General features: G+C 74.1%; 51 protein-coding genes and 2 pseudogenes (2 of these 53 only partly in view). 36 read left to right on the top strand and 17 right to left on the bottom strand.

The annotated features are described in order from the left end of the window. Positions 1-169, top strand: partial view of a helix-turn-helix domain-containing protein gene (locus ACNHYB_RS04830; protein WP_418277258.1) — the 3' portion only. The gene continues 161 nt to the left of window position 1, outside the view; only the last 169 of its 330 coding nucleotides appear in the window; the start codon falls outside the window, past its left edge; it ends in the stop codon at positions 167-169. On the opposite strand, the gene ACNHYB_RS04825 is transcribed toward ACNHYB_RS04830, so the two are convergent. Continuing rightward, entirely contained in the window at positions 153-947 is a 795-nt protein-coding gene (locus ACNHYB_RS04825; RefSeq protein ID WP_418277257.1) for a DNA-formamidopyrimidine glycosylase family protein, read from the bottom strand. The genes ACNHYB_RS04830 and ACNHYB_RS04825 overlap by 17 nt on opposite strands. A 138-nt stretch (positions 948-1,085) precedes the next feature. Between ACNHYB_RS04825 and ACNHYB_RS04820 the strand changes: the two genes are divergently transcribed. Beyond that, a complete protein-coding gene (locus ACNHYB_RS04820; protein ID WP_418277256.1) occupies positions 1,086-1,814 on the top strand; it encodes a DUF998 domain-containing protein in 729 nt (242 codons plus the stop codon). On the opposite strand, the pseudogene ACNHYB_RS04815 reads toward ACNHYB_RS04820, so the two are convergent. Further along, positions 1,780-6,524, bottom strand: a pseudogene (locus ACNHYB_RS04815) (ATP-dependent helicase). The gene ACNHYB_RS04820 and the pseudogene ACNHYB_RS04815 overlap by 35 nt on opposite strands. A gap of 55 nt (positions 6,525-6,579) precedes the next feature. Here ACNHYB_RS04815 and ACNHYB_RS04810 point away from each other — a divergent pair. From ACNHYB_RS04810 to ACNHYB_RS04800, 3 genes are all read left to right on the top strand, one after another. Beyond that, entirely contained in the window at positions 6,580-6,813 is a 234-nt protein-coding gene (locus ACNHYB_RS04810; RefSeq protein WP_418277255.1) for a DUF3046 domain-containing protein, read from the top strand. A gap of 275 nt (positions 6,814-7,088) precedes the next feature. After that, positions 7,089-8,228: a recombinase RecA gene (gene recA / locus ACNHYB_RS04805; RefSeq protein ID WP_418277995.1), complete on the top strand. Its 1,140-nt coding sequence runs from the start codon at positions 7,089-7,091 to the stop codon at positions 8,226-8,228. Positions 8,229-8,239: 11 nt separating this feature from the next. Next, entirely contained in the window at positions 8,240-8,836 is a 597-nt protein-coding gene (locus ACNHYB_RS04800) for a regulatory protein RecX (protein ID WP_418277254.1), read from the top strand. A gap of 43 nt (positions 8,837-8,879) precedes the next feature. Here the strand turns inward: ACNHYB_RS04800 and ACNHYB_RS04795 are convergent, their stop codons facing one another. The 4 genes from ACNHYB_RS04795 to ACNHYB_RS04780 form a co-directional block, all read right to left on the bottom strand. Further along, complete coding sequence (locus tag ACNHYB_RS04795) at positions 8,880-9,827, bottom strand: amino acid ABC transporter permease (protein ID WP_418277253.1); 948 nt, start codon at positions 9,825-9,827, stop codon at positions 8,880-8,882. Continuing rightward, positions 9,824-10,501, bottom strand: a complete 678-nt coding sequence (locus ACNHYB_RS04790; RefSeq protein ID WP_418277252.1) for an amino acid ABC transporter permease — start codon at positions 10,499-10,501, stop codon at positions 9,824-9,826. The genes ACNHYB_RS04795 and ACNHYB_RS04790 overlap by 4 nt, the downstream gene beginning before the upstream one ends. A gap of 95 nt (positions 10,502-10,596) precedes the next feature. Next, positions 10,597-11,436, bottom strand: coding sequence for a glutamate ABC transporter substrate-binding protein (locus ACNHYB_RS04785; RefSeq protein ID WP_418277251.1), 840 nt, complete (start codon positions 11,434-11,436; stop codon positions 10,597-10,599). Between the two features lie 35 nt (positions 11,437-11,471). Then, positions 11,472-12,251 (bottom strand): amino acid ABC transporter ATP-binding protein, encoded by a 780-nt coding sequence (locus ACNHYB_RS04780; RefSeq protein ID WP_418277250.1) that lies wholly within the window; start codon positions 12,249-12,251, stop codon positions 11,472-11,474. Positions 12,252-12,410: 159 nt separating this feature from the next. Between ACNHYB_RS04780 and miaB the strand changes: the two genes are divergently transcribed. Continuing rightward, entirely contained in the window at positions 12,411-14,027 is a 1,617-nt protein-coding gene (miaB, locus tag ACNHYB_RS04775) for a tRNA (N6-isopentenyl adenosine(37)-C2)-methylthiotransferase MiaB (RefSeq protein ID WP_418277249.1), read from the top strand. A 29-nt stretch (positions 14,028-14,056) separates the two neighbouring features. Here the strand turns inward: miaB and ACNHYB_RS04770 are convergent, their stop codons facing one another. Together ACNHYB_RS04770 and ACNHYB_RS04765 are read right to left on the bottom strand one after the other, a co-directional pair. Next, complete coding sequence (locus ACNHYB_RS04770; RefSeq protein WP_418277248.1) at positions 14,057-14,560, bottom strand: YbjN domain-containing protein; 504 nt, start codon at positions 14,558-14,560, stop codon at positions 14,057-14,059. Next, entirely contained in the window at positions 14,557-15,057 is a 501-nt protein-coding gene (locus ACNHYB_RS04765; RefSeq protein ID WP_418277247.1) for a YbjN domain-containing protein, read from the bottom strand. The genes ACNHYB_RS04770 and ACNHYB_RS04765 overlap by 4 nt, the downstream gene beginning before the upstream one ends. A 101-nt stretch (positions 15,058-15,158) precedes the next feature. Here ACNHYB_RS04765 and ACNHYB_RS04760 point away from each other — a divergent pair, with 101 nt between their 5' ends. Further along, positions 15,159-15,842 (top strand): hypothetical protein, encoded by a 684-nt coding sequence (locus ACNHYB_RS04760; protein ID WP_418277246.1) that lies wholly within the window; start codon positions 15,159-15,161, stop codon positions 15,840-15,842. On the opposite strand, the gene ACNHYB_RS04755 is transcribed toward ACNHYB_RS04760, so the two are convergent. Continuing rightward, positions 15,761-16,231 carry a hypothetical protein gene (locus ACNHYB_RS04755; RefSeq protein ID WP_418277245.1) on the bottom strand — a complete coding sequence of 157 codons (471 nt, stop codon included), beginning with the start codon at positions 16,229-16,231 and terminating at the stop codon, positions 15,761-15,763. The two genes, ACNHYB_RS04760 and ACNHYB_RS04755, sit on opposite strands and share 82 nt — an antisense overlap. 49 nt (positions 16,232-16,280) lie before the next feature. On the opposite strand from ACNHYB_RS04755, the gene miaA reads away from it, so the two are divergent. Beyond that, the gene (miaA, locus tag ACNHYB_RS04750; RefSeq protein ID WP_418277244.1) at positions 16,281-17,273 is read left to right on the top strand and encodes a tRNA (adenosine(37)-N6)-dimethylallyltransferase MiaA; all 993 of its coding nucleotides are present in this window, start codon (positions 16,281-16,283) and stop codon (positions 17,271-17,273) included. Continuing rightward, complete coding sequence (gene dapF / locus ACNHYB_RS04745; RefSeq protein WP_418277243.1) at positions 17,270-18,202, top strand: diaminopimelate epimerase; 933 nt, start codon at positions 17,270-17,272, stop codon at positions 18,200-18,202. The genes miaA and dapF overlap by 4 nt, the downstream gene beginning before the upstream one ends. Before the next feature lie 34 nt (positions 18,203-18,236). Here the strand turns inward: dapF and ACNHYB_RS04740 are convergent, their stop codons facing one another. Beyond that, on the bottom strand, positions 18,237-18,845 hold the full coding sequence (locus ACNHYB_RS04740) for a class I SAM-dependent methyltransferase (protein WP_418277242.1): 609 nt from the start codon (positions 18,843-18,845) through the stop codon (positions 18,237-18,239). A gap of 74 nt (positions 18,846-18,919) precedes the next feature. On the opposite strand from ACNHYB_RS04740, the gene hflX reads away from it, so the two are divergent. The 3 genes and pseudogenes from hflX (at position 18,920) to ACNHYB_RS04725 (ending at position 23,498) form a co-directional block, all read left to right on the top strand. Beyond that, a complete protein-coding gene (hflX, locus tag ACNHYB_RS04735; protein WP_418277241.1) occupies positions 18,920-20,461 on the top strand; it encodes a GTPase HflX in 1,542 nt (513 codons plus the stop codon). 32 nt (positions 20,462-20,493) lie between these two features. Beyond that, positions 20,494-22,529: pseudogene (locus tag ACNHYB_RS04730) on the top strand (ATP-dependent DNA helicase). Between the two features lie 9 nt (positions 22,530-22,538). Further along, a complete protein-coding gene (locus ACNHYB_RS04725; RefSeq protein ID WP_418277240.1) occupies positions 22,539-23,498 on the top strand; it encodes an L-lactate dehydrogenase in 960 nt (319 codons plus the stop codon). On the opposite strand, the gene lexA is transcribed toward ACNHYB_RS04725, so the two are convergent. Then, positions 23,499-24,296, bottom strand: a complete 798-nt coding sequence (gene lexA / locus ACNHYB_RS04720) for a transcriptional repressor LexA (protein WP_418277239.1) — start codon at positions 24,294-24,296, stop codon at positions 23,499-23,501. It abuts the gene before it with no gap. A 487-nt stretch (positions 24,297-24,783) separates the two neighbouring features. On the opposite strand from lexA, the gene ACNHYB_RS04715 reads away from it, so the two are divergent. The 3 genes from ACNHYB_RS04715 (at position 24,784) to ACNHYB_RS04705 (ending at position 25,838) form a co-directional block, all read left to right on the top strand. Further along, complete coding sequence (locus ACNHYB_RS04715) at positions 24,784-25,041, top strand: LysM peptidoglycan-binding domain-containing protein (RefSeq protein WP_418277238.1); 258 nt, start codon at positions 24,784-24,786, stop codon at positions 25,039-25,041. Positions 25,042-25,130: 89 nt separating this feature from the next. Next, a complete protein-coding gene (gene nrdR, locus ACNHYB_RS04710) occupies positions 25,131-25,616 on the top strand; it encodes a transcriptional regulator NrdR (protein ID WP_418277237.1) in 486 nt (161 codons plus the stop codon). Between the two features lie 39 nt (positions 25,617-25,655). Beyond that, positions 25,656-25,838: a DUF5302 domain-containing protein gene (locus ACNHYB_RS04705; RefSeq protein ID WP_418277236.1), complete on the top strand. Its 183-nt coding sequence runs from the start codon at positions 25,656-25,658 to the stop codon at positions 25,836-25,838. A gap of 104 nt (positions 25,839-25,942) precedes the next feature. Here the strand turns inward: ACNHYB_RS04705 and serA are convergent, their stop codons facing one another. Together serA and ACNHYB_RS04695 are read right to left on the bottom strand one after the other, a co-directional pair. Continuing rightward, positions 25,943-27,181 carry a phosphoglycerate dehydrogenase gene (gene serA / locus ACNHYB_RS04700; RefSeq protein WP_418277235.1) on the bottom strand — a complete coding sequence of 413 codons (1,239 nt, stop codon included), beginning with the start codon at positions 27,179-27,181 and terminating at the stop codon, positions 25,943-25,945. A gap of 43 nt (positions 27,182-27,224) precedes the next feature. After that, a complete protein-coding gene (locus ACNHYB_RS04695) occupies positions 27,225-29,483 on the bottom strand; it encodes a HelD family protein (RefSeq protein ID WP_418277234.1) in 2,259 nt (752 codons plus the stop codon). Between the two features lie 133 nt (positions 29,484-29,616). Here ACNHYB_RS04695 and ACNHYB_RS04690 point away from each other — a divergent pair, with 133 nt between their 5' ends. The 5 genes from ACNHYB_RS04690 to ACNHYB_RS04670 all read left to right on the top strand — a co-directional run bounded on the left by ACNHYB_RS04690 (position 29,617) and on the right by ACNHYB_RS04670 (position 33,952). Beyond that, on the top strand, positions 29,617-30,921 hold the full coding sequence (locus ACNHYB_RS04690) for a PP2C family protein-serine/threonine phosphatase (RefSeq protein WP_418277233.1): 1,305 nt from the start codon (positions 29,617-29,619) through the stop codon (positions 30,919-30,921). Beyond that, on the top strand, positions 30,918-32,087 hold the full coding sequence (locus ACNHYB_RS04685) for a sensor histidine kinase (protein WP_418277232.1): 1,170 nt from the start codon (positions 30,918-30,920) through the stop codon (positions 32,085-32,087). The genes ACNHYB_RS04690 and ACNHYB_RS04685 overlap by 4 nt, the downstream gene beginning before the upstream one ends. 9 nt (positions 32,088-32,096) lie before the next feature. Next, a complete protein-coding gene (locus tag ACNHYB_RS04680; protein ID WP_418277231.1) occupies positions 32,097-32,537 on the top strand; it encodes a response regulator in 441 nt (146 codons plus the stop codon). 79 nt (positions 32,538-32,616) lie between these two features. Beyond that, the gene (locus ACNHYB_RS04675) at positions 32,617-33,552 is read left to right on the top strand and encodes a PAC2 family protein (protein ID WP_418277230.1); all 936 of its coding nucleotides are present in this window, start codon (positions 32,617-32,619) and stop codon (positions 33,550-33,552) included. 196 nt (positions 33,553-33,748) lie between these two features. Further along, a complete protein-coding gene (locus ACNHYB_RS04670; protein ID WP_418277229.1) occupies positions 33,749-33,952 on the top strand; it encodes a cold-shock protein in 204 nt (67 codons plus the stop codon). 86 nt (positions 33,953-34,038) lie between these two features. Here ACNHYB_RS04670 and ACNHYB_RS04665 read toward each other — a convergent pair whose 3' ends face one another. After that, complete coding sequence (locus ACNHYB_RS04665) at positions 34,039-34,965, bottom strand: spermidine synthase (protein ID WP_418277227.1); 927 nt, start codon at positions 34,963-34,965, stop codon at positions 34,039-34,041. A gap of 99 nt (positions 34,966-35,064) precedes the next feature. Between ACNHYB_RS04665 and ACNHYB_RS04660 the strand changes: the two genes are divergently transcribed. From ACNHYB_RS04660 to ACNHYB_RS04650, 3 genes are read left to right on the top strand one after another with little or no spacing between them, the layout of a single operon-like run. Then, positions 35,065-35,502 carry an SAV_6107 family HEPN domain-containing protein gene (locus ACNHYB_RS04660; RefSeq protein WP_418277225.1) on the top strand — a complete coding sequence of 146 codons (438 nt, stop codon included), beginning with the start codon at positions 35,065-35,067 and terminating at the stop codon, positions 35,500-35,502. Continuing rightward, a complete protein-coding gene (gene dinB, locus ACNHYB_RS04655; RefSeq protein ID WP_418277224.1) occupies positions 35,499-36,761 on the top strand; it encodes a DNA polymerase IV in 1,263 nt (420 codons plus the stop codon). Before ACNHYB_RS04660 ends, dinB begins: the two co-directional genes overlap by 4 nt. 38 nt (positions 36,762-36,799) lie before the next feature. Next, positions 36,800-37,210, top strand: coding sequence for a DUF3040 domain-containing protein (locus ACNHYB_RS04650; RefSeq protein ID WP_418277223.1), 411 nt, complete (start codon positions 36,800-36,802; stop codon positions 37,208-37,210). 227 nt (positions 37,211-37,437) lie between these two features. On the opposite strand, the gene ACNHYB_RS04645 is transcribed toward ACNHYB_RS04650, so the two are convergent. The 3 genes from ACNHYB_RS04645 to ACNHYB_RS04635 are packed head-to-tail and all read right to left on the bottom strand — an operon-like array spanning position 37,438 to position 42,096. Continuing rightward, positions 37,438-39,702: a transglutaminaseTgpA domain-containing protein gene (locus tag ACNHYB_RS04645; RefSeq protein WP_418277222.1), complete on the bottom strand. Its 2,265-nt coding sequence runs from the start codon at positions 39,700-39,702 to the stop codon at positions 37,438-37,440. Continuing rightward, the gene (locus ACNHYB_RS04640) at positions 39,699-41,024 is read right to left on the bottom strand and encodes a DUF58 domain-containing protein (protein ID WP_418277221.1); all 1,326 of its coding nucleotides are present in this window, start codon (positions 41,022-41,024) and stop codon (positions 39,699-39,701) included. The genes ACNHYB_RS04645 and ACNHYB_RS04640 overlap by 4 nt, the downstream gene beginning before the upstream one ends. Before the next feature lie 4 nt (positions 41,025-41,028). Further along, positions 41,029-42,096, bottom strand: coding sequence for an AAA family ATPase (locus ACNHYB_RS04635; protein ID WP_418277220.1), 1,068 nt, complete (start codon positions 42,094-42,096; stop codon positions 41,029-41,031). Positions 42,097-42,374: 278 nt separating this feature from the next. On the opposite strand from ACNHYB_RS04635, the gene mraZ reads away from it, so the two are divergent. The 13 genes from mraZ to ACNHYB_RS04570 all read left to right on the top strand — a co-directional run. Next, a complete protein-coding gene (gene mraZ / locus ACNHYB_RS04630; RefSeq protein ID WP_418277994.1) occupies positions 42,375-42,809 on the top strand; it encodes a division/cell wall cluster transcriptional repressor MraZ in 435 nt (144 codons plus the stop codon). Positions 42,810-42,941: 132 nt separating this feature from the next. After that, complete coding sequence (rsmH, locus tag ACNHYB_RS04625) at positions 42,942-43,955, top strand: 16S rRNA (cytosine(1402)-N(4))-methyltransferase RsmH (RefSeq protein WP_418277219.1); 1,014 nt, start codon at positions 42,942-42,944, stop codon at positions 43,953-43,955. Next, complete coding sequence (locus ACNHYB_RS04620) at positions 43,952-44,392, top strand: hypothetical protein (RefSeq protein WP_418277218.1); 441 nt, start codon at positions 43,952-43,954, stop codon at positions 44,390-44,392. The genes rsmH and ACNHYB_RS04620 overlap by 4 nt, the downstream gene beginning before the upstream one ends. A gap of 59 nt (positions 44,393-44,451) precedes the next feature. Beyond that, positions 44,452-46,296 (top strand): peptidoglycan D,D-transpeptidase FtsI family protein, encoded by a 1,845-nt coding sequence (locus ACNHYB_RS04615; RefSeq protein ID WP_418277216.1) that lies wholly within the window; start codon positions 44,452-44,454, stop codon positions 46,294-46,296. Between the two features lie 27 nt (positions 46,297-46,323). Further along, positions 46,324-47,919: a UDP-N-acetylmuramoyl-L-alanyl-D-glutamate--2,6-diaminopimelate ligase gene (locus tag ACNHYB_RS04610; RefSeq protein WP_418277215.1), complete on the top strand. Its 1,596-nt coding sequence runs from the start codon at positions 46,324-46,326 to the stop codon at positions 47,917-47,919. Then, positions 47,916-49,322 carry a UDP-N-acetylmuramoyl-tripeptide--D-alanyl-D-alanine ligase gene (locus ACNHYB_RS04605; RefSeq protein ID WP_418277214.1) on the top strand — a complete coding sequence of 469 codons (1,407 nt, stop codon included), beginning with the start codon at positions 47,916-47,918 and terminating at the stop codon, positions 49,320-49,322. The genes ACNHYB_RS04610 and ACNHYB_RS04605 overlap by 4 nt, the downstream gene beginning before the upstream one ends. After that, positions 49,319-50,401 (top strand): phospho-N-acetylmuramoyl-pentapeptide-transferase, encoded by a 1,083-nt coding sequence (gene mraY, locus ACNHYB_RS04600; protein ID WP_418277213.1) that lies wholly within the window; start codon positions 49,319-49,321, stop codon positions 50,399-50,401. The genes ACNHYB_RS04605 and mraY overlap by 4 nt, the downstream gene beginning before the upstream one ends. A 17-nt stretch (positions 50,402-50,418) precedes the next feature. Beyond that, positions 50,419-51,804, top strand: coding sequence for a UDP-N-acetylmuramoyl-L-alanine--D-glutamate ligase (gene murD, locus ACNHYB_RS04595; protein ID WP_418277211.1), 1,386 nt, complete (start codon positions 50,419-50,421; stop codon positions 51,802-51,804). An 8-nt stretch (positions 51,805-51,812) separates the two neighbouring features. After that, positions 51,813-53,057, top strand: coding sequence for a peptidoglycan glycosyltransferase FtsW (locus ACNHYB_RS04590; protein ID WP_418277210.1), 1,245 nt, complete (start codon positions 51,813-51,815; stop codon positions 53,055-53,057). 11 nt (positions 53,058-53,068) lie between these two features. After that, positions 53,069-54,211, top strand: a complete 1,143-nt coding sequence (gene murG, locus ACNHYB_RS04585) for an undecaprenyldiphospho-muramoylpentapeptide beta-N-acetylglucosaminyltransferase (protein ID WP_418277209.1) — start codon at positions 53,069-53,071, stop codon at positions 54,209-54,211. Further along, positions 54,208-54,807 (top strand): Mur ligase domain-containing protein, encoded by a 600-nt coding sequence (locus tag ACNHYB_RS04580; protein ID WP_418277208.1) that lies wholly within the window; start codon positions 54,208-54,210, stop codon positions 54,805-54,807. The genes murG and ACNHYB_RS04580 overlap by 4 nt, the downstream gene beginning before the upstream one ends. Continuing rightward, on the top strand, positions 54,699-55,715 hold the full coding sequence (locus tag ACNHYB_RS04575; protein WP_418277207.1) for a UDP-N-acetylmuramate--L-alanine ligase: 1,017 nt from the start codon (positions 54,699-54,701) through the stop codon (positions 55,713-55,715). Before ACNHYB_RS04580 ends, ACNHYB_RS04575 begins: the two co-directional genes overlap by 109 nt. Positions 55,716-55,843: 128 nt before the next feature. Continuing rightward, positions 55,844-56,158: the beginning of a cell division protein FtsQ/DivIB gene (locus ACNHYB_RS04570; RefSeq protein ID WP_418277206.1), read on the top strand. Its footprint extends 573 nt past the window's final position; 315 of the gene's 888 nt are visible here — the first part of the coding sequence; the start codon lies at positions 55,844-55,846; its stop codon lies off the right edge, out of view.

Raw genomic sequence — 56,158 nt, 5'->3', positions numbered from 1 at the left:
GATCTGCGAGGCGCTCGACGTCCCCCTGTCGCTGGTGCTGCGCGAGGTGAGCGACCGGATCGCGGTCGCCGAAGGCCTGCAGGTCCCGGACACGATCCCGGCCGACGTGCTGGCGGGCATGTACGCCCGCGCCGCCGCGCCGCGGGAGGACCTCACCCCGGTCGGCTGACGTCCTGGCAGGTCGGGCACCAGAAGACGGGCCGCTCGACCGGTGGCTCGTTGGCCTCGCCGACCGCGATCGGTGTACCGCAGCGTCGGCACGGTCGGCCCGCCCGGCCGTGCACGGCGCGGGGGACCCGTCCCAGGCCGTGCACCCGACCGATCTCGACGCTGCGTGCCATGAGCCGGTGCGCGGTGGTCAGCAGCAGGGCCCGCGCCTCGTCGTCGAGGTCGTCGGCCGTGCGCCACGGGTTCCACCGCAGGGCGAAGAGGCTCTCGGCCATCCAGATCGTCCCGACGCCGGCAACCACGGACTGGTCGAGGAGCGTGTCGCACAGGGCACGGTCGCGCTGGTCGGCGAGGTGGCGCACCCCCTGAGGGACGCCCTCGGTCAGGAAGTCGTCGGCCAGCACGTCCGGACCCAGCCGCGCGAGGAGCCGAGGCTCGTCCCTGCTGCGCAGCAGGTCCACCATGCCCAGGCGCCAGCCCACGCACGTCCAGTCGCCCGTGGCCAGCACGGCACGGACCTGCGGATGCTGCGGCGGCGGCCCGGCGGTGCGCAGCACCCGCCACTGCCCGTCCATCCGCAGATGGGTGTGCAGGGTGCGACCGTCGTCGAAGCGCGCCAGCAGGTGCTTGCCGTAGGCGAGGCACGAGGTCAGGGTGCGTCCCGTCAGGGAGGTGCCGCCCAGTCCGGGCCATCGCAGCTCGCCCAGCGTCAGGGCCGTTCCTCGCAGCGCCGCGTCGATCCGCGCGGCGGTGAGTCGCAGGACGTCTCCCTCCGGCACCGGCGCTCCTCCCCGTCCGTGCGGCATTCCGGGGCGGTCGCCCCGACGTCAATCTATCCGGGTCCTCCGGGGACGAATGGGGGGAATGCCCCATAGCGGTGCGAAGCCGGCGTGCACCATGCTGGCCACGTGCCACCTGTGACACCTCCCTCCGGCGTCCTGACCGTCGAGCACCGTGCCGATCGGCCCGCCCCTGGACCGGCCCCCGGATCCACCCCTGGATCGCCGCCGCGGGCCAACACCGTCATCGCCGGCTGGGGCGGGGGAGCGGCGGCCACGACGGTGGGCGCGGCGCACGTGGCCGGTGCGGGGGTCGTCGACCCCGTGGCCGACCCGGTGAGCTTCTACGCGTTCGTGCCCGGCGGGGCGCTGCTGGTGCTGGTGGCATGCCTGACCCTCGGGCTGCTCGGCGTGGTCCTCGTCGCCCGCGGGTACACGGCCGGACTGCTGGCCGGGGTGGTGCCGGTGGCGGCCATCGGCATCTTCCTGGTCTCGATGGTCCTCGTCGGGCTGTTCCCGACGGACCCTCCGGGGACGGCGTCGGCCACGACGTCCGCCGTGGTGCACCGTGCGGGGGCCGCGACGGCGTTCTGCGTCCTGCCGCTCGTCGGTCTCGCGTCCACCGCCGGGCCCCGTGGCCGCTGCGAGACGGTCGAGCCGTTGCGCCGGGCCGGCGCTGCCCTGCTGTCCGTCGTCCTGGTGTTCCTGGCGATCCACCTCCCGCTCGTGGCCCTCGGGTCGGGGATCGTGGCCTTCGGCCTGCTCGAGCGGGTCGGCCTGGTCCTGATGACCGCCTATCTCGCACTGCTGGCCGTCCAGGTGGACCGGGCGGTCAGTGCTGGACCACCCGCAGGCCCTGCGGCGTGACACCGAACCCTGCCTCGCGCAGTGCGGCGACGACCGGGCCGTCCTCCTGGACGGCGACCAGGGCGGCGGTCCCGTCCACCCGCTGGACCACGTGCCGTCCGAGCCGTCCGGAGCGTGCGTGCTCGGCCAGGGCGCCGGCCGCTGCGGCGAGCGCGTCGACCTCGGCGGTGAACGACAGCAGGCTGCGTCCGCCGCGCTCGACGTACAGGGCGAGGGAGCCGTCGACGAGCACGACCACCGCACCCGCCTTGCGACCCGGGCGGTGGCCGGCGCGTTCCGGCACCAGGGACGCGTCCCGGCCCGCGCCCGTGGACGGGCCTGGATCACGGGACGGCCAGGCGAGCGCGGCGCCGTAGGGGTTGGCGGGGTCGGTGGCGGCGAGCAGCAGGGGGCGACGCGCGGCGTCGGGGTCCGTGGTGCTGCGGTCCCGCTCCGCGGCGTCGAGCCGCAGGCGGTCCACGGCACCGGGCAGGGCGAACTGGGCCCCGCCGAGGCGCTCGACGAAGTACCCCCGCCGCGCGGCACCACGCTCCTCCAGACCGGTCAGCACCCGGTAGACGTCCCGGAAGCTGCCCGCCACCCCCTCGGACGGCGCGACGGCGCGGGTCAGGACCCCGTGCCGGTCCAGCAGCACCTGGGTGAGGGCGTGGGCCCGCAGGGTCGGGTCGCTCTCGAGGGAGGGCAGGGCGGACCAGCGCCCGCCGCCCCCGGGCGAGGGCGCGCCGCGCGGCGCGGTGAACCGGGAGCGACGCACGGGGCGGGCGCGCGCCGGGCGTCGGGGCGCCCGGTGCGCGCCGCCGGACGACCCCAGCCGCTCCCGGAGCACGCCGAACCCGTCGTTCGTGACGTGCCCGGCCCATACGAGGTCCCACAGCACCTCCAGGACGGCGGCCTCGGTGGCCTGAGCCAGCTCGGCCAGTCGGGGCAGGAAGAACCCCCCGGACGTCGACAGCAGCTCCGCCACGGTGCGGTGCAGGTCGCTGTCGAGCGCGCCGCCGGGCTCCGGGGCCGACGGCGCGGCGAGCGTCACCGGGGCGTCGTCCGCCAGGTGGAGGCTCACCAGGCCGTCGCCGGACGTGGTGCTCGCCGGTGGGCGGTGACCCGCCCACAGCACCTCGCCGCTGGTCGTGAGCTCGTCCAGCAGCGCCGGCGCGTAGTCGCCGACGCGGGCCGGCAGGATCAGCGACTCCAGCGCGGAGGCGGGGACCTGGGCGCCCGCGAGCTGCTCCACCACGCGCAGGAGCCCGTCGACGCCCCGCAGGGTGGCCGCGCCGACGCCCTGCCAGCGGGGCAGGAACACCCCCAACGACTCGGGAGCCACCGGCTCCACCTCGGCACGCAGCGCCGCCAGGGACCGTCGGCGCAGCACCTGCAGGACGTGGGGGTCGCAGAACTCGTCGCCCGTGCCGCCCAGCACGTCCGGGCGCAACGCGCCGCGCACCAACCGGTCGGTGGCCTCGAGGCGGGCGAGCGCCTCGGTCGTGACGGCGACGCCCAGCCCGAAGCGGCGGGCGACGTCGGCCGCGGTGAACGGACCGTGGGTGCGGGCGTGGCGGCGCAGCAGGTCGCCCAGCGGGTCGGTGACGGCTGCGGTGTGGGCCTCCGGGAGACCCACGGGTTCGGCGACGCCGAGAGCGTCGCGCAGGCGGCCGGCGTCCTCGACGACGGCCCACTGGGGCACGCCGGCCACTCGCACGGCGATCACGCGACGGTCCCGTTCGAGCGAGTCCAGCCAGTCCGCGACGTGGGTGGCGACGTCCACCCGCGTGCGGTCGGTCAACGCCTCCAGGGGGTGCGGCCCGGTGCGCCGCAGCACGTCCCAGAGGTCCTCGGCGTCCTTGGCCCTGCGGTCCGGTGCGAGCGACTGGAGCTCGTCCTCGGTGCGCCGCACCGCGTCGGGGTCGAGCAGGTCCGCCAGGTCCGTGGCGCCCTGCTCGCCCAGCAGCTCGGCGAGCAGGGCCGGGTCGAGGGTGAGCGCCGCGGCGCGTCGTTCGGCCAGGGGGGCGTCGCCGTCGTAGAGGAACTGGGCGGTGTAGCCGAACAGCAGGGACCGGGCGAACGGCGACGGTTGGGGCGTGGTGACCTCGACGAGGCGGACCCGCCCGGCGGCGAGGTCCGCCATGAGCGTGCGCAGCCCGGCGACGTCGAAGTCGTCCTGCAGGCACTCCCGGGCGGCCTCCAGCATGATCGGGAAGTCGGGGTGCGCCGAGGCGGCCTGGAGGAGCTGCGCGGCACGCTGACGCTGCTGCCACAGGGGAGAACGACGGTCCGGTCGTCGGCGGGGCAGCAGCAGCGCCCGCGCCGCCGCCTCGCGGAACCGGGCGGCGAACAGCACGGACGACCCGAGCTCGGCGCGGACCGCCCGGTCGACGTCGTCCGGGTCCACCAGGAGGTCCTCGGCGGTCACCTGCGGCTCGGACGTGCTCGCCTCCAGGTCCCACGGCGCGTCGCCGGGGAGCCGCAGCACGATGCCGTCGTCGCCCGGCATGGCCGACACGTCCGCCCCGAGCCGCTCGCGCAGCCGGGACGCCACCACCAGGGCCCACGGGGTCAGGACGGGTGAGCCGAGCGGTGAGTGGACGACGACGCGCCAGTCGCCGAGCTCGTCGCGGAACCGCTCGACGACGATCGTGCGGTCGTCGGGCAGCCGTCCGGTCGCCTCGCGCTGCTCGGTCAGGTACGACGCGAGGTTGTCCACGGCCCAGTCGTCGAGCCCGGCCGTACGCAGGTGGTCCCGCCCGGCGGCGGCGTCGGCCGCCAGCGCGACGTCGGACTCGCGCAGGAACGCGCCCACGGCGAGGCCGAGCGGCGCAGGCCGCCCCGGCGCGTCACCCTTCCAGAACGGCAGCCTGCCCGGCAGCCCGGGGGCGGGGGTGACGAGCACGCGGTCCGGGGTGATGTCCTCGATGCGCCAGGTGGACGACCCGAGGGTGAAGGTGTCCCCGACGCGCGACTCGTAGACCATCTCCTCGTCGAGCTCGCCCACCCGTTTGCCGCCGCGGCCGCCCTCGTCCCCGACGAGGTAGACGCCGTACATCCCGCGGTCCGGGATGGTGCCCCCGCTCGTGACGGCGAGCCGCTGTGCGCCCGGCCGGGCGGACAGGCGTCCGGTGGCCCGGTCCCACACGATCCGGGGACGCAGCCCTGCGAGCTCCTCGCTGGGGTACCGGCCGGCCAGCATGTCCAGCACGCCGTGCCAGGTGGCGTCGCGCAGGCCGCGGAACGGGGCCGAGCGGCGGACCAGCGCGAGGAGCTCGTCGGCGTCCTGGTCCTCGAGGGCGAGCACGGCGACCACCTGCTGGGCCAGGACGTCCAGGGGGTTGGTGACCGGGCGGACCGGCTCGATCTCGCCGCTGCGCATCCGCATCGCCACGACGGCGGCGGGCACGAGGTCGCCGCGATGGGTGGGCAGCACCACGCCGGAGGACACCGCGCCGACCTGGTGACCGGCCCGGCCGATGCGCTGCAGACCACTGGCCACCGACGGCGGTGCCCCGACCTGCACGACGAGGTCGACCGCACCCATGTCGATGCCCAGCTCCAGGGACGACGTCGCCACGACGGCGGGCAGCGTGCCTGCCTTGAGGTCGGACTCGGTGCGCGTCCGCTCCGCCCGGCTCATCGACCCGTGGTGCGCCCGGGCCAGGACCTCGGCCGTGGCGGGCAGGGCGGAGGAGGTGCCCGACTGGGCCGGGGACTGCGCCGCCTGGTCGGCGCCCGGGTCGGGCGCGGCCACGCCCTGACGCTCCGCCCACGCCTCGTTGACCCGTGCCGTGAGGCGTTCGGCACCTCGCCGGGAGTTGGCGAAGACGAGCGTGGACCGGTGGGAGGTCACGAGGTCGACCACCCGGTCGGTCACGTGCGGCCACACCGACGCCTGCCGCTCGGGCCGTGTCGCGGGACCGCTCAGGTCCGGTGCGTCGTCCTGCTCCGGGCCGGCGGCGGCGATGTCGGTCAGGTCCGGCACCGGGACGGCGATCTGCAGGTCCCACTGCTTGGTGGCCGCAGGCTGCACGACGACGACGTCGCGTCCGCCGTCGTCGACGCGCCGGGCACCCGACAGGAAGGCGGCGACCTCCTCGACGGGCCGGACGGTGGCGGACAGCCCGACCCGCTGGGCGGGGCGCTCGAGCATCGCGTCGAGCCGCTCCAGCGTGAGGGCGAGGTGGGCCCCGCGCTTGGACCCGGCGACCGCGTGGATCTCGTCGACGATGACGGTCTCGACGCCCGCCAGTCCGGCCCGCGCGGCCGACGTCAGGATCAGGAAGAGCGACTCGGGGGTGGTGACCAGGACGTCCGGCGGCCGGGTGGCGAACGACCTGCGGTCCGCCGCCGGGGTGTCTCCCGTGCGCATCGCGACCGTGACGTCGTGGGCGACCTCCCCCCGGCGCGCGGCGGCCTGGCGGATCCCCGTCAGCGGGGCACCGAGGTTGCGCTGGACGTCGGCGGCCAGCGCCTTGAGGGGGAGACGTACAGCACCCGGCAGCGCAGCGCCGGGTCCTCGGGCGGCGGCGTCGACGTCAGACGGTCGATGGCCCACAGGAACGCCGCCAGCGTCTTGCCCGATCCGGTGGGGGCGACGACCAGGGCGTGACGGTCGCCCGCGATCGCCTCCCAGGCGCCGCTCTGGGCGGGCGTGGGGCCGGCGAAGGCCGCGTCGAACCAGGCGCGCGTCGCGGGCGCGAACCGTGCTGACGAGTCGATGGCCACCGCCTCATCCTGCACCGCGGCACCCACACGTGTGCGGTCGTGGCACCCTGGAGGCGTGCGCTACTCCGATTTCTCCCTGCTCGTCGACGACGTCTTCGGCTCCGGGTTCGGCCGGGTCCTGGTCGCGGAGCAGGTGCTGCCGCGCCTGGGCGACCGCACGCCCGCGCAGGCGCTCGCGGACGGTGTCGAGCCGCGAGACGTGTGGCACGCGCTGTGCGACGCGCTCGACGTCCCGCAGGAGCGCCGGTGGGGGAGCGACCGGTACCGGCAGGCGCCACCTCCGCGCTGAGGCACCGTCCGCGTGGAGCTCCTGCCCTGACCGCCCGCCGCCCTGACCGCCCGCCGACGCTCGGCCTGCCGCCCGCTGCGACACGCCGGTGACGACGGTCGGCGTCGAACAGGTGTTCGGTTAGACTCGTGCCCACAACGAGGCCGCGACGCGGCGTCGTCCACAGATCGCCCGACGGCGTCGGCGCGATGTCGGTGGCGGCACGTACGGTCGACCTCGACATGAGCAGCAGACCGAAGGCGCGCGGCCGCGCCCAGAACGCGAAGGTGACCGACATGCCTGCACCGGAAGACCGCGAGAAGGCCCTCGAGGCCGCGCTCGCCCAGATCGACCGCAACTTCGGCAAGGGTTCGATCATGCGACTCGGCCAGGAGGGGCGGGCCCCGGTCGAGGTCATCCCCACCGGCTCGATCGCCCTCGACGTGGCACTCGGCATCGGCGGACTGCCCCGCGGGCGCATCGTCGAGGTGTACGGCCCCGAGTCCTCCGGCAAGACGACCGTCGCCCTGCACGCGGTGGCCAACGCCCAGAAGTCGGGCGGCATCGCCGCCTTCATCGACGCCGAGCACGCCCTGGACCCGGAGTACGCCAAGAAGCTCGGCGTGGACACCGACGCTCTGCTCGTGTCCCAGCCGGACACCGGTGAGCAGGCCCTCGAGATCACCGACATGCTGATCCGCTCCGGCGCGCTGGACATCATCGTCATCGACTCGGTGGCGGCCCTGGTGCCCAAGGCGGAGATCGAGGGTGAGATGGGCGACAGCCACGTGGGCCTGCAGGCGCGGCTGATGTCGCAGGCGCTGCGCAAGCTCACCGGCGCGCTGAGCTCCTCGGGGACCACGGCGATCTTCATCAACCAGCTCCGCGAGAAGATCGGCGTCTTCTTCGGCAGCCCCGAGACGACCACGGGCGGCAAGGCCCTGAAGTTCTACGCGTCGGTGCGCATGGACATCCGCCGGATCGAGACCCTCAAGGAGGGCACGGACTCCGTCGGCAACCGCACCCGCGTCAAGGTCGTCAAGAACAAGATGGCCCCGCCGTTCAAGCAGGCCGAGTTCGACATCCTCTACGGCGTCGGGATCTCCCGCGAGGGCGGGCTGATCGACATGGGCGTGGAGCACGGCTTCGTGCGCAAGTCCGGCTCGTGGTTCACCTACGGCGGCGACCAGCTCGGTCAGGGCAAGGAGAACGCACGGTCGTTCCTGCGGGACAACCCCGACCTCGCCGACGAGCTGGAGAAGAAGATCAAGGAGAAGCTCGGGGTCGGTGCCGTGCTCGACGCGCCGGCCGAGGGTGCCGAACCGGGCGTCGCGGGGGTCGGGGCCGACGCCCTGGCCGCGGACGCCACCGCACCCGTCGCCGCCAAGGCCTCGACCCGCTCGAGCGCGGCCAAGTCGAAGAAGTCGCCCTTCTGAGCAGGTCGGGCATGAGTCACCCCGAGGAGGGCGGTCGCGGCGGGGGGAAGCGTCGCGGCCGCCCGACGGTGTCCGAACGTCTCGACGCCGGGGAGATCACGCTCGCCGACGCCACGGAGCTGGCCCGCGAGTCCGTCCTGCGGACCCTCACCGCCGCACCGAAGAGCCGGGCGGAGCTCGCCCGCTCGCTGGCCCGCAAGGGGTTCCCCGAGGCGGTGGTCGATCCGGTCCTCGAACGGATGCAGGCCGTCCAGCTCGTCGACGACGAGGCCTACGCCGACATGATCGTGCGGACGCGGCACGCCGAACGGGGGCAGGCGCGTCGTGCCATCTCCCGCGAGCTGAGCCGCCGCGGAATCGACGCGGACACTGCCGCCGTGGCCCTCGAGCAGATCGACCCGGAGGACGAGCGGTGTGCCGCGGCCGCGCTCGCGCGCAAGCACGTCGCCCGGACGCGTGGCCTGGACCGGGACGTGCGGCTGCGGCGTGCCGTCGGGGCTCTGTCGCGCAAGGGGTACGGCCCCTCGGTCGCCTTCGCCGCGGTCAAGGACGCCCTCGCGGACGAGGGCGAGGAGGACCTGGACGACGAGCTGCCGTTCCTCGAGTAGGTCCTGCCCGGCCCCCTGCACGGGGCAGGACCACCCGCGGTGCTCAGCCCCAGCGAGTGGGGTGGTCCGGGTCGCCCGGGCCGGTGCCGGGACCCTCGTCGACGCCGTGCGGTCGGTCGCCGGCCACGGCCGTCGCTCCGACGCCGACGCCGGCGTCCAGGCCCGCGGCCATCGTCCCCGTGCGTCCCGACGTGCGCCGGACCGTGCGGCCGAGGCGCTCGGCGAGCTTGCCGAGGCTCCAGTTCACCAGGATGAACAGCACCGCCGCGACGGTCAGGGTCTGCAGGATGTTGCCGTCGCCGGCACCGAGCCGCCGAGCGCTCTGCAGCAGCTCGGAGTAGCTGATGATGGCCCCCAGGGCGGAGTCCTTGATGACGACGACCAGCTGCGAGATCAGCGCCGGCAGCATCGCCACCAGGGCCTGCGGCACCTCGACCGAGCGCAGCGACTGACCGCGGGTGAGCCCGGTCGACAGCGCCGCCTCGCGCTGGCCGCGCGGCAGGCCGTGCACGCCCGACCGGACGAGCTCGGCCACGACGGAGCCGTTGTAGAGGACCAGGGCGATGACGACGCCCCAGTAGTCGGAGTTGGCGAGGCCGGCGTTGGCCAGCAGCAGCCAGAAGAAGACCATCATCAGCAGCACGGGGACGGCGCGCAGGAACTCGACGACGGCGCCGCAGACGCTGCGCACCAGCAGGTGCGAGGACAGCCGACCGACGCCGAAGAGCAGGCCGAAGAACATGGCGCCGACGATGGCGACGCCCGCCGCCCGCACGGTGGCCAGGAACCCCGGCAGGTAGTAGTCGCGCCAGGCGCTGGCGTCCAGGGCGTTGATCCACAGCGTCGCGTCGAACTGCCCCTTGGCGGCGAGCTGCAGCACGATGACGGCGGCGACACCGGCGACCACGAGGGCGCCCACGACGTTGCCGATCAGGATCCGCCGTCGGGTGCGCGGGCCGGGAGCGTCGAACAGCACGGACCGGGAGCTCATCGCGTCACCGCCAGACGTCGGGAGAGTGAGGTGGTCAGCAGGCCGACGGGGGTCACGAGGATCACGTAGCCGATCGCGAAGGTGAAGAAGATGGCGTAGATGTAGTCGGGCCGGAACTCGATCATCGTCTTCATGACCGACGACGTCTCGGTGGCCACCGAGGCCGCGGCGGCGACCGTGGTGTTCTTGATGAGGGCGATGAGGACGTTGCCCAGCGGGGCGATCGCGCCGCGGAAGGCCTGCGGGAGGATCACGATGCGGGCCGCCGGCAGGAACGACAGCCCGATGGACCGTGCCGCCTCGGCCTGACCCACGGGGACGGTGTTGACCCCCGAGCGGATCGCCTCGCAGACGAACGCGGCGTGGTAGACCGACAGGCCCACCACGGCGAGCCAGAAGAAGTTGACGTTGAAGTCCTGCGACAGGGTGAAGTCGAGCTGGCTCCAGGCGCCGAGCACCATGAACACCATGATCACGGTGAGCGGCATGTTCCGGAACACCGCGACGTAGGCGGAGCCCGCCCACTGCAGGCTCCCGATGGGGGAGATGCGGAACAGGGCCAGGACGGAGCCCAGCGCGAGCGCCAGCAGCGCGGACCAGAAGGCGAGCTGGATGTTCACCCAGAACGCGCCGAGCACGTCGTACTGGCGGATGATCTCGAAGTACTCCTCCACGGGAGGAAAGCTCCTTCGTCTCGGTGGGAGGGGCCCGGTGCCCGACGCCCGGGTGGGCCGCCGGTCCGGCGGCCCACCCGGGCGTCAGAGGGCGGTCAGGAGCAGGGGTCGAACGCGGGCGGGCTGTTGAGGTCCGCGTTGGGCACGTAGCCGGTGCCCTCGGTGGCGGTGTCGAGGGCCTCCTGCCAGGCGCCCTCGTCGATCATCTTCGTGATCGCCTCGTTGATCGCCTCGCACTGGTCGGAATCCATCGGCAGGCCGACGCCGTACTTCTCCTCGGAGAAGGTGTTCCCGACGACCTTGACCTTGCCGGCGTTGGCCGGCTGGGCACCGAGGCCCGCGAGGATGATGTCGTCGGTGGTGACGGCGTCCACCGAGCCGGCGACGAGGGCGGTGACGCACTCGGCGTAGCCGGGCTGCTCCAGCAGGTTCACGCCCTCGGAGTACTCCTCCTTGATGCGCTCGGCGGAGGTGGAACCGGTGACGGAGCACAGGTTCTTGCCGTCGAGCGCGTCAGGGCCGGTGATGTCCATGTTGTCGGCCGCGACCAGCAGGTCCTGGCCGGCCACGAAGTACGGGCCCGCGAAGGAGACCTGCTCGCGCCGTTCGTCGGTGATCGAGTACGTCGCGAAGATCATGTCGACCTGCCCGGTGGAGAGCAGCGTCTCGCGCTGGGCCGACGGCGACTCCTTCCAGGTGATCTGGTCCTCGGGGTAGCCGAGCTCGTTCGCCACGTACTTGGCGACCTCGACGTCGAAACCGGACGGCGTGTCGCCGTCCATGAAGCCCAGGCCCGGCTGGTCGAACTTGATGCCGATGGTGATGCCCTCGTCGCCGCCGTCCTCACCGCTGCCGCCGTCGTCGGAGCAGGCTGCCAGGGTCAGGGCGGCGGTGGCCGCGAGGGCGATCGCCCCGGTGGTGCGTGTGCGTCGCATGATGTTCCCTTCGTCGGTGATGCCGGTGAGGTGGGTCAGTGGGTGAGGATCTTCGACAGGAAGTCCTTGGCGCGGTCGCTCTGCGGGTTCGTGAAGAACTCCTCGGGCGTGGCCTGCTCGACGATGCGGCCGTCGGCCATGAAGACGACGCGGTCCGCGGCCTTGCGGGCGAACCCCATCTCGTGGGTGACCACGATCATCGTCATGCCCTCGTGGGCGAGCTGGACCATGACGTCGAGGACCTCGTTGATCATCTCGGGGTCCAGCGCCGACGTCGGTTCGTCGAAGAGCATCACCTTGGGGTGCATCGCCAGCGACCGGGCGATCGCGACGCGCTGCTGCTGGCCGCCCGAGAGCTGCGCGGGCAGCTTGTCGGCCTGGTTCTTCACCCCGACGCGCTCGAGCAGCTGCAGGGCCTCCTCCTCGGCCTTCGCCCGCGACAGCTTGCGCACCTTGCGCGGGCCGAGGGTCACGTTGTCCAGGACGGACTTGTGCGCGAAGAGGTTGAAGGACTGGAAGACCATCCCGACGTCGGCGCGCAGGTTCGCGAGCTGGCGCCCCTCGGCGGGCAACGGCGTGCCGTCGATCCGGATGGTGCCGTCGTCGATCGTCTCCAGGCGGTTGACGGCCCGGCAGAGCGTGGACTTGCCGGATCCGGAGGGCCCGATGACGACCAGCACCTCGCCCTTGCGGACGGTGAGGTCGATGTCCTGCAGGACGTGCAGGTCGCCGAAGTGCTTGTTGACTCCTGCGAGCTCGACGAGGGGTGCACCCAGGTGGGAGCCGTCCGCAGGGGTCGATCCGCTGTGATCCATCCTGAAAACCTAACCAGTGGTTGTTACGCGGGCCAGCACCTACGGTCCCGGGTCGGCAACGAATCGGTAACGACCTGGCACGGGTGCCACGGGCGTGCCCCCGCCGGGTGGGGGCGTGCGTCGCGGCGAGACGTATTCTGGTCGACGATGTCCTCCACCATGACTACCCCCAGTGCCGCGACCACGCCCGCCGACGGCGCCGCGCGCACCTACGTCGTGCGCACCCTCGGGTGCCAGATGAACGTGCACGACTCCGAGCACATGGCCGGCATGCTGGAGCAGGCGGGCTACACCCGCGCCTCCGCGGCCGACGAGGCCGCCGACCGCGCCGACGTCGTGGTGATCAACACCTGCGCGGTCCGGGAGAACGCGGCCACGCGCCTGTACGGCAACCTCGGCCAGCTCGCGAGCCGCAAGGCGGGCCGTCCCGGCATGCAGATCGCCGTCGGCGGGTGCCTGGCCCAGAAGGACCGCGGCGAGATCGTCGACCGCGCACCCTGGGTGGACGTCGTCTTCGGCACCCACAACCTCGACGCGCTGCCCGTGCTCCTGGAGCGGGCGCGGCACAACGAGGCCGCCCAGGTCGAGATCGCCGAGTCGCTGCAGGTGTTCCCCTCGACGCTGCCCACGCGCCGCGAGTCCGTCTACGCCGGATGGGTGTCCATCTCGGTGGGCTGCAACAACACGTGCACGTTCTGCATCGTGCCGCACCTGCGCGGCAAGGAGCGCGACCGCCGTCCGGGCGAGGTCCTGGCCGAGGTCCGGGCGCTGGTGGACGCCGGTGCCGTCGAGGTCACCCTGCTGGGCCAGAACGTCAACAGCTACGGCGTGGAGTTCGGTGACCGCGGCGCGTTCGCCAAGCTGCTGCGCGCCTGCGGCGAGATCGACGGGCTGGAGCGCGTGCGGTTCACGTCCCCGCACCCCGCGGCGTTCACCGACGACGTCATCGAGGCGATGGCGGACACCCCCAACGTGATGCCCCAGCTGCACATGCCGCTGCAGTCCGGCTCGGACCGGGTGCTGCGGGCGATGCGCCGCAGCTACCGCTCGGAGAAGTTCCTCGGCATCCTCGAGCGCGTCCGCGCCGTCATGCCCGACGCCGCGATCACCACGGACATCATCGTCGGCTTCCCGGGCGAGACGGAGGAGGACTTCGCCGAGACGCTGCGCGTGGTGGAGGCCTCCCGGTTCAGCTCGGCGTTCATGTTCCAGTACTCGCCGCGCCCCGGCACGCCGGCCGCCACGATGGACGGCCAGCTGCCCAAGGAGGTCGTGCAGGAGAGGTTCGAACGGCTGCTGGCGCTCCAGGAGCGCATCGGCGCCGAGGAGTCCGCGGCCCGGACCGGCCGCACCGTGGAGGTCCTCGTCGCGGAGGGCTCCGGCAAGAAGGACGGCGTCACCCACCGGCTCAGCGGGCGCGCACGCGACAACAGGCTCGTGCACCTGGCGCTCCCGGCCGGGGTGCTGCCCGACGGCACGGCCCTCGCCGACCAGCCGGCCTCGCTCGCCGACCCCCGCCTCGCCGACGACCTGGACGCCCGCCTGCCCCGACCCGGCGACATGGTCACCGTCGAGGTGACCCGCGCCGCGCCGCACCACCTCATCGCGGACTCGGCGCTCGACGGCGGCACCTACGCCGTGCGTCGCACCCGCTCGGGGGACGCGTGGGCCGACCGGGAGCGGACGCGGCTCGGCGGCGGCGAGAACGAGCACGGGCACGGTGCGCCGGCACCCGACGGCCCGGTCGTGCTCGGCATGCCCACGCTGCGCCGCTGAGCCCACCGTCGTCGGGCGTCAGCCCCGACTCAGGACGGCGAGGTGTCGCCCAGCGAGGCCAGGCTCGCGAAGAACTGAGAGGTCGTCACCAGGCCGCAGGACAGGGTCTCGGCGATCTGGTCGTCGGTGACGCCGTGCTCCAGGTCCACCGACACCTCGCCGTACAGGGCCATCGCCCCGTCCTCGACGCGGGTGTACACCTTCGGCCACAGGCGCTCGCGGTTCCAGTCGTTGCACGCCTGCAGCACGGCGGTGCGCGCCTGCTCCGGCACCGCCCCCGACCATCGTCCGCGCACCTGGAGGATCTCGGCGTCCTCGCCCAGGAGCAGGAACCAGAAACGGTTGCCGTCCCAGGTGCCGGTGATGTCGCCGTCGTCGTCGGTGCGGAAGCGGTAGCCGCGGCGCGCCAGGTCGTCCGCCACGCGCTGGGCGGTGAGGGCCGACGGCAGGGACGCCTGGTGCGCCGGCCCCTCGGCGCGGCGACGGGCCGCCTGCCGCACGGCGGCGGCGGCGCGGCGCAGCGGGCCGCTCACGGGGCGACCGCCAAAGGGTCGGTGAACTCCTCGTCGAGGTGCTCGAAGAACAGGGCGCCCGTCGACAGCCCGCAGTGCAGCAGCTGGCCGAGCTGGTCGTCCGAGGCGCCGTGCTCGACGCTGACGGCGACCTCCGCGCACACCACGACGGCGCCGTCGTCGCGCACCCGGGCGTACGCCTTGGGCCAGATGCGCTCCGCGTTCCAGGCGTTGCACACCTCCAGGACGTCGGCGAGGCGCTCGATCGTCGCCTCCCGGTGCCACTGACCGCGCACCTGCAGCACCTCGCCGTCGTCACCGAGGACGAGGAAGTAGAAGAGGCGTCCGTGCCACAGCCCGCCCAGGTCGCCGTCGGTGTCGACGAAGTACGTGAATCCGCAGGAGTCCATCCACGCGCTGACGCGTTCACGGGTGACGGGGGCGGCCACGGCGCCCACGGCGTCGCCGACAGGGCCGGTGAGCAGCACCTTCTCCAGGTCGTGACGAAGAAGGTCCACGTCGACGGAATCACCGTGCGGGACGGACGACGACTTGGCGGTCCGGCGCGACCCGAAGAACCTCACAGCCCCACGCTACACGGCGGGATAGGTTGACGGGCGTGCCCGTCCGCGCCGTCGTCCTGCCCGCCGCCCCGCTGCTCGTGCCCGGGGCCGGTGGTACCGCCCGGCCCCTGGCGGCCACCCGCGCGGCGGTCCTGGAGGCCGTCGGCGCGGTGCGCGGCCCGGACGGGGGACCCGCGGTGACGTGGGGCGTGCTGGCTCCGGCACCCCGCACGACCTGGGACGCACGACGGGCCTCGTTCGCCGCCGTCGGGATCGCCGACCGCTGGCTGCCGCTGCCCGGCGGGACGGGCCCGGTCGCCGGCGTGCCGGCGTCGGTCGCCCTGTGGGCGCTCGCCGCCGCCGCCGGCGGCGACGCCGTGAGTGGTGCCCGCGTGGTCGAGCTGGCGACACGCCCCGGGCGCGAGGACCACCAGGACCGGCGTGCCGCGATCGACCACCTCGACCGGTGCGACGGGATCGTCGTCGCGGCCGGCGGGCGGCCGGGCGCGGCGGCCCAGGGCTCTCCCGGCGCGACGCCCGTCGACGACGTGCTGGCGGACCTGGCCGGCGCCGGTGGCTGGGAGCGCCGGGTCCTGCAGGTCGTCGAGGAGGGTCCGCACCTTCCCGGGGCGTACGAGGTCGTGGTGTGGGAGGGCCCTCAGAGGTCCGCGAACCAGCCGACCCCGGTGATCAGCAACCAGAAGCGCAGCGTCCGACCCACCAGGACGGTAGGCACGTAGATCGCCAGCGGCACCCGCAGCGAGCCGGCCACCACCGCGATGATCATCAGCGGCGGGAATCCCACGGTGGCGGCTGCCAGCAGCACCATCGAGCTCATGACGGGGCGGCCGACGATCCGGGCCTGCCATCGCTCGAATCCTGCCCGGCGCCGCGGGTCCGCCAGCTTGCGCGCCACCCACCGCGACTCCATCGAGCGCGCCGCCCCCAGGTACCACACGACCTTCGCGGCCGTCTGGCCGACCGCCGCGGCCAGGGAGACCGCGAACGCGACGCCGGGCGAGCCGGTCGCGTCGCTGACCGCCACGAGGCCGCCGAGGTACACCTCGATGCTGACCACCGGGACCAGTCCGGAGACCAGTCCCACGGCGCACACCGACAGCAGGAGCATGCGCGCAGCGTAGCCTCGCGCCCGGCGCCGGCGTCGTACCGTAGGGCCCGTGATCGTCGTCGTCGTGGGCCCCACCGCCACCGGGAAGTCGGACCTCGCCCTGGACCTCGCCGAGGCGCTCGGCACGCAGGGACCGCACCCGGTGCCCGCCGAGATCGTCAACGCCGACGCGTTCCAGCTCTACCGGGGCATGGACGTCGGGACCGCGAAGGTGCCGGTGGCCGGACGCCGGGGGATCGTGCACCACCAGCTCGACGTCCTGGACCCCACCCAGGACGCCTCCGTGGCGCGCTACCAGGCCGCGGCCCGGGCCGACCTGGACGCGATCACCGGTCGCGGGGCGCGCGCCGTCGTCGTGGGCGGGTCCGGGCTGTACGTGCGCGCGCTCCTCGACCACCTGGACTTCCCCGGGACGGACCCCGCGGTGCGTGCGCGGCTCGAGCTCCGCGCCGAGACCGAGGGCAGGCGCGCGCTGCACGCCGAGCTCGAACGCCTCGACCCCGCCGCCGCGGTGTCGATCGGCCCGCTGAACACGCGCCGGATCGTGCGCGCGCTGGAGGTCATCGAGCTCACCGGGGCCCCCTACACGGCCAACCTGCCCCGCCAGGAGTACGTCCGACCGGCCGTCCAGATCGGCCTGGACTGCGACCGGGCCACCCTGGACGCGCGCGTCGCCGGCCGGGTCGACCGCATGTGGCAGGAGGGCCTCGTCGAGGAGGTGCGGTCGCTGGCCGCCCCCGACCAGGGTGGCACCGGTGCGGGGCTCGGGACGACGGCGGCACGCGCCGTCGGGTACGCGGAGGTCCTGAGGTTCCTCGCCGGCGACTCGACCGGGCCCGACGCCCGCGAGGCGGTCGTGGCGAACACCCGCCGCCTCGCCCGCAAGCAGATGGGCTGGTTCGGGCGCGACCCCCGGGTCCGATGGCTCGACGCCGGGTCCGCCACGCTGGTGGACCAGGCCCTCGCGGTGGTCCGTGCCGCCGAGGACGGCACGCTGCCCGCGCCGGGCGCCGGTCCCGTACGCCGTAGTCTGGGCTCATGACCTTGCGCTTCACCAAGGGCCACGGCACCGAGAACGACTTCGTGCTGCTCGCCGACACCCGGGGCGACCTGGAGCTCACGCCCGACCAGGTCCGTCGGCTCGCCGACCGTCGGGCCGGCATCGGCGCGGACGGCGTGATCCGGCTCGCGCCGACCGCCGCCGTCGCACGCTCCGGCGAACAGGTCGCCGACGACGTGCTCGCGACGGAACCGCAGGCCATCTGGTTCATGGACTACCGCAACGGGGACGGCTCCGTGGCCGAGATGTGCGGCAACGGCGTGCGGGTCTTCGCCGCGTTCGCGGAGTCCCTCGGTCTGGTCGACCTGTCCGCCGGCGGCGAGCTGGCGCTCGGCACGCGCGCGGGCGTGCGGCGCGTGCGCAAGGAGCCCGACGGCTGGTACGCCGTCGACATGGGGCCGTGGAGCCTGCCGGGTGGCACCGACGCCGCCGCGAGCGGCTTCGACTCCGCCGTCCTCGTGGCGGGCTGGCCCGCACCGCGGCCCGCGCTCGGGGTCGACCTCGGCAACCCCCACACCGTGGTGGCGCTGTCGCGCCCCGAGGAGCTGGAGGAGCTGGACCTCACCCGCGCGCCGGCGGTCGAGCCGGTGCCGGTCGACGGGACGAACGTCGAGCTCGTCGTGCCCCTCGGCGAGGAGGAGGGCCCCGACGGCAGGCCCGTGGGACGGGTGCGCATGCGGGTGCACGAGCGAGGTGTCGGCGAGACGCGGTCCTGCGGCACCGGGGCGTGCGCCGCGGCGCTCGCGGTGCGGACGTGGGCGGCGGCCGGCGTCGACGACCCCCACGACGTGCCGTCGACGTGGTACGTCGAGGTGCCCGGTGGCGAGGTCCGGGTCCGGCTCCTGCACGGCGGTCACGTCGAGCTCGCCGGTCCCGCGGAGCTGGTGTTCGACGGCGAGCTCGACCTCTGATCAACGGGGTCGACCATCACCCTGTGCCCGGTCGTCACCGGGTGACGTGCAGCACCCGGAACCCCTTCGACGACGACGCCCGCCGCACGGGCAACCCGACGTCGGACTCGATCCACCGCGCCAGGGAGTCCGACCCGAGGTTCTTCTGGACGACCAGCCAGCCGCCGTCGGCGCCGGGCACCAGACGCGTCAGCCACCGCCGCAGCATGTCGTGCAGCACCGACTTGCCCACCCGGATCGGGGGGTTCGACCACAGCGCGGCGAACCGGACGTCGTCGGGCACCTCGTCCGGGGTGCACGCACGCACCCTGTCGGCGACGCCCAGGGCCGCGGCGTTGCGGCGTACCAGGTCCAGGGCGCGGGCGTTGACGTCCACGGCCCAGACCGTCGTCGCCGGGTTCTGCAGCGCCGCCGTCAGCGCGAGCGGTCCCCAGCCGCACCCCAGGTCCAGCAGGTCCGCACCCGGCGCCGGGGGCAGCTCGTCCAGCAGCACCCGCGTGCCCTTGTCGATCCCTGCGGGGGAGAAGATCCCCGCGGCGACCTGCACCTGGACGTCCTGACCCGCCAGGCGGACCGGGACGTGCCGACGCTCGGCGTCGGAGGCGGGCTCGGCCGTGAAGTAGTGGTCGCTCACGCACCGCATCGTAATTGGCTTCGGACGGGACGATCCGGCGTGGGAAACTTGTTGTCGGTGACGAACCCAGCGAGAGGAACCCCTTGACCCACATCCCGACCGATCCCGAGCAGACCTCCTCGGCGGCCGACGCCCAGGAGCCGGCCGCTGCGTCCCGCGACGCCCAGGCGATCGCGAACGACGTCGTGGCGCGGGTGCTCGCCCGGGCCGGGACCGCACGGTCGGAGGGCGCCACCGTCCACACCGTCCACGACGGCGCGCAGCTCGACCTCGCCGAGCGCAGCGCCCTGCGGCGCGTCGCCGGGCTGTCGACCGAGCTCGACGACGTCACCGAGGTGGAGTACCGCCAGCTCCGGCTGGAGAAGGTCGTGCTCGTGGGGCTCTACGCCGGTGGCGAGGCCGCGTCCAGGGAGGCGGAGGTCTCCCTGCGCGAGCTCGCCGCCCTGGCCGAGACCGCGGGCTCCCAGGTGCTCGACGGCGTCCTGCAGAAGCGCGCCAAGCCCGACCCGGGCACGTTCCTCGGCTCCGGCAAGGCGGCCGAGCTCGCCGGTGTCGTCGCCGCGACCAGCGCGGACACCGTCGTGGTGGACACCGAGCTCGCGCCGTCCCAGCGCCGCGGCCTGGAGGACATCGTCAAGGTCAAGGTGGTGGACCGCACCGCGCTGATCCTCGACATCTTCGCCCAGCACGCCAAGTCCCGGGAGGGCAAGGCCCAGGTCGAGCTCGCACAGCTGGAGTACCTGCTGCCGCGCCTGCGCGGCTGGGGCGAGTCGATGTCCCGCCAGGCCGGCGGCCAGGTCGGCGGCGCCGGCGCCGGGATGGGCTCGCGCGGACCCGGCGAGACCAAGATCGAGCTGGACCGTCGACGCATCCGCAACCGGATGGCCAAGCTGCGCCGGGAGATCGCCGCCATGGCGCCCGCCCGCGAGACGAAGCGCCTGGACCGGCACCGCAACTCGATCCCCAACGTCGCGATCGCCGGCTACACCAACGCCGGCAAGTCGTCGCTGCTCAACGCTCTGACCGACGCCGGCGTGCTGGTGGAGAACGCCCTGTTCGCCACCCTCGACCCGACCGTGCGGCGCTCCCGCACCGCCGACGGGCGCGTGTTCACCTACGCCGACACCGTGGGGTTCGTGCGGCACCTGCCCCACCAGCTCGTCGAGGCGTTCCGGTCCACCCTGGAGGAGGTCGGCGACGCCGCGCTCCTGCTGCACGTCGTGGACGCCTCCCACCCGGACCCCGAGGGCCAGATCGCCGCCGTGCGCGAGGTCCTCGACGAGATCCCCGGCGTCGAGGACGTGCCGGAGGTCGTCGTGCTCAACAAGGCCGACGTCGCCGACCCGGCCGTCGTCGGACGGATCCAGCGGCGCGAACGCCGCACCGTCGTCGTGTCCGCCCACTCCGGGGAGGGGATCGCCGAGCTCAAGGAGCTGATCGCCGACTCGCTGCCGCGCCCCTCGGTCGAGATCGACCTCGTCGTGCCGTACTCGCGCGGTGACCTGGTGCACCGTGTCCACGAGTTCGGGGAGCTGACGTCCGAGGAGCACCTCGCGACCGGCACCCGGCTGCGCGGCCGGGTCGACGGGGCGCTCGCGGCCGAGCTGGAGCGCGTGGCCGTCTGAGGGTGTCGGCACCCGACCGTAGGATCGCGGGTGTGACCTCTCGCGACCCGGCGCCCGACCCCACCGACGACGCGCCGGACGTCGAGGAGCTGCTCGCCACGGCGGTCGCCGCCCTCGGCGGGTCCCCTCGCAAGGGGCAGTCGCAGATGGCCGCCCGGGTCTCCGAGGCCTTCGACTCCGGGCGTCACCTGCTGGTGCAGGCCGGCACGGGCACCGGCAAGTCGCTCGGGTACCTCGTGCCGGCCGTGCGGCACGCCGTCACGGCGAGGGAGCGGGTGGTGGTGTCCACCGCCACGCTCGCCCTGCAGCGTCAGGTCATCACCCGTGACCTGCCCCTGGTCGCCGACGCGCTCGCACCGCGACTGCCGCGCGAGCCGAAGGTGGCCCTGCTCAAGGGCTGGCACAACTACCTGTGCCGGCACAAGGTGGCGGGCGGCTACCCCCCGACGCCGACGCGACGCTCTTCGACCTCGCGCCGGACCCCGGACCGGGGGAGGGCTCGGCGGCCGAGCAGCACCCGAGTGCCGCGGACGGCGGCCAGGCCCGGCTCGCGGACCACGTGCGGCGGTTGCACGCCTGGGCGGACGAGACGCCGACCGGGGACCGGGACGACCTCGTGCCCGGTGTGCCCGACCGGGCGTGGCGGCAGGTCTCGGTGACGTCGTTGGAGTGCCTCGGCCAGCGCTGCCCCGTGTTCGACGAGTGCTTCGCGGAACAGGCCCGCCAGACGGCGCGGGACGCCGACGTGGTGGTCACCAACCACGCGATGCTCGGCATCGCGGCGTCAGGCAACCCGAACGTGCTGCCCGAGCACGCGGCGCTCGTCGTGGACGAGGCGCACGAGCTCACCGACCGCATCACCTCCGCGGCGACCGTCGACCTGTCCGGCGGGACGGTGGAGCACGCCGCCCGGCTCGCGCGCCGGCACGGCGGGGTGCGCACCGACGACCTCGACGCCGCCGCCCAGGCGCTCGCGCACCTGCTCACCCAGGTGCCGGCCGAACGCTACCCCCAGGGCCTGCCGGACGACCTGCGTACCGCCGTGGCCGCGGTACGGGACGCCGCGCGCGCCCTGATGACCGAGCTCAAGCCGGAGAGCGGCAGCGACGTCGACCCGGGCGTCAAGATGGCGCAGTCCGCGGCGCAGCAGCTCTTCGAGGTCGCCGAACGGATGGCCGCCGAGGACACCGCCGACGACGTCCTGTGGTGCTCGCGACCGCCGGCCGACGCCACCTGGGGTGACGGCGTCGCCCGCCTGCACGCCGCCCCGCTGGCCGTCGCGGGCCTCATTCGTGAGCAGCTCTTCGGGGAGCGGACGGCGGTGCTCACCTCGGCCACGCTCGCGCTCGGTGGGACGTTCGACCCGGTGGCGCGGTCGCTCGGGCTGAGCGCGGGGCAGGACGCGGCGTGGGACGGCGTCGACGTCGGCAGCCCGTTCGACTACGCCCGGCAGGGGATCTGCTACGTCGCCAAGCACCTGCCCGCGCCGGGCCGCGAACCGACGACCGAGGCTCAGCTCGACGAGATCGCGGGTCTGATCTCGGCCGCCGGCGGGCGGACGCTCGGACTGTTCTCGTCGCGTCGCGCGGCGACGGCGGCGGCCGACGCGATGCGTGATCGTCTCGACGTCCCGGTGCTCTGCCAGGGCGACGACCAGCTGCCCAGCCTGGTGCGCCAGTTCAGCGAGGACCCGGCGACCTGTCTGTTCGGCACCCTGTCGTTGTGGCAGGGCGTGGACGTGCCGGGCGACGCCTGCCGCCTGGTGATCATCGACCGGATCCCGTTCCCCCGCCCGGACGACCCGGTCAAGGCGGCGCGCGCCCGCGCGGTGGAGGAGGCGGGAGGCAACGGCTTCATGCAGGTCGCGGCCCAGCACGCCGCGCTCCTCCTCGCCCAGGGTGCCGGTCGGCTGATCCGTTCGAGCGCGGACCGCGGTGTGGTGGCGGTGCTCGACCCGCGCCTGGTCACCGCCCGCTACGGCACGTTCCTCGTGCGGTCGCTGCCTGACTTCTGGCGGACCACAGACCCGGAGCTCGTCCGGGCTGCGCTGTCGCGCCTCGGCGCATAGGTTGGGCGCGTGAACGCACCGCGCCGAACCTCCAAGCTCGCCGTCGTCGGAGCCGGAGCCGTGGGCTCCACCCTCGCCTATGCCGCTCTGGCGCGAGGAACCGCCCGCACGGTCGCCCTGATGGACGTGAACCGGACGAAGGTCGAGGCCGAGGTGCTCGACCTGCGCCACGGCGGGATGTTCGTCCCGCAGGCGGAGGTGCTCGGGTCCGACGACGTCGAGGTCTGCCGCGACGCCGACGTCGTGGTGGTGACGGCCGGTGCGAAGCAGCGCCCGGGGCAGAGCCGGCTCGACCTCGCCGAGGCCACCATCGCCCTGACGCGCAAGATCCTGCCCGGTCTGGTCGAGGTGGCACCGGACGCGACGTTCGTCTTCGTGACCAACCCCGTCGACGTCGTCACCTACGCGGCGCAGAAGTTCTCCGGTCTGCCGCCGCAGCGCGTGTTCGGGTCGGGGACGGTGCTCGACTCGTCGCGGCTGCGTCAGGCCATCGCCGAGCACTGCGGGGTCGCGACGGCGAACGTGCACGCCTACATCGCCGGTGAGCACGGCGACTCGGAGATCGCGCTGTGGAGCTCGGCGCGGATCGCCGGCCTTCCCCTCCTGGAGTGGAAGGCGCTGCCGGGCCGGCCGGAGCTCGACGCTGCGGCACGGGACGCGATCGCGCGCGACGTCGTGAGGTCGGCCTACCGGGTCATCGAGGGCAAGGGCGCCACGAACTACGCGATCGGGCTGGCGGCCACGAGGATCGTCGAGGCGGTGCTCAACGACGAGCACCGGGTGATGCCCGTGTCCACCCGCATCGACGACTTCTACGGGATCACGGACGTGTGCCTGTCGGTGCCCACGGTCGTGGAATCGGCCGGGGCGACGACCACCGTCGACATCCCGTTGTCGGACGAGGAGCTCGACGGGCTGCGCGCCTCGGCCGAGCACGTGCGTGCCGTGCAGAGCCGGTTCGGCCTGTAGCTACAGGCTGCGCAGCACCGCCACCACGCGCCCCAGCACCTGCGACCTGTCGCCGGGGATGGGGGAGTAGGCCGGGTTCTGCGGCATGAGCCAGGTGTGCCCCTCGCTCTGCCGGAACGTCTTGACGGTGGCCTCGCCGTCGATCATCGCCGCCACGATCTCGCCCTGCTCGGCGACGTTCTGTCGGCGGACCACCACCCAGTCGCCGTCGCAGATGGCGGCGTCGATCATCGAGTCGCCCGACACCTCGAGCAGGAAGAGCTCACCTTCGCCGACGAGCTGGCGGGGCAGCGGGAAGACGTCCTCGACGAGCTGCTCGGCCAGGATCGGACCACCGGCGGCGATGCGGCCCACCAGCGGGACGTACGACGGGGCGGGCACCGAGACGGCCTCGCCGTCCGGTGCCGGCGCGACGTGCGGCGCCTCGGGTGCGCGTCGAGCCTCGACGTCGAGGTCGACGACCTCCATGGCGCGCGGACGGTTCGGGTCGCGCCGCAGGAAGCCCTTTCGCTCCAGCGCGGTGAGCTGGTGCTTGACCGAGGACGGGCTCGAGAGCCCCACGGCCTCGCCGATCTCCCGCATCGTGGGCGGGTAGCCCCGGGTCTCGACCGAGGTGCGGATGGTCTCGAGCACGCCGCGCTGGCGGGCGGTGAGCCGGTCCTGGCCGGCGGGCAGCTCGGAGACCGAGGCGAGCGCGCCGTCGGACTCCGCGGACGCCGGTGGCGCCGTCACGGAGGCGGCGGTTCCTGCGCCGCCGCCCGAGCCGGCGTCCCGTCGGCTGTCGCGTCCCGTCGTCATGCGAATCTCCCGTCGTCGTGCGCACCCGGCCGCCCGCGGAGTCAGGCACAGCAGTCGAGTCAAGCTGCTGAACCAGGCTGCTGAATCAGGCTGCTGAATCAGCTACGGCCCAACAGTCACAGCAGAAACAGACAAAACTGCCATCGCGCGCAGGCCAAGCCTAGAGCACCTGCCGCTCGACATCAAACACCTGTTCGACATCGCTCGACGCGTGTCGCCTGCACGTGCTAAGAATGGCACAGGTGTTCGACGAACACCTGTACGAAGAGCACGTGTATGACGAAGACGTGCACGACCAGCAAGTGCTCGGACTCTCGGAAGGGATGTGCTGATCATGGCGAGCGTCATCGTGGGCCCCTGGGTCTCGTCCTCACCGGTGCAGACGGTGCGCCGGGCTGTTCCCCGGGTCGTCCCGGAGGCTGTCGCGCGGCCGTCGCAGGGGTTCCTGGGCCTCGCCGGTCTTCGACTGACCCGGCGGGGTCGTGTCGTGACGGTGCTCCTCGCCCTCGCCCTCATGGTGCCGGCCGGCGTGTTCGGTGCGCAGGCGGTGGCCGGAGGGCCGGTGGAGGCGGTGGAGGTGAAGCTGCACGTCGTGGGCCCGGGGGAGACCCTCTGGCAGTTCGCGCGCGACCTCGTCTCCCCCGGACAGGACGTTCGTGACGTCGTCGCGGACCTGCGCGAGCTGAACGGCATGGCGACCTCGGAGCTCCGAGCAGGACAGGTCGTCGCGATCCCTGCCGAGTGAACCGGTCGATGTTGCACCCGACGCCGGATCGCGCATACTTTCGTCGGGCAGCCGGGCACAGGTCCGGCACCGACCGCAGGAGAACCCGCATGCACTGCCCGTTCTGCCGCCATGCCGATTCGCGCGTGGTCGACTCCCGCACGTCCGACGACGGCTCGTCGATCCGCCGTCGGCGGCAGTGCCCGGAGTGCCAGCGGAGGTTCACGACGATCGAGACGGCGAGCCTGTCCGTGGTCAAGCGGTCCGGGGCGACCGAGCCCTTCAGCCGCGACAAGGTGGTCGGCGGTGTGCGCAAGGCGTGCCAGGGCCGTCCGGTGAGCGCCGACGACCTGGCGCTCCTTGCGCAGAAGGTCGAGGAGACCCTGCGCAGCTCCGGCAGCGCCGAGATCGACGCCTACGAGATCGGCCTGGCGATCCTCGGCCCCCTGCGCGAGCTCGACGAGGTCGCCTACCTGCGCTTCGCCTCGGTCTACCAGGCCTTCGACTCGCTCGACGACTTCGAGACGGCGATCACGTCGCTGCGGGCCGAACGGGCGGAGCGGGATGCCGTTGCCGCGCAGGGCGACGGCGCATAACGCCTGGCGTTCGCGGGCCGGGCGGCGCATGCTGGTCCCATGAGCGACGACAAGAAGTCCACCGCGCCCGACGACGAGGCGCGCGCCAAGTTCAAGGCGGCCCTCGAGAAGAAGAACGCGGCCAGCCATCGCAGTGCCGACTCCGACCGCAACACCGGGTCGGTGCACGGGTCCGAGACCACCGGTCCCGTCCAGCAGATGTTCCGGCGCAAGTCGGGCTGACGCGAGGCCGGCCGGTCCGCGGCGACCGGTCACAGGGACGAACGGCGGGGCCCGGGGGATGAACCCCGGGCCCCGCCGTTCGTCCGTCGGTGGTGCCGACCTCGTCAGCCCGCGGCGGGTCCGGGTGGGAACTCGGGACGGTCGAAGGCGTCACGGATGCGCAGGCGCACCGTGGTCTCCATCTCCATGAGCTTGGCGGACGCCCCGCGGTGGGTGACGTCCGAGATGTCGGTGACCACGTAGCCGAGCTCGCCGCGCGTGGCCAGCATCTGCGCCTCGATGTTGGCCCCGTGGTCGGCGAACACCCGGTTCACGGCGGCGAGGACGCCGGGGACGTTCTTGTGCAGCACGGCGATGCGGCCCACCCCGGTGTGCTCGAGCTGGAGGTTGGGCAGGTTCACCGAGAGCGTCGTGGAACCGGTCGCGAGGTAGTCGCGCAGCTTCTTGGCCACGAAGTGCCCGATCGACTGCTGGGCCTCCTCGGTGGACCCGCCGACGTGCGGCGTGAGGATGACGTTGTCGAGCCCGCGCAGAGGAGACTCGAAGTGGTCGCCGCGCTTCTTCGGCTCGCTCGGGAAGACGTCGACCGCCGCGCCGACGATGTGCCCCGACAGCACGTGCTCGCGCAGCGCGTCGACGTCGACGACGAAGCCGCGGGACAGGTTGAGGAAGATCGAACCGGGCTTCATCCGGGCGAAGAGGTCCTCGCCGAAGAGCCCGGCGTTGCCCGGGCGGCCGTCGACGTGGATGGTGACGACGTCGGCGACGGCGAGCAGCTCGTCGAGGGTCTCGGCCCTGCGCGCGTTGCCGAGGGCGAGCTTCTCCGAGGTGTCGAAGAACACCACGTGCAGGCCGAGGTTCTCGGCGAGCACCGAGAGCTGGGAGCCGATGTTGCCGTACCCGATGATGCCGAGCGTGCGTCCGCGGACCTCGTGGGAGCCGTCCGCGGTCTTGTCCCAGATGCCGTCGTGCAGCGCCTTGTCGCGCACGGTGAGCCGTCGGGTGAGGGAGATGATCTCCGCGATCGCGAGCTCCACCACCGAGCGGGTGTTGGAGAACGGCGCGTTGAACACGGCGACGCCGTGGGACGCGGCGGCGTCCAGGTCGATCTGGTTGGTCCCGATGGAGAAGGTGCCGACGGCCAGCAGCCCGGGCGAGGACTCGATCACCCGGCGGGTGACCTGGGTCTTGGACCGGATGCCGAGGACGTGGAAGTCGGCGAGGGTCTCGATCAGCTCGTTCTCGTCGAGCGCGCCGGGGCGCGACTCGACCTCGATGCCTGCCTCACGCAGGATCTCGACGGCGTCGGGGTGGATGTTCTCGAGGAGAAGGGCACGCAGCACGGACCTATGGTGCGCCCACCGGCGCCCACCTCACAAACGCGTCTCACCCATCGTGCACGAGGCCGTCGGGCAGGTCCTGCGCGTGGACGACGACGAGACGCTGGGTGGGTCGGGTCATCGCGACGTACAGGTCTCCCCACCGGCCCGCCTCGCGGGTCAGCGCCGCGGGCTCGACCAGCACGACGGCGTCGTACTCCAGCCCCTTGGCCTCACGGGCCTCGAGCACGACGACCTGGGCGTCCTCCGGGCGCTGGGCCGCCAGCCGGTCCGCCTCCGCCCGGCCCGCGACCCGCGTCACGGCCAGCGCGACGGCGTCGCGGAGGGCGGGCAGCTCCCCGCGTGCGGCGACGACGGCCACCCGTCCGGCCCCGTCCGGCCCCACGTGCTCGCCCACGAGCTCCGCCGCACGCCGCGCCGCCGTCCGGACCGCGTCGTCGACGCGGACCACCTCGAGGGCGTCGGGCACGTCGCGGGCCGCCGTCAGCGGCGACACGGGCAGCCCGGCGGCACGGGCGACCCGCTGTGCGGCGTCGGCCACGGAGGCGGGGGTGCGGTAGCTGACGGTGAGCTCGGACAGGCGCCAGTGGTCACCGAGGACGGGGCCCAGCGCCTGGTCCCACGAGCGGGCCCCGGCCGCGGACGAGGTCTGGGCGACGTCGCCCACGATGGTCAGGGAGCGGGTGGGGACCCGGCGCACCAGGGCGCGCCACGCCATCGGGCTGAGCTCCTGGGCCTCGTCCACCACGACGTGCCCGTAGGTCCACGTGCGGTCGGCGGCCGCCCGCTCGGCGGTGGTCAGGGTGGGCCCGGAGGCGGCGAACCGGGCCGCGAGGGTCTCGGCGTCGACGAGCCCGCCGCCCGCGCCGGAGGCGGCCAGGGCGTCGCGGGCGTAGGCGACCTTGGCCGCGTGCTCCGCGGCCCGGGCGCGTTCCTCCGCGCGCGCCAGGCTGTCGTCCTGGCCGAGCAGCTCGGCGGCCTCGTCGAGGATCGGGACGTCCGACTCGGTCCAGGGCGCGGCGGCGTCCCGGTGCAGCAGGAGACGTTCGGAGGCGGACAGCTCCGGTGCGGCCTGGGCGAGGCGGTGCGGCTTGGACCACAGGTCCGCCACGAGCTTCTGCGGGGTGAGGGGGAACCAGGCGAGGTTGAGGGCGACGCGCACGTCGCGCTCGGAGCGCAGGTCCTCGGTGACGACGGCGACGTCGTGCTCGGACAGCTCGCCGTCGGTGTGGGCCCGGTACTGGTCCACGAGGCGCGAGAGCATCTCCCGCACGAACGTCGCCCGGGCCTCGTTGTGCGGCTTGTGGGTGCGCCGGGCGCGAGCGATCGCGTCGCGCACGTCACGGCGTCGGATCCGCAGGTCGATGCCGTCGATGCGGACGGGCACGTCGGCGGCGGGGACCCGCTCACGGGCCCGCACGGCCCGCTGCACGACGTCGCGCCACAGCAGCCGGCCCTTGATCTCGGCGACGGGGCCGTCCTCGACGGCGTCGGCCCGCACGCCCGGCAGGAGCTCGCCGACCGTGGTGGAGACGACGCCGGTCTCGCCGAGGGACGGCAGCACCTGGTCGATGTAGCGCAGGAACGCCCTGCTCGGTCCGACGAGCAGCACGCCCGAGCGCTCCAGGACGCGACGGTGCGCGTACAGCAGGTAGGCCGCGCGGTGCAGGGCGACCGCCGTCTTGCCCGTGCCGGGACCGCCCTGGACGACCAGGGCGCCGGCCAGGTCCGCGCGGACGATGCGGTCCTGCTCGGCCTGGATCGTGGCGACGATGTCGCCCATGCGTCCGGTTCGTCGCGCGGCGAGCGAGGCGAGCAGCGCGCCCTCTCCCGACAGGCTCGACGCGTCGAGACCGTCGACGTCCTCGAGGTCGAGCACCTCGTCCTCGATGCCCGTCACCGACCGTCCGGAGGTCACGACGTGACGACGTCGTCGCACGCCGTGCGGGTGCAGCGCCGTGGCGCGGTAGAAGGCCTGCGCGGCCGGGGCGCGCCAGTCTGTCAGGAGACTGCGGTGCTCGGCGTCGGTCAGGCCGATGCGGCCCACGTACCGTTCCTGACCGTCCTGCAGGTCGAGCCGGCCGAACGCCAGCCGGTCCTCGACGGCGTCGAGGCGCGCGGCACGGTCGGAGTAGAGCGTGGCGAAGGCGTCCCGCTCGCTCCGGTTCTGCGGCGACCCGGAGGGACCCTCGATCCGGACGTCGGCGAGCCGACGTCGGGCCGCGTCGCGCAGCTCGTCGAGGCGCGCGTACAGCTCGTCGACGACCTTCTGCTCGCGCGCCAGCTCTTCCTGCCTGCCCGCCACACGTCCTCCTGGTGCTGCTCGTCCCGCGGCCGTCAATCATTCCATGCCGCAGGGCCTGATCGATGCACCGGAGCACGACGCGCCGGGGGCGGGGCCGGTGACGGGCACCCACCCGAGGCATAGGATCGCTGGCATGTACAGGGCGGACGACGGGGGCGACGGTCTGGAGGAGCCTGATCCGCACCGGCCCCCGTGCGTCCTGCTCGTCGAGGACGACGACGGCGACGCGCTGCTGGTCACCGAGCTCCTCGCCGACGCGGAGATCGAGGTCGAGCTGCGCCGGGCGCGCTCGGTCGCCGAGGCGGCGGCCGACCTGGAGCTCGGGCGCGTCGACTGCGTCGTGGTGGACCTGGGGCTGCCGGACGCGGTCGGGCTCGACGCCGTGGAGCAGCTGAGGCGCTCCTCCCAGCGGCACCCGGTCCCGCCGGCCCTGGTCGTGCTGACCGGGCACAGCAGCGTCGACCGGGGCGTCGAGGCCGTGGCCGCGGGAGCGGACGACTACCTCGTCAAGGGCGAGACCGGGCCCGACCTGCTGGCGCGCTCGCTGCGGTACGCGCTGCAGCGGCGCCGGTCCGCGGCGGAGCAGCGGACGCTGTACCGCAGCAAGGTGCGTGCCGCCGAGACCGCGCGGCTGGAGCGGGCGCTGCTGCCCAAGCCCGTCGTCGACGACCCGGCCGTCTCGGTGATGGTGGGCTACCTGCCCGGCGGCAACGGCCTGCTGGGCGGCGACTTCTTCGACACCGTGCAGCGGCCGGACGGCTCGGTCCTGTCGGTGATCGGGGACGTCGCCGGGCACGGCCCGGACGAGGCGGCGCTCGGGGCGACGCTGCGCACCGCGTGGCGGACCCTGGTGGTCACGGGTACCCCGGCCGAGGAGATCCTCGGCCGGCTGGAGCGGGTGCTGCTGACCGAGCGGCCGAGCCCGGAGATCTTCGTGACCCTGTGCCAGCTCGCCGTGTCGGCGGACCGCGACGCCGTGGACGTCTACCTGGCGGGGCACCTGGCGCCCATGATCCTCACCGGGCCGGTGGGCGACGTGCGGTGCGCGGAGATCGTCCCGACGGCACGCGGCCGGGCGCTCGGGATCCCCGTCCCGGGAGGGTGGACAGGTCAGCGGGTCACGACGGACGGTCCGTTCGCGATCCTCACCTACACCGACGGGCTCGTCGAGTCGGCCATCGACGGTGTGCCGCGCTCCGGTCCGGGCCCGGGTGCCGAGCGCATCGGGGTGCCGGGACTGCGGGGGCTGGTCCAGGACGAGCTCGACGCGGGGGGCATCGTGGGGGTCGTCGAGCGTGTCCTGCGGCGTGTCCGCGCGCTGCACGGCGGCCCGCTGGTCGACGACGCCGCGATGCTGGTGGTCGGGTGGACGGGCGCGTCCGACGTCCTGGGTGAGCGCTCCTCGACGCTCGCCGACTCCGAGGAGTGGGCGCGGTGAGGGCCGCGGGACCGTCCGTGCTGGGACGCGTGCGGCGGCTGCTCCGGTGGGCGGCGGTCGCGCTCGTGCTGCTCGTCGTCGTCGCCGTGGTCTCGACGGTCGGTTCCCTCAGTCTCCTCACGGACGGGGCGGACGAGTCCGCCATCGACGCGGCGCGCGTCTGGAACGAGGTGCTCGTCGTCGTCGTCTCTGTCCTGGGGCTCTTCGCGGCGAGCCTCGGGTGGTTCGTCTGGCGGGCGGTCCAGCGCGGCGTGTCCGAACCGTTGGGCCGGCTCGCCCAGGAGGTGCGGGCGGCGCGCACCGGCGAGCACGACCACGAGATCCCGCAGGTCGGCGCCGGCGAGGTCGCCTCGCTGTCGGCGGACGTGGAGGCGATGCGTCGCGAGCTGGTCGCCCAGGTCGCCGACGCGCGGGCCGCCCACCAGGAGGTGGAGGACTCGCACGCACGGCTGCGGCAGCAGGCCGCGGAGCTCGAGCGGTCCAACCGGGACCTCGAGCAGTTCGCCTACGTCGCCTCGCACGACCTGCAGGAGCCGTTGCGCAAGGTCGCCAGCTTCACCCAGCTCCTGCAGAAGCGCTACGGCGACCAGCTCGACGACCGTGCCGACCAGTACATCGCCTTCGCCGTCGACGGCGCGCACCGCATGCAACGGCTGATCCAGGACCTGCTGAGCTTCTCGCGGGTGGGACGCACGAACGAGGTCCGCGCGCCCGTCGACCTGCAGGGCGTGCTGGACCGGGTCCTGGGCGACCTGTCCGAGCGCATCACCGAGCGCGGGGCCGAGGTGACCCACGACCGGATGCCCGTCGTCGTGGGCGACCGGGCGCTGCTGGCGATGCTGCTGACCAACGTCGTCGGCAACGCGCTGAAGTTCGCCCATCCGGACCGGCCGCCGCGGGTGCACGTGTCCGCGGTGCGGACGCAGGGACGGGTCGGCGAGGAGTGGGAGATCTCCTGCGCCGACAACGGCATCGGGATCGACCCGCAGTACGCCGAACGCGTGTTCGTGATCTTCCAGCGACTGCACCCCAAGGAGGTGTACACCGGCACGGGCATCGGCCTGGCGCTGGTGAAGCGGGTCGTGGAGCACCACGGGGGGCGGGTGTGGATCGACCCGGGCGCCACGCAGGGCACGACAGTCCGTTGGACGCTGCCCGCCGCTTAGGGTGGGGGCATGACGCAGCAGCAGGTCGGCATCGAGGTCCTTCTGGTGGAGGACGACCCGGGCGACGTCCTCATGACGCGCGAGGCCTTCGCGGAGCACAAGGTCGCGAACCGCCTCTCGGTGGTCTCCGACGGGGTGAGCGCGATGGCCTTCCTGCGCAAGGAGGGCGAGCACGCCGACGCCCCGACGCCGGACCTCATCCTGCTGGACCTCAACCTGCCCCGCATGGACGGTCGGGAGGTCCTGGCCGCCGTCAAGCAGGACGACGTGCTGCGTCACATCCCGGTCGTGGTGCTCACCACGTCGGAGGCCGAGGAGGACGTGCTGCGCTCGTACTCGCTGCACGCCAACGCGTACGTGACCAAGCCGGTGGACTTCGAGCGCTTCATCGAGGTCGTCCGCCAGATCGACGACTTCTTCGTGTCGGTGGTCAGGCTGCCGCGCCGCTGAGCGGGATGATCTCCGACGCGGTCGTGGTTGTCCCACCAGGACGCTCCTGCGTCCGAGATCGAAGTCGCGAGGAGGAACGGTGCTGGACCCGCAGGGGATCTACGAGGTCGACGTCGAGGCGGTGCGCCGCACGCTGGGGTCGAGCCAGGCCGAGGGCGCGGACGGTCCGGGCCCGGTGCTCGTCCATGCGTTGAGCGGATTCGTCGACGCCGGTGCGGCGGGCGAGCTCGCCGTGGAGCACCTGCTCGAACGGTTCGAGGTGACCCGCCTGGCCACGTTCGACGTCGACGCCCTCCTGGACTACCGGTCGCGTCGGCCGGTGATGACGTTCGACGCCGACCGGTACGTCGGCTACGACGACCCGTTCCTGGTGGTGGACCACCTGAGGGACGCCGAGGGCACCGGGTTCCTGCTGCTGCACGGCGTCGAGCCCGACCTGCAGTGGGAGAGGGTCGTGGCCGGGGTGCGCGGCCTGGTCGAGCGCTTCGGGGTGTCCCTGACCATCGGTCTGCACGGGATCCCGATGGGTGTCCCGCACACGCGCCCGGCGTCGCTGACGGCACACGGCACGCGCGAGGGGCTCGTCGACGACTACTCGTCGTACTTCGGGCGTGTGCAGGTCCCCGGTTCCCTCGCGGCGCTGCTGGAGCACCGGCTGGGACAGACGGAGCACGACGCGATGGGCGTGACGGTGCACGTCCCCCACTACCTGGCCCAGTCGCGCTACGTGCCGGCCGCCGTCGTCGCGCTGGAGCACCTGGAGAAGGCGACCGGTCTCGCCCTGTCGACCGAGGGGTTGAGCGAGGCGGCCGAGGCGGCGCGGGTCGAGGTGGCCGAGCTCGTCTCCGAGAACGACGAGGTGGCAGCCGTGGTGCGCCGGCTGGAGGAGCAGTACGACGCGTTCGCCCGGTCCGTGGGTCGCACGAGCCTGCTGGCGCAGGACGGCGAGCTCCCGACGGCCGACGAGCTCGGCGCGGAGTTCGAGCGGTTCCTCGCCCAGCGCGACGACCAGTGACGACATTTTCCATGAATGGTGATGTTTCCCCTGTGTGACACCTGGGCGACACCGGGACTTTGTCCGTGCGCGAGAACGTGGCCCGTGCCACACTGACGCCGTCACGACGCCACGGGCGCCCCAGCCGGCGTTCGTGTCGTGACGGCGGGTGGCCGGCCGGCGCACCCGTCACCGGACGGAAGGTCGAAGGATCAGCATGGCGCAGGGTTCTGTGAAGTGGTTCAACTCCGAGAAGGGCTATGGCTTCATCGCCCAGGACGGCGGCGGTGCCGACGTCTTCGTCCACTACTCGGCGATCCAGACCCAGGGTTACCGCAATCTCGAGGAGGCCCAGCGGGTCGAGTTCGAGATCACCCAGGGTCCCAAGGGTCCGCAGGCGGAGCAGGTCGTCCCGCTCTGACCCCAGGGTCCACCGCAGCAGGCCGTCCCCCGGGTGCCGGGGACGGCCTGCTGTCGTCGTGGGGCGGGACCGCGGTGCGCCTCGCGTCAGGGCAGGGGCACGGCCGTCGAGGAGAAGCGGGACAGCTCCTCGCCCGCGACGACCTGGGCCGGGACCGCGAGCGAGCGCAGCGCCCGCGCCAGGGCCGGACCTCGCAGGTCCACCGCGTCGTCCACCGCGTCGTCCGGCGGGGGGTCCGCCGGGTCCTGCGGGCCGTCCTGGTCGGTCGGCGCGGGGGCGACGCCGGCGAGGACGACGTTGCCGTAGCGGCGGCCCTTGAGCACCGCGGGCTCGGCGATCATGACGAGCCTGCCCGTCGCGATCGCGTCCTCACCGAGCGCGGCGGCGAAGGACGCGACCTCGCGCCGCACGGTGTGCAGCGGCGGTCGGTCCGCGCAGTTGACCAGCACGACGCCGCCGGGGCGCAGCGCCCGCACGCACGCCGCGGCGAACGCGGTGCCGGTGAGGTGCGCCGGCGTCGTGTCGCCGTCGAAGGCGTCGCGCACCACCACGTCGGCACGGTCCGGCGGGAGGCCGGCGAGGGCGCGACCGGCGTCCTCGGCGCGCAGGCGCAGGGTGGGCGAGCGGGGCAGGTCGAACCACTCGCGCACGAGGGTCAGCAGGCGGGCGTCGATGTCGACGCCCAGCTGCCTGGACCCGCGTCGGACGTGCTCGATCTGACGGGGCAGGGCGCAGCCCGCGGCGCCGAGGTGGACGGCGGTCACCGGTCCGGGGTGCAGCAGGTCCACGACGGCGGCCATCTGCTGGAGGTACTCGAAGGCCAGGAACCCGGGGTCGTCGAGGTCCAGGCAGGAGCTCGGCACGCCGTTGACGTGCAGGGTCACCCGACCGGGGTGGTCCGGGTCCCGCTCGACGCGCGCGGTGCCGGTGTCGATCGCGACGTCGCCCTCGGGAAGTGTCGGTGCCGCGAGGGAGGATCGGTCTCGGTGGGAGGGACGGGAACGGCGGGCCATGGGTCCAGTGTCTCGTGCCACGCCACCTTGACAGGGTTCGAACATCTGTTCGATGATGCACGGGAGCGGGGCGGTGCGCCTCGAGGCAGGAGGATCGCGATGTCGGCACGTGGAGACATGCCGGTGCCGGAGCGGGTCGACAGCCTGCTGGCTCGCGCCGACGCAGAGCTCGCCGCCGCGGTCCGGACCGCGGACGCGGGGGAGCGGTACGTCCACTCCCACCTGGCGGCGCTGCGCTCGGCCGCCGCCGTCGTCGCCCTGCACGACGCCGCACTCGGTCGCGGCCGGGCGCGCCCGGTGTGGGAGCTGCTCTCCCGGGTGGAGCCGGAGCTCGCCGCGTGGAGCGTCTACTTCGCCTCGGGCGCACGGTTGCGCTCGGCGCTCGACGCGGGGTATGCCGACTCGGTGTCCTGGGCGCGGGCGGACGAGCTGCTGGCGTGCGCGGAAGACTTCCGTGACGAGGTCGGGCTGCGGATCGATCCGGCGGCGGGATTCTCCCTGCCCGGCCTGCGCGGTGTGCGCTCGGCGGCGTCGTGAGCAGGGCGCCGCGCGCGTCCGGTGCGCGTCGTGACTGGGGCTCCGACGAGTCGGGGGCGTCGATCCTGCACGTGGACATGGACGCCTTCTTCGCCTCGGTGGAGCTGGCCAGACGCCCGGAGCTGCGGGGGCTGCCGGTCATCGTCGGGGGGCGGGAGCGGGGCGTGGTGCTGGCAGCCACCTACGAGGCGAGGGCCTTCGGGGTCCGCTCGGCGACGTCCATGGCGCACGCCCTGCGCCTGTGCCCGCAGGCGGTCGTCGTGCCGCCCGACCACGGCGCCTACCGGGAGGTGTCTCGGTCGGTGATGGAGATGCTGGCCGAGATCACCGCCGTCGTCGAGCAGGTCTCGGTGGACGAGGCGTTCCTCGACGTGGCGGGCGCGCGACGCCGGCTCGGCCCCGCCACCCGGATCGGCGAGGAGCTGCGCGAACGGGTGCGCCGTGAGCACGGCATCACCTGCTCGGTGGGCATCGCCCGCAACAAGCTGGTGGCGAAGCTCGCGTCGACCCATGCCAAGCCCGACGGGCTGATGCTGGTGCCGGCGTCCGCGACCGAGGCGTTCCTGCGAACCCTCCCGGTGGGGGCGATGTGGGGCGTGGGGGACAAGACGGAGCAGGTGCTGGCGCGCTGGGGCATCACGACGGTCGCGGAGCTGGCCGACACCGACGTCGACGTCCTGCGGGCCGCCGTCGGGAAGGTCTCCGGGGCGCACCTGCACGACCTGGCATGGGGCAGGGACCCCCGACCGGTGGTCGCCGGTCGCGCCGAGCGGAGCATCGGCGCGGAGTCCACGTTCGGGCAGGACGTCCGGGACCTGGCCGAGGTGTCGCGGCGGCTGCGCACGCTCGCCGACAGGGTGGCCGCACGGCTGCGAGGGCACGACGTCGTGGCGCGGACCGTCGCCCTCAAGGTGCGCACGTCCGACTTCCGCACGTTGACACGCTCGCGGACGCTCGCCGTGCCCACCGACGTCGCCCAGGAGGTGTTCGTCGTGGCCCGGGACCTCCTGGCCGCGGTGGACCTGCGCGGCCTTCCGGTCCGGCTGGTCGGCGTGCGTGCCGAGAACCTCCAGGAGCGCGCCGTGACGGTGACCCAGCCCAGCATCTTCGAGGTCGACGAGCCGCGGCCGGAGGCTCGACGCGACGCCGAGGTGGCGGTCGACGCCGTGCGCGAACGGTTCGGTTCGGCATCCATCGCGCTCGGCGCCTCACCCCGGGGTCCGTCGACTACCGTCAAGGGCGCTGCGGGCATATCCTAGGGGGACGTCCGGACATCACTGCGAGATCGGGGGGCCCGATGCCTCTGTCGGAACATGAGCAGCGCGTGCTGGAGCAGATGGAGCGCGACTTCGAGAGCGACGACCCACTGCTCGCCACGAGGCTCCAACGCTGGAGCCACCGCTCGCCCCTGCGCTACGTGCTGGCCGGGCTCGGTGTCGTGCTCGGGCTCCTGCTCCTGGTCACGGGCGCGGCGACCCAGCAGACCTGGCTGGGCGTCGTCGGGTTCGCCCTGATGTTCGCGGGAGTCGCTTTCGCGTTCGCGGCCCCGCGCCGCAAGGGGCCGCACGGGATCGTCGACGCCGACGGTCGGGTCACGCCCACGCCGTCCGCGGCGCGTGGCAAGTCGTCCAAGAAGCAGTCCTCGTCGCAGGGTTTCATGTCCCGCCTCGAGGAGCGCTGGGACCGTCGGCGCCACGAGGGTCGCTGAGACCCGAAGCGGTCGGCCCGCACGTCGCTCGGTCGGGCTCGGAGCGGCCCGCGCGCACGTCGCTCGGTCGGGCTCGGAGCGGCCCGCGCGCACGTCGCTCGGTCGGGCTCGGAGCGGCCCGCGCGCACGTCGCTCGGTCGGGCTCGGAGCGGCCCGCGCGCACGTCGCTCGGTCGTGTTCCTCGTCCGCACGTCGTCGCTCGGTGTGACCTTCGTCCCGCACGCCGCTCAGTGCTGGTCCCCGTCCGCCCGGCGTGCCTTGCCGGACCGCAGGGCGGCGAGCTCGGCGACGACGTCGTCCGCGACCTGCGCGAGGTCCTCGCTCTCGCGGACGTCCTCGGCGGGGACGTAGCGGGACTCCTCGACCGCCGCAGCGAGCGTCGTCAGCCCGGATCGCAGCCGGTCGGACGGTTCGCGGCCCGGCAGGGACGTCGCCAGCGCATCGAGCACGGACGCCGGCGCCTGTCGCGGCGTGGTCGGCGGCGGCAGCTCCACGCCGCCCTCGGCGAGCGCTGACACGACCTGCTGCCATGCCTGCTCGGCGTCGAGCGGGCCGGTGTCACGTCGTCGGCCCCGCGCCAGCAGGAACCACGCCCCACCGGCCACGAGAACCAGCGCCGACACGACGACGATCCAGGGCCAGCTCTGCTCGTCCTCCAGCGGCGCGACCCGGCCGACGGGCGCCTCTGACGGTGAGGGTTCCGCCGTCTCCTGCGGCTCGTCCGGATCGCGGGTGTCCGCGGTCGGTGCCTCCTGCGGCGCGGCCGGGACGGCGGCGGACCCGGAACGAGGGTCCGTGTGCTGCGGTGGCGGGCCCGTCTGGACGGCTGGTGTGGGTTCGAAGCGCACCCAGCCCACGCCCTCGAAGTACAGCTCCGGCCACGCGTGCGAGTCCTGACCCGTGACCTGCCACACCGGCTGGTCACCGGTGGCGGGATCGACCCGGTCACCGGGCAGGAAGCCGACGCCGAGGCGCGCGGGGATGCCGAGCGTGCGGGCCATGACCGTCATCGTGGTGGCGAACTGCACGCAGTAGCCGGTGCGGTGCTGCAGGAAGTCCCAGACCGGGTCGCCGGTGCCACCCCGTGGCAGCTCGGTGGAGTAGGTGAAGGCACCGGGGTCGCGGAGCCACCGCTGCAGGGCGACCGCCTGGTCGTAGGCGCTGGGCGCGTCCCCGACCACGTCGGCGGCGATGTCGGCGATGTCGGCGGCGTGGTCGGTCCGTGGCACCTCGAGGTAGGCGTCCTCGGCGGTGCCCGGTGCGGCCTCACGCAGCCGGTCGGGCTCGAGCGACCGGGCTCGGACGCCCAGGCGGTAGGTCGTGCCCTGCTCCGACCGGTCACCGACCACCTCGTCCCGCACCGGGTCGTAGCCCCACGTGCCCGACACGGTGACGGTGCGGGGGTCGACGGGCAGGGGGAGCTGGTCCTCGCGCAGCGACCCGACGGAGACGATCAGCTCCTGGGACGCCGAGAGGTCGCGGCGTGAGACGTCGTCCGGCCACAGCAGGTCGTCGTCGTCGAAGGGTTCGCCCGCCCGCTCGTCGCCCCGCTGCCAGTGCCGGCCGTCGAACGCCGACGCCGTGTAGGTGCGCAGCGGGCCCACGTCGTCCTCGGGGCCGGTGTAGGTCAGCACGACCTCGCTGGACCGCTCGGTCAGGCTGCCCAGGACGTCGAGGTCCTCGGCGAGCTGGATCGCGTCGCCCGAGGTGGTGAAGGCCTGGTACCAGGCGCCCGCGTAGCTCGGCAGGGAGCTCGAGGCGGAGGCGACGAACCCCGCGCCGAGGGCCAGGACGACCGCGGACGCCGTCGTGAGCGCGGCGCGGGAACGCTCCGCACGCTTGACCGCGAGCGGTGGGGACGTCGACGGCGCATGGCGCGGTGGGGGCACGGTGAGCAGCAGCAGCAGAGCGGCGACGACGACGAGGAACACCCCGCGCGGCACCCCGCCGACCAGCACGAGGGGCGGCGCCCACAGGGCCAGCAGGGGCAGGCCGGCCAGGGCCGGTCGGTGCAGGCCCCCCGCGAGGGCGTCGGCGAGCAGCAGCACGGCGAGCGTGCCGCCCACGGCGACCAGGACGATGGGCAGGGTGCCGGGGACGGGAGCGACCTCGGACCGGATGGTGTCGGCGGCCTGGCCGAGCCGGGCCACGGCCCGCACGACGTGCGACGGGCCGACGAGGAGGTCCGGGTCGGACGTGGCCGCGCCGTAGCGCGCCAGGACGAACCAGGCGGCCACCACCGCGCCCGCCAGCGTCGGCAGCAGCGAGGAGCCGGTGACGTCATGCCCCCGGCGCCGTGCCCGCGCCTCGACCAGGCCGCGCACGAGGCACAGGGTGGCGCACACCAGGGCGATGCCGACGAGTCCCTCGGTGACCCAGGGGCCGGGGATGACCAGGGCGGTGAGCGCGAGGAAGGACCCGGCGACGGCGACGGCGACGAGCAGGCTCGTGGCGAGGAGCCGGGCGACCGGGCCGGCGTGGGCGGGGATCACTCGGCACGCTCCGTGAGGGCGGACCAGGCCCGTTCGGCAGCCGTCCCCGGCGTGCACGTCGCGACGCGCCACCCGGCGGCGCGCAGCGCGTCGCCGGTCGCCTCGACGTCCGCGCCCGGGTCCTTCGAGGGCGCCACGACCAGGAGCGCCCAGCACGTGCCGTCCGTGCCGAGCGCGGCGAGGGCGTGGCGGCCGGGCTCGTCCTGCGGTGCGAGGACCGCCACGGTGATCTCGCCGCGGGAGCGGTCGGCGCGCATCGTGCGGGCGGTGCGTTCGAGGGCCTGGGCGGCGTCGGCGCCCCGCAGGCCGACGAGGTCGACGGTCGCGTCGAGCAGTCGTGAGCGTCCGGAGCGGACGCTGCCGACGTGCTCGGTGCGCGTCGGTTCCGGGGAGGTGGAGACCAGCCGGGTCGGGTGCCCGCCCTCGAGGAACGACACGGCGACGGACGCGGCGAGCTCGACCGCCCACTCGCCGTCGGAGACGGCCAGCGCGCCGGGATGCCGGGCGCCCGGGCGGTCGTCGGGAGCCGGGGCGAGGAGGGCGCGGTCGAGCAGGACGGACACCGGGCGGACGCCGGCGCCCTCGTCGGCCCTGACCATGAGGTGTCCCTGGCGCGCCGAGGCGGTCCAGTGCACGCGGCGGGGGTCGTCCCCGGCGACGTACTCGCGCAGGACGGAGTCGTCCGTGGACGCCAGGCGTGCGCCGGTGGCTGCCCGGTCGACGTCGCCGAGCGCGGCCGAGCGCACGGGCAGCGGCGTCGTCCGCGGCCAGACGGCGACCCGGGTGGCCTCGCCCAGCGGCTGGGTCGTGCGGGCCAGACCGAACACGTCGGTGCGGGTGGTGAGCACGGGTCCGAGCGGCCAGCGCCCCCGGCGACCGGGCACGAGGCCGTAGTGCACCGCGATGTGGTCGGGCTGGGTGCGCACCCGCGCCCGGATGCCGGTGGAGCCGGCGAGCTCGTGGGCGGCCTGCTCGGACAGCCGGAGCCGGGCGAGCCTCTCGAAGGCCGCCCCGGTGCGGGCGCGGGCCCGGACCGTGAGACGGGTGGTGGCGGGCTGCCCCGCGACGACCGGGTTGGGGTCCACGGACCGGACCACGTCGAGGGCGCCGCGACCGGCGTCGAGGCGCTGCCAGGCCAGGGTCGTCCAGGCGGCGGCGACGGCGAGCAGGGCGGCGGCGCCCAGCCCGACGAGGTCGGGCAGGTCCAGGACGACGCCGGTGGCCGCCAGCACGACGCCGGAGGTCAGCACCCCGGCACCACGGCCCGTGGGGCGCACGGCGGTGAGGCGGCGGAGCCGGGCGAGGGCGCGTCGGCCTCTCATCGGGTCAGCCGTCGAGGGGGCGGTGACCGTTGTCGGCCGGCCGCCGCGGGCCGAAGGAGTCCGGTGCGGCGGGCACCGCGGTCCGTTCGAGGACCGACTCGACCACCTGGACCTCGGTGCGTCCGGCGAGCCGCGACTCCGTCGACAGGATGAGCCGGTGCGCGAGCACCGGCACGGCCAGCGCCTGGACGTCGTCGGGCAGGACGTGCTGACGCCCGGCCATCGCGGCGCAGGCCCGGGCGACCCGCAGCAGCTGGATGGAGGCGCGCGGCGACGCGCCGAGCCGCAGCGCGGCGTCGTTGCGCGTGGCCCGGACGAGGTCGACGACGTACTGCTTGACCGCGTCCGAGGCGTGCACCGCCCGGGTCCAGGAGGCGTAGCGGGTCATGGCGTCGGCGTCGGTCACGGGGCGCAGGCCGTCGAGCGGGTCGACGGAGCGGGTCCCGAGCATCTGCAGCTCGGCGGCGTTGTCGGGGTACCCGACCGACAGGCGGGCCATGAAGCGGTCTCGCTGCGCCTCGGGCAGCGGGTAGGTGCCCTCCATCTCGACCGGGTTCTGGGTGGCGACGACCAGGAAGGGGCGGGGGAGGTCGTAGGTGCTGCCGTCGACGGTGACGTGCCCCTCCTCCATGCACTCCAGCAGGGCGGACTGGGTCTTGGGCGAGGCGCGGTTGATCTCGTCGCCGATGACCACGTTGTTGAAGACGGGTCCCGGCCGGAACTCGAACTCGCCGCTGGTGGACCGGTAGATGTTGACGCCGGTCAGGTCGCTGGGCAGCAGGTCGGGGGTGAACTGGACGCGCCCGACGCGGCAGTCGATGGTCCGTGCCACGGTCTTGGCGAGCGTCGTCTTGCCGACACCCGGCACGTCCTCCACCAGGAGGTGGCCCCCGGCGAGCAGCACGGCGACGGTCAGGCGGGCGAGGTCGGGGCGGCCCGCGACCACGGACTCCACCGCCTGACGGATGCGGTCGGTCGTGGCGACCAGCTCGCCCAGCCCGGACCGGAGTGCCTCGCGCGCGTCGTCGGCGGCCGGGTCCCGCAGGGTGCTGGTGGCGTGGTCGGGCTGCATCGATGCGGGCCTCCGGAGCGACGGGACGGTACGACCAGCAGCCTAGTGGCTGCACGATCCGCCGTCGTGCTGCGGGCGGCGGGGCCCTCCACCGCCCTCCACCACGGCTGCGGCGCGCTGACCTGCGAAGAGGTCGCCGATGGGGTGAAGAACCCGTGTGGTCGGCGTCTTTTCGCGCGCCTGGTGGAGGAAAGTGGAGTAGCGTGGAGAGCACGGGAGCCCGAGGGGAGGTGCGGACCGTGGCAGGAGCTCTGGGGGACCAGTTCCCGGGTACCGGGCTGCTGCTCGGCACGTACACCCCCAGGCTCGACGAGAAGGGGCGTCTCATCCTTCCCGCGAAGTTCCGTGCCCGGCTGGCCGGCGGGCTCGTCATGACGCGGGGCCAGGAGCGGTGCCTCTTCCTTCTTCCGATGGACGAGTTCTCACGGATGTACGAGCAGGTCCGGCAGGCGCCGGTCACCAGCCGTCAGGCACGCGACTACCTGCGCGTGTTCCTGTCGGGGGCGAGCGACGAGGTGCCGGACAAGCAGGGCCGGGTGGTCATCCCCGCGGCGCTGCGCGAGTACGCCGGGCTCGACCGGGACGTCGCCGTCATCGGCGCCGGCACCCGCGTCGAGGTCTGGGACGCGGGGGCGTGGGAGACCTACCTGGCCGAGCAGGAGTCGTCGTACTCCGACGTGGCCGAGCAGATCTTCCCCGGGCTCGAGTTCTGAAGCAGCACCACAACAGCATCTCCGCACGACGAGGCCTCCTCCCGCGAGCATCTGGCGCACTTCCCCGGTGCCAGAACGACGCGGAGGGAGACCTGGCCGGGCGGGGGCAGCACAGCACCGGAAGGGGGCGGCATGAGCACGAGCGACGACGGACGACCCACGCAGGACCGCCACGTGCCCGTGCTGCTGCAGCGGTGCGTCGACCTCCTCGCCCCGGCGCTGACCGGTGCGGGCAGCGTCATGGTCGACTGCACCCTGGGCATGGGCGGGCACACCGAGGCGGTGCTCGAGCAGGTACCGGGCGTCCGGGTGATCGGCATCGACCGCGACCCGCAGGCCCTCGAGCTCGCGACCGCACGGCTGTCCCGCTTCGGCGACCGCTTCACCCCCGTCCACGCCGTCTACGACGAGATCGGCGACGTCGTGGCCGACCATGCCGACGGCGCCGTGCAGGGCGTGCTCATGGACCTCGGGGTCTCCTCGCTCCAGCTGGACGAGGCCGAGCGCGGCTTCTCGTACGCCCAGGACGCGCCGCTGGACATGCGCATGGACCAGTCCCGCGGCCTGACCGCGGCCGAGGTGCTCAACGAGTACGACGAGCGCGACCTGGTCCGGATCCTGCGCGACTACGGCGAGGAGCGGTTCGCCCAGCGGGTCGCCCGGGCGATCGTGCGCCGCCGGGACACCGAGCCGTGGGCGCGCACCGGCGAGCTGGCCGACGCGGTGCGGGACGCCATCCCCGCCGCGACCCGGCGCACCGGCGGCAACCCGTCGAAGCGCACCTTCCAGGCGCTGCGCATCGAGGTGAACGGCGAGCTCGAGGCTCTCGAGCGGGCGGTGCCGGCGGCGATCGAGGCGCTGGCCGTGGACGGCCGGCTCGTCGTGGAGTCCTACCAGTCCCTGGAGGACCGCATCGTCAAGCGGGCCATCGCCCGGGGGACGGCGTCGAGCGCGCCGCCGGGGCTGCCCGTCGAGCCGGAGACGCACCGGCCCTACCTCCAGGCCCTCACCCGGGGCGCGGAGGAGGCCGGTCCGGACGAGCTGGAGCGCAACGCCAGGTCGGCCTCGGTCCGCCTGCGCGCCGCACGCCGGCTGCGCCCCACCCCTGACCACCTGATCGGCACCCACCGCAAGGAGTCGCGATGAGCGCTCTGCGAGCACCCGCAGTCGTCCCGGCACGCCGCGGCGACCCCACCCCCCGGCGCGCCCCGCTGCGCGCGGTCCAGGGCGGTGCCGGGCGCCGTCTGGACGCCGTGCGCGCCCCGCTGCAGGCCACCTCGGGCGTGCCCTTCATGGTGCTGTGCGCCCTGGTGCTGACGGGTGCTCTGCTCGGCGCCCTGCTGCTCAACACCCAGATGGCGCGCGGCTCCTACGAGATGTCGGGCCTGCGCAAGGAGGTCGGGCTGGTGGCGCAGGACGTCCAGGAGGTGCGTGCGGAGCTGCGGCAGGCCGAGGCGAGCCTCGGCGAGCAGGCGGAACGTCTCGGGATGTCTCCCGCCGCGGAGATCACCATGCTGTCCGCCGCGGACCGCGCCGTCGTCCCGGAGCCCACGGAGCCGACGGGGTCCACGGAGCAGCCGTGAGCGCGACACGCCCGGGTCGGCCGCGCGGATCGGGCGGGCCGCGGGCGCAGGATCGAAGGGTGAGTCCCGCGAAGACCGCGCGCCCCGCGGTGAGCCGACGGCGTGCCGCCCCTCCTGCCCGGCCGCGGCGACCCGTCCCACGGGCCGCCGCGCCGGGCGACCCGGCCCGGCGGCAGCGGTGGCTGATCGTCGTGGCCGCCTGCGTCCTGGTGGTGTTCGTCGGCCGGCTCGTCTGGGTCCAGGTCGTCCAGGGGCCGGCCCTGGCGTCGACGGCCCAGCAGGAGCGGCTCGCCACCCAGGTCACCCTCGCGCACCGCGGGGACATCCTCGACGTGGACGGCACCGTGCTGGCCACGTCCGTCGACCGGTACACCGTCACCGCCGACCAGCTCACGATCCAGGAGTTCCGGGGGAACGGCCGCCACGCCGACGGCGAGCCCGTCCAGGACGGGGCGCTCGGCATCGCCCAGCTCCTGGGCCCGGTGCTCGGGGAGACGCCGGCCACGCTCGCGGCCCGGCTCAACGGCGAGGACCGCTACGTCGTCCTGGCCCGTGACGTGGTGCCGGAGGTGCAGCGGTCGGTGGCGGCGCTCGACCTGCGCCGGTACCTCAGCACCGAGATGACCTCGGAGCGCACCTATCCCGCGGGCGCGGTGGCCGGTCCTCTGCTCGGGTACGTCAACAGCGAGCAGGAGGGGCTGGGCGGCATCGAGGCGGCGTACGACGACGTCCTGGCCGGGACGGACGGCACCCACACCTTCGAGCGAGGACGGGACGGTGCGCAGATCCCCGTCTCGGAGATCGAGTCGGTGCCCGCCGTCCCCGGCCAGGACGTCCAGCTCACCCTCGACTCGGACGTGCAGTGGAAGGCCGAGGAGCTCCTCGACGACGCCGTGAGCGCCACGGGCGCGGCCTACGCCATCGGCATCGTGCAGGACGTCCGCACCGGCGAGCTCGTCGCGATGGCCGACTCGGGCGACGTCGACCCGAACGACCGCTCGACCTCCCAGGTCGCGGACGGCTCGCGGGCCGTCAACGTCGTCTTCGAGCCCGGGTCGACCGGCAAGGTCATCGCGATGGCGGCCGCCCTCGAGGGCGGGTACTGGGAGCCGACGGACCAGTTCGAGGTCCCCGACACGTTCACCGTCGACGGCGAGACCTTCCGGGACTCCCACTCCCACCCGGTGGAGAACTGGACGCTGGCCGGCATCTTCGCCCAGTCGTCCAACACCGGCACGGTGATGATGGGCCAGGAGATCCCCTTCGCGGTGCGCTACGACTACCTGCGCAAGTTCGGGTTCGGCCAGCGCACCGCGCTCGGCCTGCCGGGGGAGAGCGCCGGCCTGCTCCCGGCCGAGAACGTGGACGAGGTCGAGAACCGCACGCCCTACACGATCCTGTTCGGCCAGGGCGTGGCGGTCAGCGCGATGCAGGCCACCCAGGTGTTCTCCACGGTGGCGAACGGCGGGGTGCGGATGCCCGCCACGATGATCGAGGGGACGCGGACCTCCGCGGGCGAGTGGACGCCCGCCGAGCGCGCGGAGGGCACCCGCGTGGTCTCGCAGGAGACCGCCGACTCCCTGATCACGATGATGGAGGCCGCCACGAGCGAGGAGGGCACGGGTGCCGACGCCCGGGTGCCCGGCTACCGTGTCGCCGGCAAGACCGGCACGGCGCAGATGTTCGAGGGCGGTGGCACCACCTACGTCGCCTCCTACATCGGGGTCGCCCCCGCCGAGGACCCCCGCTACGCGGTGTCGGTGTTCCTCAAGAGCCCGCACTCGTCGATCTACGGCGGCGTGGTCGCCGCGCCGGTGTTCTCCGAGCTGATGGGTTTCACGCTGCGCAAGGAGGGCGTGCCGCCGTCCACGGAGCCGGTCGACCAGTTCCCGTTGACCTGGTGACCGGGTGGCAGCAGGTAGGTTCTTCCCGTGACATCCCCGATCGGACGCATCCGACCCGCGGCGCCCGAGGCGAGGTCGTTGCGCGACCTCGCGGCCGCGTTCGACCTGGTCAGCGCCAACCCTGTCCCCCCTGAGACCCAGGTCTCGGCCGTCGCGAGCGACAACCGCGTGGTCGTCGACGGCGATCTCTTCGTCGCGCTGCCCGGCGCGCGGGTGCACGGCGCCCGGCACGCCCGCGACGCGGTCGCGCGCGGTGCGCGCGCGGTGCTGACCGACGACGACGGAGCCGCCCTGCTCACCGACGTCGGCGTGCCCGTCCTGGTGGCTCCCGACCCGCGCACGGTCCTGGGGCCGCTGGCGGCCTGGGTGCACGGTGCGCCGGCCGAGGCCCTGGCGACCTTCGGGATCACGGGCACCAACGGCAAGACGACCACGACCTACCAGCTCGACCACCTCGTGCGGGCGCTGGGTCGCACCGGGGGACTGGTGGGCACGGTCGAGACCCGCGCGGGCGACGAGGTCCTCCCCAGCCGTCTGACGACGCCGGAGGCGGCGGACCTGCAGGCCCTGCTCGCGGCGATGCGGGAGCGAGGGGTCGACACCCTGACCATGGAGGTGTCCTCCCACGCGATCTCGATGCGTCGCGTCGACGGCGTGGTCTACGACGTCGCGGGCTTCACGAACCTCAGCCAGGACCACCTGGACTTCCACGGCGACCTGCCGACGTACTTCGCGGCCAAGGCCGAGCTGTTCACCCCCGAGCGGTCGCGCCGCGGGGTCGTGGTCGTCGACGACGCCTGGGGCGAACGGCTCGCGACGATCGCGACGGTGCCGGTCGAGACGGTGCGCACGGCCCCGGCTGCCGCGAACGCCCCGCAGGCCGACTGGACGGTGACCGACGTCGTGCCGCACGGCACCGGGTCGGCCTTCACCGTCACGCACACCGACGGGCGGTCGCTGCGCACCAGCACCGCGCTGCCCGGCGCGTTCAACGTCGCCAACGCGGCGCTCGCTGTGGTGATGGTGATCGCCTCCGGCGTGCCCGTGGCGGACGTGGCCGCAGCGCTCGATGCCTCCGGAGGTCTGGGCGCGAACGTCCCGGGACGCATGGAGGTGGTCTCGCCCGGCGGCGTGGACTCGCCTCGGGTGATCGTCGACTTCGCGCACAACACCGACGCTCTCGAGCTGGCCCTGGCGGCCCTGCGTCCGACGACGCCGGGGCGGCTCGTCCTGGTGTTCGGTGCCACGGGCGACCGTGACCCCGGCAAGCGTCCGGCGATGGGTGCCGCCGCCGTCGAGGGTGCCGACGTCGTCGTGCTCACCGACGACGACCCGCACGACGAGGATCCGGCTGCCGTGCGTGCCGCCGTCCTGGCGGGGGCGCGGGCCGCCCGAGACACCGCACGGGCCGGGGGCCGGGTCGTGGAGCTGGTGGAGGTGGCGCCGCGGTCGGCGGCGATCCGCCGCGCCGTGACGGACGCGGCCCCCGACGACACCGTGCTGGTCGCGGGACGTGGCCACGAGACCATCCAGGAGGTCGCAGGTCAGGACCTCGAGCTGGACGACCGCGAGGAGGCGCGCGCCGCGCTGCGCTCCCGCGAAGAGAGGAACGCAGGAGCATGATCGAGCTCACCGCCACCGAGGTCGCGGCCGCGACGTCCGGGACGCTGCACGGCGCCGCCGGCGCGGTCGTCACCTCCGACGTGGTCATCGACTCCCGCGAGGTCGGCGCGGGCGCGCTGTTCGTCGCGCTGCCGGGCGAGCACGTCGACGGCCACGACTTCGCGGCGGCCGCCCACGAGGCCGGTGCCGCGCTGGTCCTGGCGGCCCGTCCGCTGGACGGCGTCCCCACGGTGGTCGTGCCGGACGTCCGCACGGCGCTCGGGGAGCTGGCCCGGGCCGTGCTGGCCAGGTTGCGCGAGGTGGGCGACGTGCGTGTCGTGGCAGTCACGGGCTCCGTCGGCAAGACGACCACGAAGGACCTGCTGGGTCAGCTCCTCGCACCGGAGGTCGGCGCGGGGGCGATCATCGTGCCCACCGGGTCGTTCAACAACGAGATCGGTCTGCCGCTGACCGTGCTGCGCGCCACGGCGGCCACCCGGCTCCTGGTGCTGGAGATGGGGGCGGACTCCCCGGGCAACATCGCCGACCTGACCAGGATCGCCCCGCCGGACGTCGGGATCGTGCTCGCCGTGGGGACCGCCCACCTGGGCCGGTTCGGCGACGTGGAGGCGATCGCACGCACCAAGGGCGAGATGGCCGCCGGTGTGCGCCCCGGCGGCACGGTGCTCCTCAACGTCGACGACGCCCGGGTCGCGGCGATGGCGGACCGCGCCGCCCCGGGTGCGTCCGTGGTGACGTTCGGGACCATCCCGGCGGCCGACGTCCGCGCCCGCGACGTCGTCGTGCCGCACGGCCGCGCGGCGTTCGACCTCGAGCACGCCGGTGCGTCCGCACCCGTGGAGCTGCGCCTCGTCGGGGCGCACCACGTGACCAACGCGCTGGCCGCCGCGGCCGCCGCGCTGAGCCTGGGGCTGGACCTGGCGACGGTGGCGACGCGGCTCGCCGCCGCGACGCCCCGGAGCCCCCACCGCATGGCGGTCACCGAGCGACCCGACGGCGTCACGATCGTCGACGACGCCTACAACGCCAACCCCGACTCCGTGCGGGCGGCCCTGCGGACGCTGGCGGTGATGGCGGGTCGTACCCGTCGCTCCGTCGCCGTCCTCGGTGAGATGCTGGAGCTCGGTGAGTCCTCGCGGGTGGAGCACGACGCGATCGGCCGGCTCGCGGTGCGGCTCAACGTCAAGCTGCTCGTCGTCGTCGGCCAGGGCGCGTACCACGTCCACGAGGGCGCGCTGCAGGAGGGTTCCTGGGGAGAGGAGTCGGTGTTCGTGCCTGACCTCGACGCGGCACGCGAGGTGCTGGGCTCGTCGCTGCAGCCCGGGGACGTCGTCCTGGTCAAGGCCTCGAACGGCAGCGGGCTGTGGCGCCTGGCCGACGAGCTCGTGGAGGCCCGCGCATGATCGCCGTCCTGGCGGCCGCCGGGGTCTCGCTGCTCGTCGCGCTCCTGGGCACGCCCCTGTTCATCCGGTTCCTCGTGCGCCGCAACTACGGGCAGTTCGTCCGGCAGGACGGTCCGACGGCGCACTTCACCAAGCGCGGCACACCCACGATGGGTGGTGTCGTCATCATCGGGGCGACCCTGGTGGGCGTCGCGGTGTCGATGGTGTTCGCCGGACGGCCCCCCAGCGCCTCGGCGCTGCTGGCGCTGTACCTGATGACGGGGCTCGGCCTGGTCGGGTTCCTCGACGACTTCACCAAGATCCGCAAGCAGCGGTCCCTCGGTCTGACCGCGCGGGCGAAGATCGTCGGCCAGGGGTTCGTGGGCATCTCGTTCGCGATCCTCGCGCTGCAGTTCCCCAACGAGAACTCCCGCACCCCGGCCTCGACGAAGATCTCGTTCCTGCGCGACACCAACCTCGACCTGGCGTTCGCCGGGACGACGATCGGGCTGATCCTGTTCGTGCTGTGGGCCAACTTCCTCATCACGGCGTGGTCGAACGCGGTGAACCTCACGGACGGGCTCGACGGCCTGGCCACGGGCTCGTCGCTCATCGTCTTCGGCGCCTACGTGCTCGTCGCGATCTGGCAGCTCAACCAGTCCTGCCAGCGGCTCGCCGCGGCCGGTCCGGGCTGCTACGAGGTGCGCGACCCGCAGGACCTCGCGATCGTGTCCGCGGCCGTCATGGGCGCGTGCTTCGGGTTCCTGTGGTGGAACGCCAGCCCCGCGAAGATCTTCATGGGCGACACGGGATCGCTCGCCCTCGGCGGGGCGCTCGCCGCCCTGTCGATCCTGTCCCGCACCGAGATCCTCGCCGCGATCATCGGCGGCCTGTTCGTCATCATCGTGCTGAGCGACATCATCCAGATCGGCTCGTTCAAGCTGACCGGGAAGCGCGTGTTCAAGATGGCGCCGCTGCACCACCACTTCGAGCTCTCCGGCTGGGGCGAGGTGACGATCGTCATCCGGTTCTGGCTCGTCGCCGGGCTCTTCGCCGCCCTCGGCATGGGGATCTTCTACGCCGAGTGGGTCGTCAGTTGACGCTGGAGGGACGGCGCGTGGTCGTCGCCGGGCTCGGGGTGACGGGACGGGCCGTGGCGCAGGTCGTGCACGAGCGGGCGGCGTCCCTGGTCACGGTCGACGTCCGGGCCGACGACGCCGACGTCCGGGGGGCGGACGCCACGGACCCCGTGGTCCTGGACCGCGTCGTGGCCGACGCGGACGTCGTCGTGGCCTCGCCGGGCTGGGCGCCGTCCTCGCCGCTGCTCCTCGCGGCCCGCGCCGCCGGTGTGCCGGTGTGGAGCGAGGTGGAGCTGGCCTGGAGGTTGCGCGCCGGTGCGCCGTGGCTCGCGGTGACGGGCACCAACGGCAAGACCACGACGGTGCAGATGCTCGCCTCCATCCTGACGGCCGCCGGGCTGCGCACCGCCGCCGTCGGCAACGTGGGCACCCCCGTGCTGCAGGCGGCCCCGGACCCGTCGCTCGACGTGCTCGCCGTCGAGCTGTCCAGCTTCCAGCTCCACCACACCAGCACGATGGCGGTGCGGGCCGGGGCGGTGCTGAACGTGGCCGCCGACCACCTCGACTGGCACGGCACCGCGGACGCCTACGCCGCCGACAAGGGGCGCATCTACGCCGGTGCCGAGGTGGCCTGCGTGTACAACGTGGCCGACGCCGTCACCGAGCGCCTCGTCCGTGACGCCGACGTCGCCGAGGGTGCCCTGGCGGTGGGCTTCACGCTCGGCGCCCCCGGTCCCGGTCAGGTCGGTCTCGTCGAGGACGTCCTGGTCGACCGGGCCTTCCACGCGCCGCCCGACGCCCGCGACCGGTCGCGCACGGCCGCCGAGCTCGGCACGCTCGACGACCTCGCCCACCTCGGCCCGCAGGGCGCGCCGCCGCACATGGTCGCCGACGCCCTCGCTGCCGCCGCGCTCGCGCGCGCCCACGGTGTCGAGGCGCGGGCGGTCCGCGACGGTCTGCGGGCGTTCCGCCCCGACGCGCACCGGGCCGCCGTCGTCCGCACGCTGGACGACGTCACCTACGTCGACGACTCCAAGGCCACCAACGCGCACGCCGCGGCCGCCTCGCTCGCGGCGTGCGCGCCCGGGAGCGCGGTGTGGATCGTCGGCGGCCTGGCCAAGGGGGCACGCTTCGACGACCTCGTCGCCTCCCGTGCGGACCGTCTGGCGGCGGCCGTCGTCATCGGGGTCGACCCGACACCCTTCACGGACGCGCTCGCCCGACACGCGCCCGAGATCCCCGTGCGGGTGGTCGACGCCGGGGACACTGGCACGGTGATGCGCCGTGCGGTCGCCACGGCACGGCAGCTCGCCCGCGAGGGGGACACCGTGCTCCTGGCCCCGGCCGGCGCGTCCATGGACCAGTTCACGTCCTACGCCGCGCGCGGAGAGGCCTTCGCCCGGGCGGTGCAGGACCTGCCGTAGGGAGCACGATGGCGGTCACGACCGACAAGCGGCCCGCAGCCGGGCGTCCGGTCGACCGGCCGTGGCTCGGGCAGTGGAACTCGGCGGCCACCAGCTACTACCTGCTGCTCGGGGCCACGAGCCTGCTGCTGATCATCGGGCTGGTGATGGTGCTGTCCAGCACCACCGTCACCTCCATCGCGGCCGGGGACTCGCCGTACACCGCCGGGCTCGAGCAGGCGAAGTTCGCCGTCATCGGGCTGCCCCTGATGCTCGTGGCGATGCGGCTGCCGATCCGCTGGTACAAGGGGCTCGCCTGGCCGGCCCTCGTCACGGCCGTCGCCCTGCAGGCGCTGACGCTCGTGCCCGCGCTGTCGCGCGCCGAGGGCAGCAACGCCGGCTGGATCCACGTCGCCGGCATCACGCTGCAGCCGGCGGAGATCAGCAAGCTCGCCCTGGCGGTGTGGCTCGGCGCGGTGCTGGGACGCAAGCAGCACCTGCTCGGTTCCTGGGCGCACGCGTTCGTGCCCGCCGTCCCCGGGGCGCTCCTCGTCCTGGGGCTGGTGCTGGCCGGGCGCGACCTCGGCACCATGATGGTGATGGCCGGGCTCGTGGCCGGAGCGCTGTGGGTCTCGGGGGCGCCGGCGAAGATGCTGGCGCTGGGGGGCGCGATCGGCGCGGCCGCCGTCGTCGGCCTCTTCGTCATCGGCAACAGCGACCGCATGGGACGCATCCTGGCCGTGTACGAGTGCTCGGACCGGCAGGGGGAGTGCTACCAGTCCCTGCACGGGATGTACGGCCTGGGCACCGGCGGCCTGTTCGGCGTCGGTCTCGGCGCCTCGCGCGAAAAGTGGGGCCTGCTGCCCGAGGCGCACAACGACTTCATCTTCTCCATCATCGGCGAAGAGCTCGGGCTGCTCGGCACCCTGACGGTCCTGGCCCTGTTCGGCGTGCTCGGCATCGCGATGGCCCGCGTGGTGCGCCGGCACCCGGACCCCTTCGTCAAGATCACCACGGCGGCCGTCGCCTGCTGGATCGTGGGCCAGGCGTTCGTCAACATCGGTGTCGTCGTGGGGCTGCTGCCCGTGATCGGGGTGCCGCTGCCGCTGGTCTCGGCCGGCGGGTCGGCGCTGGTCGCCGCGATGGTGGCGCTCGGGATGGTGATGCGGTTCGCCCGCGACGAGCCCGGCGCGGCCGAGGCGTTCGCGGCACGGCGCGGCGTGCTGCGCCGGTCGATGACCGTGCTCGGCCGGTCCCGTCGCCGCGCCCGGTAGGGTCACGGTCCGTGAGCACTAGCGAACCACTGTCCGTCGTCCTGGCCGGGGGCGGCACCGCCGGCCACGTCAACCCGCTGCTGTCCGTCGCGGACGAGCTGCGCTCGCGCGAGCCGCAGGCGAAGTTCCTGGTCCTGGGCACCGAGTCCGGGCTCGAGGCCGACCTCGTGCCGGAACGCGGCTACGAGCTGCGCGCGATCCCCAGGGTGCCGCTGCCGCGTCGCCCCAGCACCGACCTGCTGCGCCTGCCCGGACGCCTGACCGGCGCCGTGCGTGCCGCCGAGGCCGCCATCGACGAGATCGGCGCGCGGGTCGTCGTCGGGTTCGGCGGGTACGTGTCCACCCCGGCCTACCTCGCCGCGCGGCGTCGGGGGGTGCCGGTGGTGATCCACGAGCAGAACGCCCGCCCCGGCCTCGCGAACCGTCTCGGGGCCCGCTGGGCGGCCGCCGTCGGCGCGACCTTCCCGGGCACCTCGCTGCCCGGGGCCGTCACCGTCGGCCTGCCGCTGCGGGCGGAGATCGCCGCGCTGGTCGCCGAGCGCGAGGCAGACCCGGCGGCCGCACGGACGCGGGCCGCCGGCGAGCTCGGACTCGACCCCCACCTGCCCACGGTGCTCGTCACCGGAGGGTCCTCCGGCGCGCTGAACGTCAACCGCGCGGTGGCCGGAGCCGCCGGCGAGCTGCTCGCCGCCGGGCTGCAGGTGGTGCACCTCACCGGCCGTGGCAAGGACGAGGACGTCCGCACGACGGTCGGGGCGCTCGCGCAGACCCACGACACCTCCCGCTACCACGTGCGCGAGTACCTGTCGCAGATGCACCTGGCGCTCGCCGCGGCCGACCTGGTCGTGGCGCGCTCCGGCGCGGGCACCGTGTGCGAGCTCGCCGCGCTGGGCCTGCCGGCCGTGTACGTGCCGCTGCCGATCGGCAACGGCGAGCAGCGGCTCAACGCGACGGGGGTCGTCGAGGCCGGGGGCGGGGTCGTCGTCGACGACGCCGACCTCACCCCGGCCTGGGTCGCCGCGCAGGTGCCCTCCCTCGTGGGCGACCAGGACCGCCTCGCGGCGATGGCGGCCGCCGCGGGCAGCGTCGGCGTGCGCGACGCCGCCGCACGGATGGCGGACATGGTCACGGCGGCCGCCGGGGCGGCGTCGTGACCCCGGGTGACGGGCCCGGTCCGGGGCTCGCCGAGCTCGGCCGGGTCCACCTCGTCGGCGTCGGCGGCGCGGGCGTGTCCGTCGTCGCCCGCCTCCTGGCGGCCGCGGGCGTCCCGGTGCAGGGGTCCGACGCCGCCGGTGGCCCGGCGCTGGACGCGCTGCGTGCCGACGGCGTCACGGTCTGGGTGGGGCACGACGCCGCCCACGTGGTGGGACCGGACGGCGTCCCGGTGGTGGACACCCTGGTGGTGTCGTCCGCCGTGCGGGAGTCCAACCCGGAGCTGGCCGCCGCCCGCGGCGCCGGCCTGCGCGTCCTGCACCGCTCCCAGGCGCTGGCCCGACTGATGGACGGTCGTCGCAGCGTCGCCGTCGCCGGTGCCCACGGCAAGACGACGACGTCGGCGATGACGGCGACGGTCCTCGCGGCGTGCGGGATCGACCCGTCCTACGCGATCGGGGGAACGTCCTGCTGCGCGACGGCGACGTCGTGCGGTCCACGCCCGGCGGCCGGACCGGGGCCTCGGACGTGCTGGTCGCGGAGGCCGACGAGTCCGACGGGTCGTTCCTCAACTACGCGCCGACGATCGCCGTGGTGACGAACGTGGAGGCGGACCACCTCGACCACTACGGCTCCCAGGAGGTGTTCGAGCGGGCCTTCGAGCAGTTCGCCGCGCGGATCGTCCCGGGCGGGTGGCTCGTGGCCTGCGCGGACGACGAGGGTGCGGCGCGGCTGGCCGCGCGGTACCGGGCCGGGGGCGGCCAGGTGCTCACCTACGGGACGTCGGTGGACGCCGACGTCGTCGTCCGTGACGTGGTCGTGCACGGTGCCACGACGCGCGCCGTCGTCTCCGGCGGCCCGCTCGGGGAGCGCACGCTCCCGCTGCACCTGGAGGTCCCCGGGCTGCACAACGCGCTCAACGCGACGGCCGCCGTCGTGGTCGGGGTGCTGCTGGGGGCCGCCCCCGAGGCCGCGCTCGTCGCCGCGTCCACGTTCGTGGGCACGGGTCGGCGGTTCGAGCCCAAGGGCGAGGCGGACGGGGTCCGGGTCTTCGACAGCTACGACCACCACCCCACGGAGGTCGAGGCCCTGCTGCGCGCCGCCCGACCGGTGGCCGGCGACGGTCGGATCGTCGTCCTGTTCCAGCCCCACCTCTACTCGCGGACCCGGACCTTCGCCGACCGGTTCGCCGAGGCGCTGGCGCTCGCCGACGAGGTCGTCGTGACGGGCGTCTACCGGGCGCGGGAGGACGTCGACCCGACGGTCGACGCGCGGACCATCACGGACCGTCCGGTCCGCACCCGGTCCGGGAACCGGCTGCACGCGGTGGAGGACCGGTTCGAGGCAGCGCACCGGGCGGCGGCCCTGGCCCGTCCGGGCGACCTGGTGCTGACCGTGGGTGCCGGCGACGTGACCGAGCTGGGTCCGGTGGTCCTGGCCGATCTGGCGGCCCGGACCGGCGTGGCGGACCCGGGGGTCCCGGGTCCGGGCGAGACGATGGGGTGATGCGTCCTCCACCTCGCCCACGGACTCCCGCCCGACCGGCGGGAGTCGACGGTGCGGGCGGCTCCGAGCGGCCGCAGGGCGGGCGTCCTGGGGCCGGGCGGCGGCGGACGTCGACGGCGGTGGCGAGCGTGGCCTCGCCCGACGTCGTGCCCTCGGCCCGCAGCGCGGCCTCGCCGGCTCCGGCTTCGTCGGCCTCGGCGTCCTCGGCCGCCGGGCGCGGGCGCCGGCCGGCAGGACCGGGCTCGGCGGGATCGGGCAAGGCGGGATCGGGCTCGGCGTCGCCGCGGGTGTCCACCGCGATGGCCGACCGGCTGGCCGAGCGTTCGGCGATGCGTCGCCACCGCTCGTGGCGCACCGCCCTGCTGGCCGTGCTGGGTCTCGTCGTCGTCGGCGCCGCCGCATGGGCCGCCGGGTGGTCGGAGCTCTTCGCCCTCGACGCCGAC

Origin of the sequence: Isoptericola jiangsuensis, assembly GCF_048320105.1 — a bacterium.
Taxonomy (GTDB): domain Bacteria; phylum Actinomycetota; class Actinomycetes; order Actinomycetales; family Cellulomonadaceae; genus Isoptericola; species Isoptericola jiangsuensis_A.
This window is presented reverse-complemented; position numbering and strand designations above follow the sequence as displayed.

Bases quoted from the DNA above. Each gene is read 5' to 3' on its own strand.
- recA (WP_418277995.1), top strand. From the start codon at position 7,089: ATGCCTGCACCGGAAGACCGCGAGAAGGCCCTCGAGGCCGCGCTCGCC.
- ACNHYB_RS04800 (WP_418277254.1), top strand. From the start codon at position 8,240: ATGAGTCACCCCGAGGAGGGCGGTCGCGGCGGGGGGAAGCGTCGCGGC.
- ACNHYB_RS04795 (WP_418277253.1), bottom strand. From the start codon at position 9,827: ATGAGCTCCCGGTCCGTGCTGTTCGACGCTCCCGGCCCGCGCACCCGA.
- ACNHYB_RS04785 (WP_418277251.1), bottom strand. From the start codon at position 11,436: ATGCGACGCACACGCACCACCGGGGCGATCGCCCTCGCGGCCACCGCC.
- ACNHYB_RS04780 (WP_418277250.1), bottom strand. From the start codon at position 12,251: ATGGATCACAGCGGATCGACCCCTGCGGACGGCTCCCACCTGGGTGCA.
- miaB (WP_418277249.1), top strand. From the start codon at position 12,411: ATGACTACCCCCAGTGCCGCGACCACGCCCGCCGACGGCGCCGCGCGC.
- ACNHYB_RS04755 (WP_418277245.1), bottom strand. From the start codon at position 16,231: ATGCTCCTGCTGTCGGTGTGCGCCGTGGGACTGGTCTCCGGACTGGTC.
- dapF (WP_418277243.1), top strand. From the start codon at position 17,270: ATGACCTTGCGCTTCACCAAGGGCCACGGCACCGAGAACGACTTCGTG.
- ACNHYB_RS04740 (WP_418277242.1), bottom strand. From the start codon at position 18,845: ATGCGGTGCGTGAGCGACCACTACTTCACGGCCGAGCCCGCCTCCGAC.
- lexA (WP_418277239.1), bottom strand. From the start codon at position 24,296: ATGACGACGGGACGCGACAGCCGACGGGACGCCGGCTCGGGCGGCGGC.
- nrdR (WP_418277237.1), top strand. From the start codon at position 25,131: ATGCACTGCCCGTTCTGCCGCCATGCCGATTCGCGCGTGGTCGACTCC.
- ACNHYB_RS04705 (WP_418277236.1), top strand. From the start codon at position 25,656: ATGAGCGACGACAAGAAGTCCACCGCGCCCGACGACGAGGCGCGCGCC.
- ACNHYB_RS04690 (WP_418277233.1), top strand. From the start codon at position 29,617: ATGTACAGGGCGGACGACGGGGGCGACGGTCTGGAGGAGCCTGATCCG.
- ACNHYB_RS04680 (WP_418277231.1), top strand. From the start codon at position 32,097: ATGACGCAGCAGCAGGTCGGCATCGAGGTCCTTCTGGTGGAGGACGAC.
- ACNHYB_RS04670 (WP_418277229.1), top strand. From the start codon at position 33,749: ATGGCGCAGGGTTCTGTGAAGTGGTTCAACTCCGAGAAGGGCTATGGC.
- ACNHYB_RS04665 (WP_418277227.1), bottom strand. From the start codon at position 34,965: ATGGCCCGCCGTTCCCGTCCCTCCCACCGAGACCGATCCTCCCTCGCG.
- ACNHYB_RS04660 (WP_418277225.1), top strand. From the start codon at position 35,065: ATGTCGGCACGTGGAGACATGCCGGTGCCGGAGCGGGTCGACAGCCTG.
- ACNHYB_RS04650 (WP_418277223.1), top strand. From the start codon at position 36,800: ATGCCTCTGTCGGAACATGAGCAGCGCGTGCTGGAGCAGATGGAGCGC.
- ACNHYB_RS04640 (WP_418277221.1), bottom strand. From the start codon at position 41,024: ATGAGAGGCCGACGCGCCCTCGCCCGGCTCCGCCGCCTCACCGCCGTG.
- ACNHYB_RS04635 (WP_418277220.1), bottom strand. From the start codon at position 42,096: ATGCAGCCCGACCACGCCACCAGCACCCTGCGGGACCCGGCCGCCGAC.
- rsmH (WP_418277219.1), top strand. From the start codon at position 42,942: ATGAGCACGAGCGACGACGGACGACCCACGCAGGACCGCCACGTGCCC.
- ACNHYB_RS04620 (WP_418277218.1), top strand. From the start codon at position 43,952: ATGAGCGCTCTGCGAGCACCCGCAGTCGTCCCGGCACGCCGCGGCGAC.
- ACNHYB_RS04605 (WP_418277214.1), top strand. From the start codon at position 47,916: ATGATCGAGCTCACCGCCACCGAGGTCGCGGCCGCGACGTCCGGGACG.
- mraY (WP_418277213.1), top strand. From the start codon at position 49,319: ATGATCGCCGTCCTGGCGGCCGCCGGGGTCTCGCTGCTCGTCGCGCTC.
- ACNHYB_RS04590 (WP_418277210.1), top strand. From the start codon at position 51,813: ATGGCGGTCACGACCGACAAGCGGCCCGCAGCCGGGCGTCCGGTCGAC.